This window comes from Streptomyces kaniharaensis (assembly GCF_009569385.1).
Lineage (GTDB): Bacteria > Actinomycetota > Actinomycetes > Streptomycetales > Streptomycetaceae > Kitasatospora > Kitasatospora kaniharaensis.
Genome location: NZ_WBOF01000001.1, coordinates 5,440,001 through 5,496,519, shown reverse-complemented (window position 1 = coordinate 5,496,519; position 56,519 = coordinate 5,440,001). Strand labels below are relative to the sequence as shown.

Below are 56,519 nucleotides of genomic sequence, written 5' to 3'. Positions count from 1 at the left end.
GGCTGCTCGCCGTCGCCGAGGGCGTCGGACTGCCCGTCGTCACCGAGGCCTTCGCCGACCGCGCCTACACCTGGGCCGGCACCCTCGTCCCGCGCCGCGACCCGGACGCGGTCGTGCACGACCCCGAGGCGGTGATCACCCGAGCCGTAGGGATCGCCCGCGACGGCGAGGTGGAGGCCGTCGGCGGCGAGCGGATCACCGTCGAGGCCCGCTCCCTGTGCGTGCACGGCGACACCCCCGGCGCCGCCCAGCTCGCCTGGCGGGTGCGCGGGGCGCTCGCCTCCGCCGGGGTCCGGGTGGAGGCCTTCGCGTGACGCCCGCCGTCCGACGGGTCGGGGAGAGCGCGCTCCTGGTCGAGGTGGCCGGGCCCGCCGAGGTCGCCGCGTTCTACGGCTGGCTGCGCGAGCGGCAGGAGGCGGGCGCACTCGGCGCCGTCGAGGAGATCGTGCCCGCGGCGTCCACCGTGCTGCTGGACGGCGTCGCGGACGTCGACGCGCTCGCCGCCTTGCTGCGCACGGCCCGACCGGCGGCGGCCGATGCGGCGAGCGGGCCGCTGGTGGAGGTGCCGACGGTGTACGACGGCGCCGACCTCGCCGAGGTCGCCGCGCTGTGGGGGGTGTCCGAGGAGGCCGCCGTCCGGATCCACACCGCACCCGAGTACGTGGTCGCCTTCTGCGGCTTCGCCCCCGGCTTCGGCTACCTCACCGGCCTCCCGCCGCAGTACGAGGTCCCGCGCCGGGCCACCCCGCGCAGCGCCGTCCCGGCCGGCTCCGTCGCCCTCGCCGGCCCGTACACCGGTGTCTACCCGCGCTCGTCCCCGGGCGGCTGGCAGCTCCTCGGCCGGACGACGCTGACGCTGTGGGACACCGCGCGCGAGCCGGCCGCCCTGCTGGCACCGGGCGTCCGGGTGCGGTTCACGGCGGTTCGGGGGCACGGGAGTTGAGGGGGCTGCCGGTGGTCCGGCCCGGGCCGCTCACCATCGGCCGGGACACGGACCACACGGACGACACGGACGACACGGCTGCGCGGGACACGGATGACACGGCGACGCGCGGCACGGGAGTGGACGAGGTGGGGGCGATGAGCGAGCTACTGGTGGTCCGGCCCGGGCCGCTGACCACCGTTCAGGATCTCGGACGGCGCGGCGTCGCCCACCTGGGAGTGCCGCGGGCCGGGGCGCTGGACGAACCCGCCTTGCGCGCGGGCAACCGGCTGGTCGGGAACGAGCCCGGGGCGGCCGCGTTGGAGACCACGCTCGGCGGGGTCGCGCTGCGGGCCATCCGGCGGGTCGTGGTCGCGGTCACCGGCGCGCCCGCGCCCGTCCGGGTGGACGGGCGGGCGGCGGCCTTCGGGGCACCCGTCGCGGTGCGAGCCGGGGCGGTCGTCGAGGTGGGCGCCACGACGACCGGCGTCCGCAGCTACCTCGCGGTGGCGGGCGGCATCGCCGTCGCGCCGGTGCTCGGCAGCCGCTCCGCCGACCTGCTGTCCGGTCTCGGGCCCGCCCCGATCGCCGCGGGCGACCGCCTGCCGGTCGGGCCTCCCCCGCCGTACCGGCCCCGGCCCGACCTCGTCCCCCTGCTCGCTCCCCCGGCCGAACTGGTCCTCCGGCTGCGGCTCGGCCCGCGCGCCGACTGGTTCGTGCCGGAGGCGGTGGCCCGGCTCGCCCGCGACCGCTACCGCGTCGCCCCGGCCAGCAACCGGATCGCCCTGCGCACCGAGGGCCCGGCGGTGGCGCGCGCGAGGGAGGGTGAACTGCCCAGCGAGGGCATGGTGTTGGGGGCCGTCCAGATCCCGCCGGACGGTCAGCCCGTGGTCTTCCTCGCCGACCACCCCACCACCGGCGGCTACCCGGTCATCGGCGTCGTCCCGCCCACGGACCTGGCCGCCGCCGCCCAGGCTCGGCCGGGGATGCCGGTGCGGTTCGTCGTGCTGCGGGGGCGATGAGCCTGTCTCACCGACCCAACTGAGCCTCTGCCACCGGTCGTTGAACCGGTTCGAGGCCCCGCCCCACCCTCCCCCGCCATCCGCGCGTCAGGCAGCCCTGGCGGAGTTGGAGAACTCCGGGGCGCCCGGGGCGAATTGACCGAAACCCGCACCGGCCTGCGGGAACTCCTTCCCGCCCCCGCCCCGCCCGTGGTCCGATGACCCGCATGAGCGACGAACTTCCCCACACCGACCGGGCGGGCAACGATCGGCGCAAGGGCTACGACGGCACGGGCGCGGGCGCGATCACCCCGGACGGCTGCGCCGTGGAGGTGTGGTCCCGCCTCCCGGTGGGCGACGCGCCGGACGTGATCGGGAGCGCCGTCCCGGCCGGCGCGAGCATCCTCGAACTGGGCTGCGGCGTCGGCCGGATGACGCATCCGCTGGTCGACCGCGGGTTCGCGGTGACGGCCGTCGACGAGTCCGCCGAGATGCTGGCCCGGGTGCGCGAGGGCGTCCGCACGGTGCGCAGCCCGATCGAGCGGCTGGACCTCGGCGAGCGCTTCGACGTCGTCATGCTCGCCTCCTTCCTGGTGCACGCGGGCGATGCGGCGGTCCGCCAGGGCCTGCTGGAGACCTGCCGCCGCCATGTCGCCGACGACGGCTGCGTGCTGGTGCAGCGCGAGGGCGAGGGCTCGCACGTGAGGGTGCCGCGGGAGAGCAGGCTCGCGGGGACGGACGGGCTGGTCCGGGTGGTCTCGTCGACGCCGAACGGGGACGGCTCGAACACCGTCCACGTCGAGTACGAGTTCCCGGACGGCCGCTGGACCCAGACGTTCCTCTCCCGGCCGCTCGGCACGGAGGAGTTCGAGGGAGCGCTGGCGGCGGCCGGCCTGGCGGTGGAGCGGTATCTGACGCAGGACCGCACCTGGGTCCGGGCCCGGCCGGTGCTCCAGGGACTCGGCGGCGTCCTCGCTCCGGACACGGGCGCCGGGAAGTAGAACGGGCTTTCAAAAGAGCCGCCGGACAAGCGATGGGCCGGGGCACCCGAACAGGTGCCCCGGCCCATCGGAGATCGTGAAGGACCCTAACGCCCGAGCTCCCGGGCGGCGGTCAACCGGCCGCGGACGGCGGCGTGGACCTCGGCCTCCTCGGCCGGGTCGGCGGCGAGTCTGCGCAGGCGCTCCAGCACACGCGCGTCGCCCGTGGTGGCGACATGCCGCGCGGCGAGCTCGCGGGTGGCCTCCTCGCAGTCCCAGAGGCACTCGACGGCGGGCCCCTCGGGAAAGTGCACGTCGGTCGCGGCGAGCGCCCGGGCGGCGCGGCCACGCAGTTCGGAGGAGGCGGCCTCCCCGTAGATGTGGCGCAGGACGGGCACGGCGTCGGCGGCGGCCAGCCGCCCCGCACCGTCGACCAGCGACCCGAGCCCGGTGCCGCCGACCCCGCGGACGGAGACCCAGCGGCGCAGCCCGGCCACCACCAGCGGCGCGTCCACCGGCTCCCCGGCATCGGCGAGCAGCTGGACGGCGGCTTCGCCGAGGGCGCTGTCGGCGCCGCCGGACGCCGGGTCGGCCCAGCGGCGGGCGTGCGCCAGCACCTCGGGGCCGCGCATCCGGCCGAGCAGTTCCAGGGCGGAGCGCACCATCCGGTCGTCGACGTCGGCGGCGGCGGCCTCGATCAGCTCGGGGGCGGCCGGGTCGCGCTGGTCGACCAGGTAGCGCAGGGCGGCCCGGCGGGCGCCGGGCAGGCCACTGCGGGCGGCCTCCAGCACCACGGGCCGGTCCTCGGGGCGGACGACGGCCGTGAGACAGCGGGCGGCCGCGGCGGCGCGGCGGTCCACCGCGTCGGGGCCGGACGGGTCGGCGGCGCCGTGCGCGGGCTCGGGACGGCCGAGGAAGGCGCCGGCGCCGAGGTCGCCGAGGTCTCCCTGGTCGGCCCAGGCCAGGACGTCGGCGGTGGACCAGCCCGGGGTGACGCCGCTGCGGTTGAGCTGGCGCTGCCAGAGGTCGAAGGGCGACTGTTCGCCGGCCGCCGCGACCCTCGGGTGGTAGGCCGCCCACAGCCGCCAGGGCCGCGGCTCGTACGCGTTGCGGATGAAGTCGCGCAGTTCGGCGTCGCCCTCTGGGCCCGGCGGGAAGCGGTCCAGCACGGCGGTGCCGAGCAGCAGCAGGCCGCGGTCGTCGTCGCGCAGCGCGAGCTCGTCCAGCGCCCAGGACCAGTTGGCGCCGGTGGCGGCGTACTCGCGCAGCATCAGCAGCGCGTCGCGCCGGCCGTAGGCGGCGAGGTGGCCCAGGACGGAGAGGGCGAGGCCGGTGCGGTTCTCGTCGTCGCTGACCAGGTCCTCCGGGGAGTGGAGGTGGTCCTCGATGCCGTCGAGGGGGGCTTCCAGCTCCATGTAGAGGCGGGCGTAGTACAGCGAACGACTCTCGACCTGCCAGTCGGCCCGCGGATCCCTGGTGACGCACTCCTCCAGCGCGGCGATGGCCTCGGTACGGTCGGCGGCCAGCGCATGGAGCTGCCCGTCACCGCGGCCTCGCTGCAGGAGGCCGAGGAGGCTGGCACTGGGTGCTATCACTGGCTCGAACATGAGGTCAGCATCCGTTGCGGCGGTCGTAGTGGCAACGGGATTTCCGTCGCCGGGGTCTCTGGTCGGTACTGCGGTGGGCGCCCGGGCGCCGGAATCACCGAAGGTTACCGCCTCGGATCCCCTTCCGCACACAGGGCGACGAAGGCTTCGGCCACAGTGGCATATGCCACGGGAATTTTGCCAGCAATCTGTCCAATTCCCCCGCAGGGGGGATGCGGCTGTGCGAGAGTTCTGTTCACCACCCCCGACGGCAGGCTCGCAGCGAGCCGGCCGCCCCGGATCGACGAAACGGTCATGGACATGCCCTTATCCGCCACCCGCCCGCAGGCCGCCGCCCGACCGGACGGTGCCCCGGCGGGCGGGACGGGCGCGACCGGGGCGGGCGGCGGCCAGGGCGGCGACACGGACCACGGAACGGACGGCGACAGAGTGGACGGCACGGCGCAGGAGCCGTCCGACCCCACGGTCGGCTCCGCCGAATGGGACCTGCTCACCGACGGCGTCCGATGGGACGCCGAGACCTTTCTGCTGCTCCGCTGCGACCCTGGCCACGGCCCGCTCAGCCTCGACCGGCTGCCCGACCGCGTCCCGGAGGCGGACCGGCCGCTGCTGCGCCGGATGATGACCGAAACCCTGGTGCACGGGCGCACCGCCGCCGGCACCCTGCGGATCCGCCGCCCCGACGGCCTGCTCGACAGCGTCGACTGCGCGGGCGAGCCCGTCCTCGGCCCGGACGGCACCGTCACCGTGCTGCGCATGCTGCTCCGGCCGGCCGCGCGGGCCGGAGCCACGGAGAACCGCTAGCGCCTCAGGTCGTCCGCGGCCGGACCTTGGCGTCCGCCGCGCGCAACTCCCGCCCCAGCTCGGCCCGCAGCTCGTCCACCGCCGGCAGCCCCCGGTACTGCGCGGTCAGCCGGTACATCTCGCGCAGCCGGTCCCAGGTCCGGTGCGAGGAGTTCTGACCGATCAGGTTCATCACCATCTTGGCCTGGAACTCCGCCGCGTCCGGCTCCCCGGTGAGCCAGTGCAGCGAGGCCAGGGTGATCCGGTCGAACAATGCGGAACGCAGCTGCCCCGTGCCCTCCCGCAGGGCGATCACATGCTCCGCGTGCCGCTGCGCCCGCGCGGCGGCCGACGGGTCGTGCTCGGCCAGGGTGCGCAGCACCAGCGCCTGCATGCCGCGCAGTTCGGCCTCGTCGAACACCTGCATCCAGCACGGCGGCGGCTCCGGCGCCTCCTCCGCGAACAGGTCCTCGGCCTCGCCGAGCAGCCGCCAGGTGTCCTGCGAGTGCCCGAGCGAGGCGTGCGCCCACGCCTCGACGGTGTTCAGCATGGCGCGCGTTCTCGGCAGCAGCCGGCCGCTCGCCGCCTTCGCCGCCGACATCAGGTCGAGCGCGTCGTCGGCCCGGCCCAGGTGGACCATCTGCCGGGCCGCCCGGGAGATCGCCTCGCCCGCCCTCGGACGGTCGCCGGCCTCTTGGGCCGCCTCCGCCGCGATCATGAAGTACCGCTGGGCGGTGGGCTCCAGGCCCACGTCGTGCGACATCCAGCCCGCCAGCACCGCGAGGTTGGCCGCGACCATCCACAACCGCTGCTCCACGGCCGCCGGGTGGCGATGCGTCAACAGCCCGCCCACCTCGTTGAGCTGACCGACCACCGCCTTGCGCTGGAGCCCGCCGCCACGCGCGGCGTCCCACGCCCGGAACACCTGAACCGAGCGCTCCAGCGCCTCCACCTCGTCGAGTCCGACCGGACCCGCGTCGTACACGTCCACCACCGGGCGGGCCCCGCCCTCGGTGATCACCCGCCTCGGCCCGGGCACCGAGGCCGCGTACGCGACCGCGTCCCCGTCCAGCCAGCCCTTCAGCGAGTCGGCGATGACCGCCCCGGCCGTGAGCGCGGCGCCCGCGCCCACCAATCCACGTCGGTTCAGCATGAGGTCCATTCCCGTGAACTCGGTGAGGACCGCGGCCGTTCGATCCGGCGACCATGGCACTGCTGCGGACTGCGCCGCCCCGCTCCTGGTGGGCCGGTGTCGTTCCAGACCGAGGTCCTCAGTGGTGACGACACGGCCGAGCCGCTCCGTGAACACGGCTGCCAGCACCCGCGGCACCGGATCGCGGGGAATCTCCCCCTGCTCGATCCAGCGCCGTACCCTCGACGTGTCGGTGGACAGCTGCTGCTGGCCCATCGCGGCGCCCCGACGGTTGACCAGCCGTGCGAGTTCGCCCTTCGACCATCCGGTCAGGACGAACAGATCGGCGAGTCGGGTGTTGGGTCCCCTGCTCAACGTGAAGCCCCCAGGTTCCTCGGCTGGTTCGAGGCTAGAGGCTCCGGCAAGTGCCAGGCGAGCATTCGCCACCGTTCGCCAGGGCCCGCCAGACTACTAAGCCAGTGCGGCGAGGGTGTGTTGTAGGGGTGCGCCACCTCGCCCCCGGGGTGGGAGGCGCTCCGGACCCTGTCGGGGCACTCCCCCGACCGTGGCACGGGGCGCTCCCGATCCTCACCCGAAGGGGTGGCGCGGCCGGGTGGCGCGGGGGCACCGGGCACGGCCACGGCACGTCCGGCCGATCGCATTCCCCAGGGTGCGGACGGCCGGAGCACCGCCGAACAGGGGTCCTCCGACCCCGCGTCCGTGCCCGGCGCCCGCGCACCACCCACCGCTTCGACCAGGGCCGCCGTCACGCCAGGAAGCACGCGGCACCGGCCCTCCCCCTCACCGCGGGGCGCACCCGCCGACGGACAGGAAGGGACCACCCTCACCCCATGTACTCCTCAGCGACGACCCCCACGCCGACCGCGACCCGCACCGCGCTGCGCCCCCCCACCGCAGCCGCCGGCCGTCCCGGACCGAAGCAGGTGCCCCCGCCGAGCCGCCCCGCGGCCCTTCGCGGCACCGACGGCCGGACCGCGGACGCCCGGGTTCCGGCCGGCCGTACGGCGCTGGGGTTGCGCGGCCCCGAGGCCGCTGCGCCGACCGCCGCCCGGATCCCGCTCGCCCGCCAGGCCGACAGCCGGGTGCTTCGCAGCCCGCACCGGCCCGGCCAGGTCGCCGGTCCCGAGCGGATCGACCCGTCCGCGCTGCAGACTCCCGCCGTGCGGGCCGCGCTGGCGAGCGTCGCGCGGATATGTCCGGCGTTCACCCCTCGCCAGGTGCTGCGCGAGGGCAGCCGCCACATCCTCGTGGCGGGCGCGATCGGGCGGGCCCCGGTGGTCGCCAAGTGCCTGGCGCCGCAGGCGGTTCGGAGTGAGTACTTCGAGCAGCTGGTGGCCGACTTCCACCACGAGGTCGCGGTCTACCGGGCGTTCGTCCGGCACCGCCCGCCGGTGCGGCTGCCCCGGCTGGTCGCGGCCGACCACGACCGCTGCGTACTCGTCATGGAGCGCGTTCCGGGCCGGCCGGCCGCCCGGGAACGCCACCCCGTCAACGCGCCCACCCCGGGCGAGGTGCGGGCGCTGCTCAACTCCGTCCGGACGCTCAACCTGTGGCGCCCGCCGACCGACGTGTTCCAGCCGCGGCTGGACTACCAGTTGGAGATCGCCCGGTACCACTCGGTGGGCCAGCTCACCGACCGGGACGCCGGCGATCTGCGCGGCCTGCTGCACGGTCTCGGCCACACCCCGCTCCAGCTCTGCCACGGCGACGCCCTGCTCAGCAACATGCTGCTGGCGCCGTCCGGCCCGGTGCTGGTCGACTGGGAGCAGGCCGGCTGGTACCTGCCCGGCTACGACCTGGCGGTGCTGTGGAGCGTCCTGTCCGGGGACACCGCGGCGCGCCGCCAGATCAGCCAGCTCGCCCAGAGCGGCGGCACGCCGGCCCGGGACGCCTTCCTGATCAACCTGGTGCTGGTGCTGATGCGGGAGATCCGGCTGTACGACGTCCCGGGGGCGGGCGAGGAGCAGCGGATCATGATCCGCCGGCTCTACGACGACGCCGCGCTGGCCCGCCGGGCCGTCCGGACCGCGGTGGGCACCCGATGAACAGTCATCGAACTCTCGATGAACGGGAGTTGGACCAGAAATGAACAATCGGCTCAGGGTCGGGCGTCGCGCTCCACAGCGGCCCGGCCCGCCGCCTCCAGGACGGCCTCATCCGGCATGAGGTGCACCCGGCTGCTGAGCAGGTCCCGCAGGTAGCGCTCCAGCGGGTGACGCCGGCTCAGGCCGGGACTGCCGGCGAGCGAGACCGCCTGCTCGACGGCCGCCGTCGCGGCCCGGACGGCCAGCAGGTGGGCGGGACCGGTCCGCGCGAGGGCGGCCGGCTCGCCCCGGTCCACCCGGGGGGCCAACCCCTCGATCAGTTCCTCGGCCCCGATCAGCCGGGCCTCGATCTCGCCGAGCGCGCAGTGGTGGCGGGCCAGGGTGCCGAGCGTCGCCGGGGGCTCTGCCGGATCGACCGGAGTGCGCCGGTCGAGGAAGCGGATCAGCCAGGCCTGGGCGGCGCGGGCGACGCCGACCGCCACCGCCGAGAGGGCCAGATCGCGCCAGGCCCCGGAGAGTTCGGCGTCCCCGCCCGGTGAACTCCCGGTCGCCCCGGGCGCGGTGAGCCCGAGCGCGAGGTCGGCCGGCACCCGGACCCGGTCCAGCACCACGTCATGACTGGCGCTGGCCCGCAGGCCGAGCTGGTCCCAGGTCGGGTCGATCTCCAGGCCCTCGCTCTCGCCGCGGACCAGGAAGGTGCCGATCCGCGGCTCCGGTTCGTCGGTCCGCGCGGTCACCGCCATCCAGGCCAGCGCCTCGGCGCCGGTGCAGTACGTTTTCCGGCCACTCAGCAGCCAGCCGTCCTCGTCCCGCCGGGCCACCGTGTCAGGCAGCGCCCCGGGCCGATCACCGGGCTCCGCGTGCAACGTGTTGACCAGGGCGGGCCCGCGGCGGGACTCGATCAGCAGCCGCCGGTAGCCGGCCGCCGGCCAGGTCGCCCGGCGGGCCTGCTCGGCGTGCTGGAGCAGGGTGAACGCGGTGACCACGGCCACCGAGGCGTCCCCGCGGCCGAGTTGGGCCAGCACCCGGACGGTGTCGGCGAGCGTGCCGCCCGGCCCGCCGTACCGCCGGGCGACGGTCAGGGTGAGCAGACCGGCCTCGTGCACCGCCTCGATGCCCTGGTACGGGAAGGTCGCGTCGCGGTCGTGCTCGTCGGCGCGGGCGGCGAGCAGGTCGACCACCCGGGGCAGGCCCGCGAGGGCGGCGGCGGGCGACGGGTCGGCGGCGGGCATGGTCATCGTGCGGTGCCTCCAGGCGGGCAGCAGGGGCGCGGCAATGCGGACCCGCCAACTGGGGCTGGCACGCGGCGTCCGGCCCAGTGCGCGGTCCGCCCACCGCAGACGTCAACCAGCCGTCCGGCCCCGGGATGCAGCAACTTCGGGATGCAGCGGCTTGCAGACGGTTTTCAGCCCTGGTGGAACATGTCCGCGGGGAGCGGCTTCAGGAGCTGATACAGGTCGTCCGAAATCGGTCGGTCCCAGGATGCGATGGTGACCTGGACGCCGTCACTGCGGCCGAACTGGGCGCAGAACACGCGTTCCTCGCTGACCTTGACCTTCTTCACGATCAGCAGGTCGTCCCCGAGCATGACCGGGAAGTCCTCGGCCGAGACGAACTCGACCGGCTCGTCGTTCTCCAGCGCCGCGAGCAGCTGCCGCACCTCGAAGGGCACGTTGTCGCCGGTGTCCCGGGCGGGCGAGCCCTCGGGGAGGTTGCCGATGAACATCGCCGGGCCTCTGCCGCCGAACAGGTCGTAGCGCAGGAAAATCCCCTGGCAGGAGCCGTCCGGGCCGGTCATCATGGCCGCACCGAAGTCGCCGGGCCAGTCGCCCGGGTCCATCGCGAGCACGTCGAAGTCCGGGCCGGCGGGCTGTCCGGAGCGACGGCGGAGAAATGACATGGGACCATCGTACGTGTCCGGCACACCGCGCTCACGGGGTGGGTCGGGCACCGGCCGGAGATCCACGCTCAGAGACCAATGTTGACTCTGAGCAACCGTCCGGGCTACGTTCGGTTCTGCACGACAGCCGTTCTGGGTTTCACCCTCCGGGGGGACGGCGTGTCGCTACGCGGCCCTACACGCGTATCCCTCACTGTGCATTTGTCGTGCCGAACCGCCGAGCACCCAGCTTCGTCCATACGCACACAGCACAACACACAAGCCAACAGTTCCATGCATCACAAGCCAGATCCGCGGGGCCCCGGCCCGTCGCTCCCGTGGATCTGCTCGGGACGCCGCCGCGTGGGGGCGTGCGGGTCCCGAGCACACGGTGCCGCCGCCGAGTCGCTCTCGGCTTCGGCGCCAGCCTCCCGGCGACTGCCGGCCCCTCGTGGGCCGGGACCGGCCGACGCACCCCGGTGCGCAGGGGATACCTGGGAGGATGGCCTGGCTAGCGCTGCCGGGTCGCACAGCAGGCGCCGTGTCTGGCCGCGTGGGGGCGGTGGGCACGGCGTCTGCCTGTGCTCATACTCTGAGCTGCGTTTGTCTAACAGTCAACAGAAATTCTGACGAGGCACGATCAAAAGATCATCAGTTGTGATGATCGAGGCGGAAATCACCCCTCCGAGCGGCCGCGGAAGCGGCTCCTGACGACCGCGCAACGACCTCATAACGACCGTGGAGCGGACCCCGTCGCCGAGGCCCGCTCCACGTCCTTCCCGAGGTCCTTCCGTGGCCCCTCGCCGCGCTCAGGTGAGGTCGAACTCGCCGTCCCGTGCACCGAGCACGAAGGCCCGCCACTCGCCCGGCGTGAAGACCAGCACCGGCCCGTCCTCCTGGCGGCCGTCCCGCATCCCGATGTACCCGTCGACGAAGGCGATCTGGACGTCCCCGACGCCCTGGCTGCTGCACAGCCACGTCGCGCCGGTGAAGTCCACCTTCGGCTTCCCGTTCCGGGCCAGCTCCGGCCCCAGACCGGCTGCCTCCGGGCCAGCCGTCTCCGGGCCGGCCGTCTCCACGTCAGTCCCGCTGTTCGCCACCACTGTTCGATCTCCTCCCGACGGCGTTCCGCGCCCAGCCTAGCCACACCCGCCCGCCCCGGTCAGCGGGTTGACGAGGACGCCCCCGGCCGGGGACGGGCACGGCCTGAGGCGCCGTCAAGCGTGTCCCGCCCGGCGGCGGCAGCGGGCAACTGCCAGAGTGTGGAAAACCCCCGCCCGCGCCCGGTGGGCCCCGGACTCCCCGAGGACCGCGACGCGCGGGCCTCCGCCCCAACCGCCCGCAGGGAGCAGCCGATGAGCCGCCGGGACGGCACCCGTGCCGATGTCATCCCCATCTCCGACGCCCCCTCGGCCCACCCCCCGGCGCCCCGAACCCCGCCCTCGCGCACCCCGCTGCCCCGGCCGACCCCGGGCCGGCCGGCCGCGCACGGCCGGGTGGGGATCGTCCTGGTCTCCCACAGCCAGGAACTGGCCACCGCCGTCCGCGCCCTGGCGCTCGCCCTGACCGGATCCGACTCCCCCTCCCCGGTCGCCGCCACCGGAGGCGATCCGGTCGCCGGACCCGGCATCAGCGCCGTCCTGGTGGCCGCCGCCACCCGACGGGTCGACCAGGGCCACGGCGTCGTCGTACTGGCCGACCTCGCCAGCGCGGTCTCGACCGTCCGCGCCCTGCTCTCCCAGGCGGACGAGCACGGCCTCCCGTTCCCGGTCCGCTTCGCCAACGCGCCGTTCGTCGAGGGTGCGGTCGAGGCCGTCGCGACCGCCACGGCGGGCGGCGACCTCGCCGCCGTCCTGGACGCCGCGGAGGAGACCTACCGGCAGCACAAGGACTGAGCCACCGCAGGTTGGCGGAAACCGGTCGGTCAGGGACGCTCCTTGCCCTCCCACGAGAAGAAGGCCGGACCCTCGCACTCCAGGGCGTGCCGCAGCCGCTCGTGCTCCGTCTCGATCATCGGCGGCAGCGCGTCCAGCGCGAACCAGCCGACCTCCAGCGACTCGTCGTCGTTCACCCGCGCCTCGCCGCCGATCGCCCGGCAGCGGAAGGTCAGCACCAGATACTGCGTCACATCACCGTTCGGGTACGTCACCTGCGGCGAGACGGTGACCGAGGCGAGCAGCTCGGGCACCGCCACCACACCTGTCTCCTCCAGGCACTCGCGCACCACGCCGTCCGCGGGCTGCTCCCCGGGATCGAGGATGCCGCCCACCGGCGCCCAGCGCCCGTCGTCGGACCGCCTGGCGAGCAGCACCCGGTCGCGGTCGTCCAGCACGACGGCGACGACGGCGCTCAGCCAGAGCGGGCGATTGCCCACGACGGAACGGAGCTCGGCGAGAAACTCGGGGATAGCCATGGACCGCAGCCTATCGAGGCACGTCGGCTCACCGGGCGGAGCCACCGGGCGCGGGGATGCCCTCGGGGCACAGCAGCGCCCTGACGGTGAGGCCGAGGATCCGCAGGTCGAGCCGGAGCGAGCGGTGCTCGACGTACCAGAGGTCCAGTTCGGCCCACTCCGGCCGGCTCAGCCTCACGCGCGGGCGGCGGGCCTGGAGCTGGGCCCAGCCGGTCAGGCCCGGGCGCACGTCCAGCCGACCGCGCTCGCGACAGGAGTAGCGGACCACCTGGTCCGGGCGGGCCGGACTGGGCCCGATCACGCCCATCTCCCCGCGGGCCACGTTCCACAGCCGCGGCAGCTCGTCCAGGCCGGTCCGGCGCAGCAGCGCCCCGAAGTGGCCGTCCCGCCGGGTGCGGAAGCGCAGGATCTGGAACTCCCGGCCGTACCGGCCCGTCCTGGTCTGGCGCAGAAGCACCGGCCCGCCCGCCGTCCAGTGGAGCAGCGCGGCGATCGCCAGTGCCAACGGCGCCGCGACGATCCCCGCCAGGGCCGCGACCGCCAGATCCCCTCCGCGCTTCATGACCCGGACACACGTCTGGCGGGTTCAGGCATGTGCGTCCACCGCCCCGGCGCTGCCGCTCATCGCTCCCCCTCCACGAGAACGCGTTCACAGTAAAGGGAGACATGAAGGCGTCGCCCGGGAATGGTGAAAGAAGTGGGGAGAGGACGACCGAAGCGGCCGAAAACCGGCCGCGCCCAGGGCCGTCCGGGACCTTCGCGGTGGCGGTTTTGCAGAAAGCTTTCAGAGCGCGGCGCGGCGGCGGTCCCGCAGCAGTCCGAACACGATCCGCCCGAGCAGCAGGACGCCGGCCGCCAGGCAGCCGGCCACCGCCATCGCCCAGGCCGGGCCGAAATTGTCCGGAACGAACACCGCGACGACGATCCCCAGCGCCAGGCAGGCCAGGCCCACCACCGCCAGCGGAATCTGGTGGGTGACCAGCGCGCCGCCACTCCACGCGCGGGCCATCCGGGTCGCGCCGTGCAGGTGGAAGGGATCACGGTCCGCATCTGCCATGAGCCCAAGGTACCCCGGGCGGACGCCGCAAGCAGCCTGCGGGGAGTGAGGGCCCGGGCACCCTGCGCGACCGTCCCGGCCGCTGCGAGCCGGGCAATTCGCCTCCACATTCAGTCCACGAAAAATCCTCGTCCCCCCGGTACAACCATCTACGCGGTGTATCGGTCTCCACTACATTGAGCGATCCAGGAGCCGTCCCCGGCGCGGGTGTTCGTCCCCCCGCCGAGGACCGGAGAACCAGGGGGCGGAGCCGCCGTGCCCTGGAGTCGGAGGCCGGGCTCCGTCCTCCGGCGGTACCGCCACGCCGCTCGGCGACCGAGGGGGAACCGTGCCGCAGTCCCAGTCCACCACGTCGATCACCGCCGTCCACGCCCGGCCAGTCCCGAGCGTCCGCGCGCTGCCGCCGATCGTCCGCTGCCCGGCCGAGCCGTACGGCGGCGGGTGGCACGGCGCGCCCGACGACGCCCACCGACCGGACGCGCGGGTCGACTGGCTGCGGTTCGCCCCCGTCCAGCCGGTGTTCCGCGCCCGGGCCGCACAACGGCTCGCCGTCCTCGCCTACCACGGCGTCACCGACCCGCGGTCCTTCGGCGCCCAGCTCGACCGGCTCCGAAGACTCGCCACACCCGTCTCGCTGGGCGCGGTCCTCCAGGCCGTCACCGAACGGCGGCCGCTGCCCGCCCGCAGCGTGCTCGTCACCTTCGACGACGCCGACCGCAGCGTCCTCACGCACGCCCTGCCCGCCCTCAACGCCCGCGGCATCCCGGCCGCCGCCTTCGTCATCTCCGAGCTCATCGGCACCGAGCGGCCGTTCTGGTGGCACGAGGCCGACTTCCTCGCCCGGCACGGCGGACGCGCCCGCTCCCTCGACTGCGGACACCCCTCCCAGCTGCTCCCCCGGCTCAAGGCCATGCCCGACCCGGACCGCCGGCGCAGCCTGCACGAGCTCCGGGTCAGCGCCGATCGCCGGCCGCCCCGCCAGGAACAGCTCAGCCCCGCCGACCTCCGGGCCCTGCGCGACGGCGGAGTCGCCATCGGCAACCACACCCAGGGGCACCCGTGCCTCGGGCGCTGCGACGACGCCACCGTCCGCGCCGAGATCACCGGCGCCCACGAGGACCTCACCCGATGGCTCGGCGAGCCCCCCATCGCCTTCGCCTACCCCGACGGCGGCCACGACCCGCGCGCCGAAGCCGTCCTGCAGGAACTCGGCTACCGCCTAGGCTTCCTCTCCGACCACCGTCTGGGGCCGCGCCTCCCCTCCCACCCGCTCCAGATCAGCCGGCTCCAGGTCGACTCCACCACGAGCACCCGGCGCTTCGACACGATCCTCTCCGGTCTCGAACCCGCCTACCTCCGCTGGCGCGGCCAGCCCATGGCCTGAATCGGCCCCTCGCGCTTGTGGCCCGGACCGCGGTGCAGGCAGTCGGCCGCGTCGACTCTCGTGTCAGGCGTGTGTGCGGGCAGCCGACCCGACCGACTGCGGAACGCGCCGGGTCAGGCGATGGGGGCGGGGGCCAGCAGGGCTTCGCCCTGCGGGTAGTGGGTGGCGGCCGACGGGAGGGCGGCGGGGATGCCGGCGTGGAGGACGGTGGTGGTGGCGCTGCCGGTGCGGGTGAGGTCGGCGACGCGGCGGAGGGCCTGGGCGGCGACGGCGTCGGCGGAGCCGTAGAGGGTGAGGCCCGGGGAGGCGGTGGGGGCGACGGCGGCGCGGATGCGGTCCTCGACGAGTTCGTAGTGGGTGCAGCCGAGCACGATGACGTCGGTGCCGACCGGTGTGCGGGCGGCGGCGTCGGCGATGGCCGCGGTGATGGCGTCGTCGTCGCCGTGCTCGACGGCGTCCGCGAGGCCCGGGCAGGCGACCTCGGTGACGTCGGCGGTGCCGCCGAAGTCGCGGATCAGGCCGCGCTGGTAGGCGCTGCCGGTGGTGATCGGGGTGGCCCAGATGGCGACGCGGCCGCCGAGCGCGGCGGCGGGCTTGATCGCCGGGACGGTGCCGATGACCGGCAGTCCGGGCTCCAGTTCGGCGCGCAGGGTCGCGAGCGCGTGGACCGAGGCGGTGTTGCAGGCGACCACCAGTGCGTCGGGTTCGTACGCGGCGGCCGCCCGGCAACAGCCGAGGGCCAGCTCGGTGACCTCTTCCGGCGTGCGCGGCCCCCAGGGCATCGAGGCCGGGTTGGAAGAGAGCACCAGATCGACGTCCGGGCGCAGCTTCCGAAGCGCGGCGGCGGCGGCCAGCAGGCCGATTCCGGAGTCCATCAGTGCGATCTTCACGGGGCAAGACTCTAGTCGATCCGTCCGCCGGAGCCCGTTCTGCGGCAGACTTCCGGGGTGACCGTCCTGCTGTGGATCGCCGCGTTCTCGCTGCTGGTCTGGCTCTGGCTGGCGTGCTGCCACGGCTTGTTCTGGCGCACCGACGTGCGGCTGCCGCCGCGCCGCCCGCCGGTGCGCTGGCCGCAGGCCGCGATCGTGGTGCCGGCCCGGGACGAGGCGGCAGTGCTGCCGGTGAGTCTGCCGACACTGCTGGCGCAGAAGTATCCGGGGCGGGCGCGGGTGATCCTCGTGGACGACCACAGTGCCGACGGCACGGGCGCACTGGCGGCGGAACTGCGGACGATGGACGGGCTGGAGCTGACGGTCACCACGCCTCCCCCGCTGCCGCCGGGCTGGACGGGCAAGCTGTGGGCGCTGCGGCACGGGGTGGAGCTGGCCGGTCCGGACGTGGAGTACCTGCTGCTGACGGACGCGGACATCGCCCACGGCCCGGATTCGCTGGCGGAGCTGGTGGCTGCGGCGGAGAGCAACGGGCTGGACCTGGTGTCCCAGATGGCCCGGCTGCGGGCGGAGACCGGCTGGGAGCGGCTGATCGTGCCGGCGTTCGTGTACTTCTTCGCGCAGCTGTACCCGTTCCGCCGGAGCAACCGCCCCGGCGGCCGGACGGCGGCCGCGGCGGGCGGCTGCTCGCTGGTGCGGCGGGAGGCGCTGGAGCGGGCGGGCGGGGTGGCCGCGATCCGGGGTGCGGTGATCGACGACGTGTCGCTGGCCCGCGCGGTGAAGGCGTCGGGCGGGCGGACGTGGCTGGGCCTGGCCGGGGAGGTGGACAGCGTCCGTCCGTATCCGCGGCTGGAGCAGCTGTGGCGGATGGTGTCGCGCAGCGCGTACGCCCAGTTGCGTCATTCGCCCCTGCTGCTGCTCGGGACGGTGCTGGGGCTGGCGCTGGTGTACCTGGTGCCGCCGGTGACGGCGGTGGCCGGTCTGGTGGCGGGGGCGCCGGTGGTGGCGGCGCTGGGTGGGGCCGCGTGGGCGCTGATGGCCGGGACGTACCTGCCGATGGTGCGGTACTACGGGCAGCCCGCTCCGGCGGTGCTGCTGCTGCCTTTCACGGCGGGGATGTACCTGCTGATGACGGTCGACTCGGCGGTGCAGCACTGGCGCGGGCGGGGGTCGGCCTGGAAGGGCCGCACGTACACCCGGGCGTAGCACTCACGTGAACCCGGGTGCGGCGGTTTCCGAGCGCGAGCGGCCGGCTCGGCTCCATACTGCTCGGATGGACCGTCAACGGCTCTCCCGTCTCGCCCATGCCCGCCACCCCATCGCGGCGCCGCTCGCGGACGAGTCGGTGGCCCGCCTGCTGGAGCGCGCCACCGCCCACACCGAGGCCGGCCGGGCGCTGGATCTCGGCTGCGGGGAGGGGGCCTGGCTGGTCCGGGCGCTGGCCTCGCGCCCGCGCTGGCGGGCGGTCGGGGTGGACCTGGACGCGCAGGCGCTGACCCGGGCCCGGGAGACGGCCACCGCGTTGGGCGTGGTGCGCCGGATCGGCCTGCACCACAGCGACGTCCGGGAGTTCGGTGCCACCGAGCCGTTCGACCTGGTCCTGATCGTCGGATCGACGCACGCCTTCGGCGGGCTGCGGCCGGCTCTGGCGGCGGCCCGCGAGCTTCTGGCGCCGGGTGGCCGGGTGCTGGTCGGCGAGGGCTTCTGGGAGCGCGAGCCGTCCCGGGCCGCGCTGGACGGGCTGGGCGCGGACCGGGACGAGTACGCGGACCTGGCGACCACCACGGACCGGCTCGTCGTGGACGGCTGGACGCCGGTGGACGGGCACGTCAGCGGTCAACCGGAGTGGGACGCCTACGAGTTCTCCTGGTCGGGCGCGCTCGCCGAGTGGGCCCTGGACCACCCGGAGGACCCGGACGCGGCGTCCGTCCGGGAGGCCGCCGACCGGCACCGCACGGAGTGGCTGCACGGGTACCGGGGCACGCTCGGGTTCGTCACATACCTGCTGCGCCGGGACTGAACCCGGCCTGCCGCTACGTCACTTCTGGGTGCGGGCGAGGAAGTCGTCGATCAGCGGGGCGATTTCGGGCAGCTTCTCCTCCAGCGCGAAGTGCCCGGTGTCGAGGACGTGCAGTTCGGCGTCGGGCAGGTCGCGCAGGTAGGCGCGGGCGCCGGCCTCGGTGAAGAACGGGTCGTTGCGGCCCCAGACGATCAGCGTGGGCGGGCGGCGGGTGCGCAGCCACTCCTGCCAGGCCGGGTAGAGCTCGACGTTGGAGTGGTAGTCGAGGGCGAGTTCGACCTGGATGTCCTTGCGGCCGGGCAGGTCGAGGAAGTGCTGGTCGAGCGTCCAGCCGTCGGGGGCGACGAGGGTCGGGGCGCCGGTGCCGCCCTCGTACTGGCCGCGGGTGATCTCCGGGGTGAGGATGGCGCGGGCCCGTTCGGCGGCGCCCTCGACGCCGCGCCGGTTGGCGATGAACTCCCTTGCCTGGTCGGAGAGTCCCTCGTCGTAGGCGTTGCCGTTCTGGACCACCAGGCCGGTGATCCACTCGGGCCTGCGGGTGGCCAGGCGCAGGCCGACGGGGGCGCCGAAGTCGAAGACGTACAGCGCGAAGCGGTCGAGGCCGAGCGCGAGGCAGAAGCGTTCGACCACGTCGGCGAGGGTGTCGAAGCGGTAGCGGAAGGCGTCCGGGCCGGGGCTGTCGCTGTAGCCGAAGCCGGGGTAGTCGGGGGCTATCAGCCGGTAGCGGGTGCCGAGCGCGTCGAACAGCCGGGCGTACTGGTGCGACGCGGACGGGAAGCCGTGCAGCAGCAGCAGGACGGGGGCGTCGGCGGGGCCGGTCTCGCGGTAGAAGACGCGCAGGCCGTCGAGATCGACGTGGCGGTGGTGGACGTGCGGGATCGTCAGCTCACTCATGCTAACCATTAAACAGCACCAGAATGGTTAGGGAGGCGTGTTTCCTCCGAGACTGATCCAGCGTCAACGACGTGGCGGCACCAAGGTGTCAGTGCTTGCCCAGCTGCTCCTGCTGGACCAGGTAGTCCAGCACCTCGGGCATCCGGTCGACGCCGCCCGCCCTGCTCGGCGAGGTGCGGTACTCGCCCTGGACGACCACCGTCGGCAGCTCGTTGACGCCGTAGCGGACGAACTGGGCGGCCGCGTCGTCGACCGACTGGCGCACCTCGGCGGAACGGTAGGCCTCGCGGAACCGCTGCTCGTCGACACCGTGCCGCGCCGCCCAGCCGGTGGCGGTGGCCTCGGTGAGGAGGTCGACCTTGTCGTCGTGCACCGAGCGGAACACGCTCGCCTGCAGGCGCTCGACCAGGCCCAGGCGCTCCAGCGTGTAGTACAGCCGCGCGTGGCCGCGCTGCGCGCTCTCGTCGCGGCTGCCAGGCCAGATCCCGGGGACGCGCCGCAGGACGACGTCCGCGCGGTGCTTCTCGGCCCAGGTCTGGAGCGGCTGTTCCAGCAGTTCCGAGTGGCTGCAGTCGTACCAGAAGAACTCGACCGCCTCCGTGCGGGCCGCCTCGTGCACCGGCTGCGGGTGGTCGAGCTTGACGAACTGGGCGCCCTCGGAGGGCGGTTGGTGGGTGGCGGCACCGGCCTGGACGGGCGAGGCGGCGATCCCGGCGGCGACCGCGAGCATGACGGTGGACCTCAGCAGCGCCTTCGACATCACGGGCCTCCCAGGCGGTACGGACTTCACGGACTTCGCAGACTTCACCGGCTTCGCACGGTTCACACCGGGCAGTGTGGCGGCGACGGTTCATTACCGGCGAGTCGCTGCGGGGCGGGTGGGCCCTGATTCGCCCGTTCGGCGCAGCCCACGCCCGCCGGGGCCACGGGCATGCCCGAGTGCGCGTCAGGCGCGCCGCGCCGCCCGGCTCTCGGCCCACACGTCGACGACCAGCTGCTGCCAGGCGTCCACGACCGCGCCGAGTTCGAAGTGCGCCAGCGCGTGCGCCCGGGCGGCCGCGCCCAGACCCGCGCGGTCGCAGGCCAGCACCTTGGCCAGCGCCTCGGCGAGGGCCAGCGGATCCCCGGGGGCGACCAGCGCGCCGGTGGCGCCGTCCCGGACCACCTCGCGCACCCAGCCGACGTCGGTGGCCACCGCGGGCACGCCGGCCAGGGCCGCCTCGATCAGCGCTCCGGGCACGCCCTCGCTGTCACTGGTGAGCAGCACCGCGTCGGCGGCCCGGTAGAGCGGGACCGGGTCGGGCAGGGCGCCGAGGAAGTGCGCCCGGGCGGCGGCCGGGTGGCGGGCCAGCGCCTCCCGCAGCGGGCCGTCGCCGGCGATGGCCAGGCGGACGTCGGGGAGCCGGTCGAGGACGTCGAGGGCGAGGTCGAGCCGCTTCTCGGGGGCGATCGCCCCGATCCAGGCGACCAGCAGGACGTCCGCGGGCAGGCCGAGCGCCTGCCGGGCGGCGCGGCGCTCGTCGTGACCCTCGGCGGGCGGATAGCTCTCGGCGGCACGGGAGTTGGGGATGACCCGCACCTTGCCGTCAGGTAGCCGGAAGTGCTCCTCCAGGACGGCGCGAGCCTCGTCGGTGAGGGTGGTGACGGCGGCGGCCCGGTGCAGGAGGGCACCGCCGCGGACCCGCCGCAGCGCCGTCCCCGTCCAGTAGCAGGGGTGGCCGACGGACACGTAGACGAACGGGGTGCGGGTGCCGGCCAGGGCGAGGGCGCAGGCGGCGAGGGTGTCCGAGCCGTGGGCGAGGACGACGTCTGCGGCACGGGCGGCGGCGCGCAGGGCCAGCAGGGTGGCCGGGTGCAGGCGGCGGGGGCCGAGCACGGTGGCGCTGCGAAGGCCGGGTCCGTCCGGCGCTTCGAGCGTGTCGGAGCCCGAGGGGCGCGGAGAAGGAACGGAGGGCTCCGGACGAGATCGGGCCTCGGGCGGCATCGCGCGCTCGTCGACGTACGGGCCGGGGCACGGAGAGGACCTGCTCCCGAAGCCGGAGGCGGGGTTCGGCGCGAGGGCCATCAGGGCGGAGGACTGGCCCCGGCGGCGCAGCTCGTGGTGGAGGTCCCGGGCGAAGTTCTGGGCACCGCTGCGGCGGGAATCGCTGATCAGATGCAGGATGCGGGGACGGGTTCCGGCCGGATCGGCCGACGTGTCGCACGTATCGTCGGGCATGGCACCGACCTTGGCACAGCGGCCCGGGCGGGACAGCCCCTTCGTGCCACCTGGTGGTGGTCCGTGCGCCCGCGCGAAAACCCCCTGCGTGCGCCCGCCGACCGCGGTCGTGCGCCGGTTGCGACCGCCGTGCGCCCCGGTTCGCCCCGTCGGCCCGCTCCGGGTGCCCTCTGCGGTGTTCCTCACGGACGTCATGGCTGGCGGCGGCGATCGCCGACACGCTGGCGGACCGGGGCGCCGGCGGAGGCGGCGCGGGCGCGCCCAACTCACCTCGTTCACGATGCATCAAGTGTCTGCTCAGCTGGTCGAGTTCTATGAGCGTTCGCCGCCGGCGCCCGGCGCGAGGCGCTGGGCACCAGCGGCCGGGCACACGGCAGCAGCCCGGGCCGGGGATCGGCCGGTACGCGGAGCGTCTGCGCCGCGCCTGCACTCCGCCCGGACGGGCCGCGTCCGGTTACGCGGTTCGGGTGAACGCGGTTGGACCTCGGCCCGGCCCTGTCGGCAGGATGTCCGGCCGGGGCGCCACCGGGCGGCCCATCTCCCCCTGTCCCCTACGGATTTGGAGCACCCGGTGTTCAAGGGATTCCGCAGCTTCCTGCTGCGCGGAAACGTGGTGGACCTCGCGGTCGGCATCGTGATCGGGGCGGCCTTCACCGCCGTCGTCACCGGGTTCGTCACGGCCTTCCTCACCCCGCTCATCGGGGTCGCGACCGGCGTCGTCGGCGACTTCACCCAGCGGACCTTCGACGTCGCCGGCACCGAATTCCCTTACGGCGTCTTCGTCAACGCGCTGCTCGGCTTCGTGCTGATCACCGCGGTGATCTACTTCGCCGTGGTGGTGCCGGTCGGCAGGCTCCAGGAGCGCTTCGAGTCGGCCAAGCCGGCGCCGGCGGCCACGGTGGACTGCCCGGAGTGCCTGAGTTCGATCCCGGCCGCGGCGACCCGGTGCTCCTTCTGCACATCGGAGGTCGGCGGCCGTCCGAGCGTGCCGGCGCAGACCCAGGCGAAGCAGTCGCGCTGAGCTGCCATTGCTCCGCCGGCGCCGGTGTACCGGTGGGCTTTCGCGGACCCGGTGCCCGTGTGCCGCTTACCGGCGCCGACCAGGGGGACCCGGCGGGAGCTGACGGGGACTTTATCCCCGAAACATTCACGAGCCCTCGCCCTACCGTCGCCGGGGGCTCGAATGCGCCCGCGCACGCCCCGTCCGTAAAAGTTTCTCCATCGGACCCCCAACACGTCACCGCCCTGCCACCCCAAGGGCTCGCCGGCCTGCCGTCCGAGTCGTGTTCGATCACTGACGGCGCGTCGAGACTGTCCGGAACTGAGCGCCGATTTGTCCGTTATTCCTACTTTCGAAACATTTGTTCGAGCGAAGACTGTGTAAACACTCGAACTGCTCCCCCTCCCGCTCTCCTCAGCAGGCGCATTGTGGGCTTACCGTATGCCCCATGACCTCGCCCCGCTCCTACGACGGAGTCGGCTACCCCTCTCCGTCCTTCTCCTCCGGCACGCCGATTTACGACAGCCTTGTCGCTGAACGCGGTGTCCCGCAGATCGCGCCCATCAACGTGCCGGCCGCGCTGCCGCCGGCGCTGTCGTCCGGTTACGGATCCGGCCTCGCCCCGTCCTACGAGAACCGGTACGGCACCGCCTACGAGAGCGCCGCCAGCAACCTCCCCGCGCTGCCGCCGGCCCGCCTCGCCCTGGGCCCCGGCCCGAGCAGCAGCCCCTCGGCCGGCGCCCCCACGGCATACATCCCGGCCCAGCCCGCGCCGGCGTACGCCTCCGCGCCGCAGCCGCCCGTCCCCGGCTACGGCGGCCAGCAGCCGTACCAGCGGCCCCAGCCGCCGGCGCCCGCCTTCGCCCAGACGGCCAGCGGCGGCTACCAGCCGACCGGCGGCCAGAGCTTCGGCGGCCAGAACACCTTCGTCGGCGGCCACGGCGGCCCGCAGACCTTCGGTGCGCAACCGATCGGCGGCCCCGGCGCGTTCGGCCCCGGCCAGCCCGGCGGGCAGCAGCACGGCGGTCCGCAGGGTTTCGGCGGCCCGCAGTCCTTCGGCGGCCCGAACCCGGGCGGCCCCGGCTTCCAGAGCCAGGGCGGCGACCAGTCCTTCGGCAGCGGCCAGCTGCGTCCGGCCATGTCGCCGGTCGCGCCGGTCCGCCCGATGCAGCCGCAGCGCCCCGGCGCCTACGGCGAGCCTGGCCACTTCCAGCCCGGCGGCTACCAGCCGCAGGGTCAGGGCTACTGAGCCGCTGACACCCCAGGGCCGACCCCACACGGCCCGCACCCGCACCACCTGAGCACCACCCGGCGACCCCTGAACGCCGGGCGAACGGAGAAACGGGTCATCCACGGACCGCCCGGAACGCCCCCCACATGGCGTCCCGGGCGGTCCGTGCGCATATGCGGGGTTCCACACCGCGCACGTGAGGCATACCGGGGGCCTGCGTCCGGCCGGAACGTGCCTGGCAGGATGGGGGAATGCTGCTCACCGGACTCCACGTCTACCCCGTCAAGTCGATGTACCGCCTGAGCCCCGACAGCGCCCCGGTCGAACCCTGGGGCCTCGCCGGAGACCGCCGCTGGATGCTCGCCGACCCGACCGGCCGCTTCGTCAGCCAGCGCGAGAACGCCGCCCTCGGCCAGATCCGCACCGGCATCGGCCCCGACGGCACCCTCACCCTCACCGCCCCCGACGGCTCCAGGATCGAGGTCCCGGCCCCCGCCGTCGCCGCCGGCGACCCGCTCGCCGAGGTCGAGGTCTGGGGCACCCGCTTCCGTGCCGCCGAGGCGCCCAAGGAGGCGCACGCGTGGATCGCCGAACGCCTCGGAGAGTACCGCCTGGTGCACCTGGACGACCCGCGCGCCCGGCCCGTCGACCCGGACTTCGCCACGCCCGGCGACACCGTCTCGATGGCTGACGGGTTCCCACTGCTGCTCACCACGACCGCCTCGCTGGAGCGGCTCAACGAGCTGATCGCCGCCGAACACCCGGAAGGCCACGAGGCGTTGCCGATGGAACGCTTCCGCCCCAACGTCGTGGTCGGCGGCGCCGAGCCGTGGGCCGAGGACGGCTGGCGCCGGATCCGGATCGGCGAACTGACCTTCAAGGTGGTCAAGCCCTGCGGCCGTTGCGTCATCACCACGACCGACCAGGAGAGCGGCGAGCGGCGCGGCCCCGAACCGCTGCGCACCCTGGCCCGGCACCACCGGCTGCTGAAGAAGGCCGCGTTCGGGCAGAACCTGATCCCCGAGCGCCCGGCCGGCGTCAACGGCGACGTGCTCGGCACGCTGCGACTCGACGACGACGTCGAGGTGCTGGAGGACGGGGCGCAGTGGCCGGCCGACGCTCAAATGTGATCGACGAACGCGCGGGGGCGGAGGAACCCGGGCTGTGCGCAGTCGTTGAAGCATGGTGAAGCAACTTGAAACATGTGGTCGGAACATGTGGTGAAGACGGGAGCCCCGGTGCCCGCGCGGTCGCGGGCACCGGCCGGACCACCGGCGCGGGCGCGCTACGGTGGGCGGACGGCCCGCGCACGCCCGCGCACACGGCCCGTTGATCGCCGGCTCGACGAAGGTGGGGACGACAGACCGTCATGGCTGAGCACAGGGTCCGGGTCACTCAGGACAGCGCATCCCGCTGGCGGCGCCGCGCGGGCGAGTACGACACGCTCGCGGAAGCCCTCGCCGCCGCAGAACCGGGCGACACCGTGACCGTCCGGCCCGGCACCTTCCGGGAGAACGTCCTGCTGGACAAGGCGGTGACGATCGTCCCGGCGCAGGGCCCGGGCACCGTCCGGATCGACCCGCCCTCCGGTGTGCCGCTGACCGTCACCGCCGCCGCGACCGTCCGCGACCTCGTCGTCGAGGGCGGCGACAGCTCCGCCCCCGCCGTCCTGGTCACCGGGCCGCAGGCGGCGCCCGCGTTCAGCGGCTGCCGGGTGGAGAGCCGCTCCGCCACCGGCATCGAGATCACCGGTGGCGCCCGGCCCACCCTGCACGGCTGCGTCGTCACCAACCCCGGCGGGCTCGGCCTGCGGCTGCGCGGCGAGGGCACCGCCGCCGCGTTCGAGGACTGCGAGGTCGCCACCGCCGCCCAGGCCGGGCTCGCCGTGCTCGCCGGCGCGACCGCCGCCCTCGAACGCTGCCGGATCCACCACACCGCAGGCGCCGGCGTGCTGCTCGCCGACCCGGGAAGCGCCGCCGAGCTGACCGGCTGCGAGATCTACGAGATTCGCGGCAGCGGAGTCCAGGCCGAGGCGCAGGCCGGCGGACGCCTCGTCGACTGCGAGATCCACCGCGTCACCGGCAACGGCCTGACCCTCGACGGCGAGGCCGAACTCGTGCTCACCGGCTGCCGGGTGCACGACCTGCCGGAGAACGGCGCCGACCTGCGCGGACGCTCCCGGCTCAGCCTCGCCCACACCACCGTCCGGGACTTCGGACGCGGCGCGCTCTCGGTCTGGGACCAGGGCACCGAGGCGGTCGCCGAGTCCTGCCAGATCCACGGCTCCACCGGCGAGTACCCGGCGCTGTGGGTCAGCGACGGCGCCCGCCTCACCCTCACCGACTGCGCGCTGCACGACCTGCCGGACGCACTGTTCGTCCTCGACCGGGACTCCGCCGCCACCGCCGACCGCTGCTCGTTCAGCCGGATCCGCAGCTCGGCCGTCTCGGTCAGCGGCGGCGCCCACGTGACGCTGACCGCCTGCCGGGTGCAGGAGGCCGGCACCGGGCTCTGGTTCCGCGACCACGGCAGCGGCGGGCTGCTCAGCGACTGCGAGATCTCCGACGTGGCCACCGGCGTCATCGTCACCAAGGGCGCCGACCCGGTGCTGCGCGACTGCACCGTCCGGGCCAGCACCGACGCCGGGGTGTACGTCTCGGCGCAGGGCCGGGGCACCTTCGAGGACTGCCGCGTCTCGCACGGCAAGGGCTTCGGCTTCCACATCATCGACGGCTGCCGCACCCAGCTCACCCACTGCCGGGCCGAGCAGAACGAGCGGGCGGGCTTCGAGTTCTCCGAACCCGGACCGGTGGCGGAGGGCTGCACCTCGGACGACGTCGCGCCCTCGCCTGGCGTGGCGGACGTACCCAGCCCGCGCTCCGCCCAACTGACCGCTGCCGCAGCTTCGTTGACTTCGGCGACTGCGTCTGCGGCGCCTTCGACCACCCCCGTGATCGCCCCGATCCCCGACTGCCGGCCGGCCGACGAGGCGCTGGCCGAACTCGACTCGCTGGTCGGACTCGCCACCGTGAAGCAGGAGGTGCGCACGCTCATCGACCTGATCTCGGTCGGCAAGCGCCGCCGCCAGGCCGGGCTCAAGGCGCCCTCGCTGCGCCGGCACCTGGTGTTCACCGGCGCCCCCGGCACCGGCAAGACCACGGTGGCCCGGCTCTACGGCGAGATCCTCGCCTCGCTCGGGGTGCTCCAGCGCGGGCACCTCGTCGAGGTCGCCCGGGTGGATCTCGTCGGCGAACACATCGGCTCCACCGCGATCCGCACCGCCGCGGCCTTCGACCGCGCGCGCGGCGGCGTGCTCTTCATCGACGAGGCGTACGCGCTCGCCCCCGAGGACGGCGCCCGCGACTTCGGACGCGAGGCGATCGACACCCTGGTCAAGCTCATGGAGGACCACCGGGACGAGGTGGTCGTCATCGTGGCCGGCTACACCTCCGAGATGGAGCGCTTCCTCTCCGCCAACCCCGGTGTATCGTCCCGCTTTTCACGCACTATCACCTTCCCGGATTACACGGCGGACGAGCTGCTGGAGATCGCGCGGGCGCAGTGCGCCGAGCACGAGTACGCGCTCGCCGAGGCCACCGAGGGTGCGCTGCTGCACCACTTCACGGCGCTGGATCGCGGGCCCAACTTCGGCAACGGGCGCACCGCGCGGCAGGTCTTCGAGACGATGGTCGAGCGGCACGCGATGCGCGTGGCGCACCTCGCCGACCCGTCCACGGAGGAGCTCCAGCTCCTCGTCCCGGCCGACCTGCCGACCGCGCGCCTGCCCTGACCCCGAGCGGACCTCGGCGGAACTCGGCGGTGCCGGGCGCTCGTTGGTGTTCCGTGAGCATGCTTCTGACAGGCGCGGCGGGCGGACTGCTGTTGCCGGCGGCGCTGGTGGTGGTGTTCTTCCTCGGCGCCGCGGTGCGGCGACTGAGGGCCCGCCCCGCGGCCGGCCCCGCGCGGGGCACGGGCGCGACGGCCACCGAGGAGCTGCACGCGCTGCTCTACCCGAGCAAGCGCGTGCAGCTGGAGCAGCGCCGGGTCGAGCTGGTGCTGCGGGACGACGAGCGTGACGGCGCACCGAGGCACACCGGGATCGACCTCGCGGGCGGGCGCGCGGTGATCCGACGGAGTTCGGTGAAGAACTGACGTACCGTCAACTTGTCTGCAGCGTCAGCTCATCCAGGGTCCGCCGGCCAGGAAGGATTCCAGCGCGGCCTGGTAGGGAGCGATGTCGATCCGCTCGCCCGCCAGCCAGTCGTCCGAATAGTACTTGTCCAGGTAGCGGTCGCCCGGGTCGCAGATCAGGCCGACGACGCTGCCGCGGCGGCCCGCCGCCCGCATCTCGGCGACGATCCGCAGCGCGCTCCACAGCCCCGTCCCGGTCGACGCGCCCGCCTTCTTGCCCAGCACCTCCTCCAGCACCCGCACGGCGGCGATCGAGGCGGCGTCCGGGACCTTCATCATCCGGTCGATCGCGCCGGGCACGAAGCTCGGCTCCATCCGGGGCCGTCCGATGCCCTCGATCCGCGAGCCGCTCGCGCAGACCGCGTTCGGATCGTGGTGCACCCAGCCGTCGAAGAAGCAGGAGTTCTCCGGGTCCGCGACGCAGATCCGGGTGTCGTACTGCATGTAGTGCACGTACCGGGCGATGGTCGCCGAGGTGCCGCCCGTCCCGGCGGTGGCGACGATCCAGGCCGGCTCGGGGTGCGGCTCCAGCCGCAGCTGGGCGAAGACCGACTCGGCGATGTTGTTGTTGCCCCGCCAGTCGGTGGCCCGCTCGGCGTAGGTGAACTGGTCCATGTAGTGGCCGCCGGTCTCCTCGGCGAGCCGGGCGGAGGCCTCGTACACCTCGTCCGACCGCTCCACCAGGTGGCACTCGCCGCCGTGGAATTCGATCAGGTCGATCTTGGCCTGGCTGGTGCTCTTGGCCATCACCGCGATGAACGGGACCCCGATGAGCTGCGCGAAGTACGCCTCGGAGACGGCGGTGGAGCCGCTGGAGGCCTCGATCACCGGCTTGCCGGGGCGGATCCAGCCGTTGCAGAGCCCGTAGAGGAAGAGCGAACGGGCGAGGCGGTGCTTGAGCGAGCCGGTCGGATGGGTCGACTCGTCCTTGAGGTACAGGTCGATCCCCCACTCGGCCGGCAGCGGGAAGCGCAGGAGGTGGGTGTCGGCGGAGCGGTTGGCGTCGGCCTGGACCTTGCGCACCGCCTCCTTGAGCCAGGCCCGGTAGACCGGGTCGGAGCGGTCGACGTCGCCGGTCGGCTCGATCCCGGATCTGCTGCCCGGCGCGCTCTGCGCGGTGCCCAGCTCGGTGCCCATGGTCGTTCTCCTCGTCGTCAACCCCCCGGTGCTCACTACGAGTGTATGACAGTCACAATAAGTGACAATTTTCGAAGACCCAGCTTCCGCTTATCCCTGCCCGCCCATCCCTGCCCGAACGCCGCCCTCGCCCTCACCCCACCAGGACCGACTGCGGGTCCGCCAGGTACGGCCGCCACGCCAGCTCCGCCGCACCCGCGAGCGCGCTGTGCGCCAGCTCCGCGCCGACGATCGGCACCCGGCCGCTTCGCCCCCACAGGCAGCGCTCGGCGACGACGGCGCGCAGACGCTCGGGGGCGGCCTCCAACAGGTCGAGGTGGAGGCCGCTGAGGACCACGCGGTCGGGGTTGAGGATGTTCGCGACGCCGGCCAGCCCGAGCCCGAGCCGGTCGATGACGTGCTCGACGGCGGACCGGGCCCGCTCGTCGGTGGCCGCGGACCGGCACAGTTCGCGCGCCTGGTCGAGCAGCGGGCGCCCCGGCTCAGGGGTGAGCCCGGCGGCGGCGAACAGCGCGTCGGGGTCGGTCTCGGAGTTGAGGCAGCCCCGGTTGCCGCACTGGCAGGGCCGGCCGTGCGGGTCGACGGTGAGGTGCCCGACCTCCAGGGCGAGCCCGGCGCTGCCGGTATGAAGCCGGCCGTCGATCACCAGCGCGCCGCCGACGCCGCGGTGGCCGGAGGTGACCAGCAGCAGGTGGCGGGCACCGCGCCCGGCGCCGTGGCGGTACTCGGCGAGCGCACCGAGGTTGGCGTCGTTGGCGACGGCGGTGGGCAGCGGCCGGAGCGCGTGCGGGCCGTGATCGGCGCGGCCGACCTCGACGTCGTACAGGTCGGCGACCGGGGTGCCGCTGGGCCAGGCGAAGTGCAGCGCGGCGAGCGCGGCGCCGTCCGGCTCGGTGACCGGATTGGGCAGCGCGAGCGCGGCGCCGAGGCAGCGCCGGCTGGTCGAGCGGGCGAGCTCGGCGCCCGCCTCGGCGACGGCGCGCAGCATCCGGACCGGGTCGGTGGCGGCGGGAAGCGGCAGCTGGACCGGGGGGTCGAGGAGTCCGCCGAGACCGGCCAACGTGACGCTGAGCCCGTCGGCATGGATCTGCCCGGCGACCACGACCGGGCCCTCGGGGTCGATCGCCAGCCCGTGCGAGGGGCGGCCCCGGCCGCCGGCGGCGGGGCGGGAGTCGACGGTGATCAGGCCCAGCGCCTCCAGCTCGGCCGTGACGGCGCCGGCAGTGGCCCGGGTGACGTCCAGTGCCCGGGTGAGCGCGGAGCGGGTGGGCGTCTGGCCGGTGTGGATGAGCGAGAGCGCGGGGCCGAGCAGCGTCCGGCCGCGGTCGGGGGCGGGGCGGCGAAGGACGTCGCGCCGCGCGTCGGGGGCGGCCTCGGGGCCCGTTTTCGGACTTGATGGTGAGAGCTGCACAGCCCTATTGTGACTTTGTGCCGCTTCGAAACAAAATCCGCGCCCATGCCCCGAACACCCGGACCTCCCCGCAGTGTCGCAGCACGCCCTCCGTGACGGACAGCCCCTGGGGCGCCGCACGCCTCGCGCTCACCGTGTTCTTCACCCTCGACGGCTTCCTCTTCGCCACCTGGGTGGTCCGCATCCCGGACGTCCGCAACCAGGTCAGCGCCTCGCACAGCGCCCTCGGACTCGCCCTGCTCTGCCTGTCCATCGGCGCCGTCCTCACCATGCCGGTGGTCGGCCGCCTCTGCCTGCGGTACGGCTCCCGCCCGGTGACGGTCGGCTCGCTCGCGCTGCTCAGCCTCGCCGTCCCGCTGCCCGCGCACACCCACTCGGTCGCCGCGCTCGGCGGCGTGCTGCTGCTCTTCGGTGCCGGGTACGGAGGCGCCAACGTCGCCATGAACAGCGCCGCCGTCGACCTGGTGGCACAGCTGCGACGGCCCGTCATGCCCAGCTTCCACGCCGGGTACAGCCTCGGCGGCCTGCTCGGCGCGAGCGTCGGCGGGTTGCTCGCCGGCACCCTGAGCGCCTCGTGGGCGCTCGCGCTCGGCGGCCTGCTCGGTCTCGCGGTCACCTCGGCGGCGGGCGCCGTCCTACTGCGCAGCCCGGACGCGCCCCAAGTCGCCCCGGATCGCTCCGACGCGGCCGGGCAGGGCGCCGGCCGCGCGCTCCCGCGCGCCCGACTGGTCGTGGTCATGCTCGGCCTCACCGCCCTGTGCACCGCGTACGGCGAGGGCGCGATAGCCGACTGGACCACGGTGCACCTCAGGGACGACGTCCACGCGAGCACCGGGACGGCCGCCGTCGGCTACGCCGCGTACGCCTTCGCGATGAGCACCGGGCGGGTCGGCGGCACCTGGCTGTCCATCAGGCTCGGCCAGGCCCGGCTGATGCTCCTCGGCGGGCTCGCCGCGGCGGCGGGCATGGTGCTCGCCGCACTCGCCCCCACGGTGCCGCTCGCCCTCGGCGGCTTCGTCCTGGTCGGCCTGGGACTGGCCAACCTGTTCCCGCTCGCCATCGCGCAGGCGGGCGCGGCCGGCGGCCCGCAGGGCGTCGCGCTCGCCTCGACGCTCGGGTACGGCGGGATGCTGATCGGCCCGGTGGTGATCGGCTTCCTCGCCGACGCGGCCGGGCTCCCGCTCGCGCTCACCACGGTCGCGGTGGCGGCCACGGCGGCGGCGTTCCTGCCTCTCTCGGTCCGCCGGCGCTGACGGCCGGGCCCGCTCGGGGGAGTGCGGGCTCGACGGCGAACAGGGAACGACGAACAGATGACAGCGAACAGATGACAGACGTTGAAATCTGTCATCTGTTCGCTGTTCGCTGTTACTCGTTCGCCGCGGCCCACCTCACCCCTCGCCGTCCGCCACTGACGCATCCGGGCCCGTAGTGGCAGGATGCGGGCCATGACGACCAGCAGGCGGATCCAGATTCTGCGGGCGAGCGAGCGCCCGGCCACGGCATGGCTGAACGGAGGCGGGGTGACCCGGGAGGTCGCCGGTTTCCCGGCCGGGGCCGGACTGGACGCCTTCGACTGGCGGGTCAGCCTCGCGGACGTCGCGGCCGCCGGACCGTTCTCCGAGTTCCCCGGCATCGATCGGGTGATCACCCTGGTCGAGGGCCCCGGCATGGTGCTCACCGTGGACGGCACCGAGCACCACGTGGACGCGCCCTACCGGCCGTTCGCCTTCTCCGGCGAGGCCGCCACCGACTGCCGCCTGCTCGCCGGCCCGGTGGTCGACTTCAACGTGATGACCCGCCGTGGCAAGGTCACCGCGCACCTCGACCTCGTCACCGCGCCCGTCTCCGCGGACGTTCCGCCGGGCGGCGCCGTCCTCGTGGTGTGCCTCGCCGGCTCGACCACCATCGAGGCCACCGTAGAGGGCACGGTCGAGGCCGCAGCCGCGACCGCTCTCGAAGCTTCCGCCGAGATCTCTGCCGACTCCACCGAGCCGGCCCACCGCGACACCGTCCAACTCGCCCGCTACGACGCCGCGCTGCTCGACCACCCCGGCGCGCACCGGCTTCGCGTCGACGGCGTCACGGCCGTCGTCACCTTCCGCCCCGCCCGCTGACGAGCCCTGGGGCCCGTCGTCGAATCTCCCGCCCGCGCACCGTCCGGGCAGACGACGGGAGTTCGAGGACAGGCCCTACTCCGTCTCCCCCGGCAGTCGCAGGTCCCACCCCACCAGCGCGCGCAGTTGCTCCGCCGTCACGCCCTCCGGCACCGGCTGCGGCGCGTCGTGGCGCAGCGGCGGCTGCCAGCCGTCCTCCGCGGTCCAGCGGCGGACCACCTTGGCGGGCGCGCCGGCGACGACGCTGTGGTCCGGGATCTCGCCGCGCACCACCGCACCCGCCGCCACCACGACGTTGCGGCCGATCCGGGCGCCCGGAAGGATCACCGCGCCGGTGCCGATCCAGCTGCCGGCACCGATCTCCACCGGCTCGTTGCGCGGCCACTGCTTGCCGATCGGCAGGTCGGTGGCGCGGTACTCGTGGGCCTGGTCGGAGATGTAGACGCCGGGCCCGGTCCACACGTCGTCACCGAGGACGATCGACTGGTGGCCGACGATGTGGCTGTCCCGGCCTATCACGCAGCCGCCCCCGATCCGCACGATCGGTTCGGGCCCGAGGTCGAGGCCGGGCAGGAAGCCCGCGCTGATGGTGACCCGTTCGCCGATGATCGAGAACGGGCCGATGGTGATCCACTGCTCGTTGAACACCGCCCCGAGCGGGAACGCGAGCGTCGTCCCGTCCCCCAACTCGCCGAACCGGTACGGGCCGGGGCTCTGGTTGCTGACCGCGCCGGTCCGCTGCACCCAGCGCCAGCCCCGGTGGACGAGCCGTCCGGCGGCACGCCGGCCGCCGGCCCGGAGGGCGGAGAGGAGGGAACGGGTTTTCGGCATGCGCTCACGTTACCGGTCCGTAGGGTCGGCCTCGCGGCCGGGCGGCCAACATCACATCCGCCGTCACCGAGGTCCGGAATCCGTCACCGAGGTCCGAAATCCGCTGCCCCCGGACGACACCCGTGGAACACTCCCGTCCCGACCTCACCCTCGCAGGCTCGGCCCGTGACCTCTACCTGCTGCTGTGGAACCGCCTCCCGGCCGAACACACCGGGCGCATCGAGCACACCGGCGACGAGACGCTGCTCGGCCTCTGGCGGGAGACGGCCACCATCCGCTGGAGCTAGGGAGCCCGAAGCCAGAAGCACAAGAGAGGGCCGCCAGAGCCACGGAGCCTGCGGCCGTCAGGCGGTTCAGCGCACCCAGCGCGCGGGCCGCTTCTCCAGGAACGCCCGCATGCCCTCCTGCGCCTCCGCCGAGCCGAACAGCCGCGCCGACAGCTCGACCAGCTCGTCCGCGTCGCGCTCGAAGGACCGCACCACGTCCGCGTTCGCCAGCCGCTTCGACTCCGCGAGCCCCTGCGGCGAGCCCTGGCGCAGCGCGTCCAGCAGGCCCTTGAGCGCGACGCCGGTGTCCTCGGTGGACTCGGTGGCGCGGGTGATCAGCCCGATCCGGGCGGCCTCGGCGGCGTCGAAGACCTCGCCGGTGAGGTAGTAGCGGGAGGCGGCGCGCGGGTCCAGCTTGGGGCGCAGCGGCAGCGAGATGACGGCGGGCGCGAGGCCGAGCCGGACCTCGGTGAACGCGAAGGTGGCGGCTGGTCCGGCGAGGGCGAGGTCCGCCGCGCCGACCAGCCCGAGGCCGCCGGCCCGCACGTGCCCGTCGATCACGGCGATCACCGGCTTCGCGCAGTCCACGATGGCCCGCTGGAGCTCGACCAGGCCGCGCGGGCCGACCGTCGGGTCCGCGCCGGTCGCCTCGGAGAGGTCCGCGCCCGCGCAGAACACCTTGCCGGTGTGCCCGAGCACCACCGCGCGGACCTCCGGGTCGGCGGCGGCGAGTGCCAGTCCGGCGTGCAGCTCGGCCATCAGTCGGGTGGAGAGCGCGTTGCGGTTGTGCGGCGAGTCGAGGGTGAGGGTGGTGACGGCGTCGGCGGTGGTGACGTGGACGAGGGGCGCTTCGCTGGTCATCGGCAAGGGGCCTGCTTTCCGGCTGAGGGTGGGTCGGACCGCTGGCGCCGTCCGGGGGTGCCCGGACGGCGCCCGGACGACTCTGGCACGCCCACCCGCCCCTCGGCCAGAGCCACCCGCTACACGCGCCGTCGAAAACCGGTGGTGAGCGCCACCGCACTCGCGGCACCATCGCCGTCATGACCACCGACGCCGTCCTGCTGCTCGCGCCCCGCATCAACGACACCGGCCTCCAGCTGCGCACCGCGGCCGGCCGCCGAGGGCTGCGGGCGCACACCGCGACGACCTGGCGGGTGCCGGAGGAACTGCTCGGGTCGGGTCAGCAGGTGCACGTGTACGGCGGGCCGCTGTTCGGCGACGCCGTCGGGCGGGAGCTCGGGCTCGCCCTGCTGGAGCCGCCGGCGGACTGGCTGGCCGGCCTGCCCCGGGAGCTGACCGGGCGGCGGGTCTCCTGCACCACCCTGGCCGAGGCCCGCACGCTGCGCGGCCCCGCGTTCGTCAAGCCGCCGGTGGACAAGGAGTTCGCCGCCCGGGTCTACCCCGACGGCGCCGCACTGCCCGGGCCCGAGCTGCTGGACGGCGACACCGGCGTGCTGGTCAGCGACGTGGTGCGGTTCCGCCGGGAGTACCGGCTGTTCGTGATGGACGGCGAGGTGCGGGCCGCCTCGCGGTACGCCGTGGACGGCGAGTTGAGCGTCGCGCCGCTCGGGGCGGACGGTGCCGAGGTGCTCGCCTTCACCGGTGACGTGCTCGCCGCCTCGGGCCCCGCTCTGCCGAGCGCCGTCGTGGTGGACGTCGGTACGACGGACGACGGCTGGGCGGTCGTCGAGGCCAACGCGGCCTGGGCCAGCGGCGGTTACGCCGCCGACCCGGACGGCGTCCTGGACGTCGTACTGCGCTCCGCCGGGCCGCTCGCCCAACTCCCGCCCGCCGACCTCCCGTTCCTGCGCGAACTGCCCGAAGTGGTGCACTGACCTCGACGGCCCGCGCGGAGGAAACCGGGTGCCGCCCGGCGCGCGATGGACCACGATGGCTGCCATGACCACTCACCTCACCCACATCGCCGAGCCGCCCGGAGTCGCCCCCGGCACCGGCTACACCCAGGTCGTCACCGGCACCGGCCGACTGGTCCAGGTCTCCGGTCAGGTGGCCTTCGACGAGGACCGGAACCTGGTCGGCGTCGGCGACCCGAAGGCGCAGGCGCGCCAGGTCTTCGAGAACCTGCGCCGCTGCCTGGCCGCCGCCGGGGCCGACTTCACCGACGTCGTCAAGTTCACGATCTTCGTGACCGACATCGCCCACCTGCCGGCCGTCCGCGAGGCCCGCGACGAGCACGTGGACACCGCGAACCCGCCGGCCAGCTCCGCGGTGCAGGTCGCGGCGCTGTTCCTGCCCGAGGTGCTGATCGAGATCGAGGCGCTCGCGCTCGTCCGCGAGTAGGACCCGTCACGCGTTGCGGCCCCGCCGTCCGGCCCACCGGACGGCGGGGCCCATCGCCAGACCCGCCGCCGCCAGCACCGCGCCGAGGACGGCCCAGCCGAGCAGGCCGTACCCGATCACGGCGGTGCTGACCAGCGCCGGGCCGACCATCAGCGCGGCCGCCGTTCCGGCGTTGTACACGCCCTGGTAGGCGCCGTGGGCACGCTCCCCCGCGAGGTCGTAGCTGAGCGCCCAGCCGCCGGCCTGGCCGAGCACCTCCCCGAACGACTGCAGCACCACCCCGCCGAGCACGACCACGGCCGCCACGATCGCGGGCAGCCCGTGCGCCAGGCCGATCACGACGCACGACGCCGCGAGGAACAGCCCCGCCCGACCGCAGACCCGGGCCGCCGTCGCCGGATCCTCGGTGCCCTTCGTGGCACGGACCTGAAGGGTGATCACCAGCACGGTGTTGACGATCAGAGTGCCCGCGACGGTGATCCGGGGCGCGTCGGTCTCGTGGACGATCCACAGCGGCACACCGACCTCCAGGACGGCGAACTGCAGGCAGAGCAGCGCGTTCAGCACCGTCACGACCAGGAACGGCCCGTCCCGCAGCGCCGGGTTGCGCCGCTTGGTGCGCGGCGCCTCCGAGCCCTCCGCGTCCGATCGGGCGGACGGCCCGTCCGCCGCGAGCACGGGCAGACGGCGGTACATCACGGCGACGAACAGGAACGACACGGCGTTGGCCACAATCGCCGTCAGATAGACCGGCCGGTTGTCCACTTGGAGCGCGATCGCGCCGAGCGCCGTCCCCGCGCAGAGGCCCGCGTTGGTCACCACCCGCAGGTAGGCGCGGCCCGCCACCCGGCGGTCGGCGGGCAGCACCTCGGCGTAGAGCGCGTTGCGGACCGCGGCCGACCCCCGGTCCACCGCGGCGACCGCGCAGGCCAGCACGACGAACGCCGGGTAGCTGTGCACCAGCGCGTAACCCGCCGTGCCGACCGCCTCCAGGCCGGTCAGCGTCACCAGCACCCGCCGCGCGCCCCAGCGGTCGGCGGCCCGCCCGGCGGGCACGCTCGCGACGACCCCGCAGAGCCCTGCGGCCGTCATCCCGAAGCCGAGCTGGGCGGCGCTCAGGCCGAGCACCCGGGTGAAGAACAGTACCGAGACGGCCAACGAGAGGCCGTTGCCCACGGTGTTGACGAGGGTGATCGCGGCCAGCCGACGGACCGTCGGATCCGGGTGCAGCCGCCGCCGGACGGCTCGGGCGAGCCCACCGCCGGATTCGGGCACGGCGGAGGAAGGAGCGGAGGTCTCCGCTGGTGAGGTGGTCATGCCCCCGATCCCACTGCTCGACGAGCGGCAACGGATAATCCTTTAGGCTCTGCCTCAATCGTCCGCCCTCCTCCAGCGGACTCCGGGAGGATTCGTCGTGCACCGGTTCACGCTCGACCTGGCCGACCTCGCCACCACCTGGTTCGCCGTCTCCCCCATCCAGGAGGCCTCGCTCAGTCTCCGGATGTGGACCCACCCCGGCGTCTACCCGCTCCAGACCCGCGCCTTCGAACGACTCCGGCCCACCTTCGAGCGGCTGGACTCCGCCCTGCTGCTGTCCCTCGTCGCCGAGAACCGCTGGATCCCCGACTTCCTGACGCCCCGCCCGGCCGCCCCGGCCACCGACTTCCGCACCGAACTGGCCGCCGTCCGCGGCCTGCCGCCCGAACAGCTGCGCCCCGAGCTGGAGCAGACCTTCCTGCCGCACGGCCGGCCGCTGCCCGCGCCGCTCGCCGCCGGACTGGCCGACCCGGCGCGGCTGCTCGGGCGGATCGCCGACGCGCTGGAGGAGTACTGGGAGGTATGCCTCGCGCCCACCTGGTGGCCGCAGGCCCGCGCGGTGCTGGACGCCGACCTGGTCTACCGGGCCCGGCTGCTCGCCCAGCACGGCGCGGCGGCGCTCTTCGCCGACCTGGACCACCGGCTGCGCTGGGAGAACGGCGTGCTGTCGATCAACCGGCGGTGGACGGACTGGGACGGCGAGACCGCCGTGGACGGCCGGGGCCTCGTCCTGACGCCGACCTTCTTCGCCCGCGGCGCGATCACGATGATCAGCAACGACCGTCCGCCGCACATCTGTTACCCGGCCCGCGGGCAGGCGGGCATGACCGGCGCGAGCGCACCGGTGCCCCCGCAGGCGCTGGAGGCGCTGCTCGGCGCGCCGAAGGCCCGGCTGCTCGCGCTGCTCGCCGAACCCGCGTCGACTACGGACCTGGCCTACCGACTCGGCGTCACCCCGAGCGCGGTCAGCCAGCACCTGTCCGTCCTCGCCGCCACCGGCCTGGTCACCCGGGCCCGGCACGGCCGCTCGGTGCTGTACCGGCGCAGCCCACTCGGCGACGAGCTGACGGGGGCGAACCGATGACACCGGGCGGATGACAGGGGACAGAAGTCAGCGAACAGATAACAGATGTTGAAATCTATTATCTGTCATCTGTTCGCTGTCCCACCCGGCGAACGCACCGGAGACGGCGCCATTCGCCGACTGCCGTTCGCCGGGCGCCCGAACGCAAGGGCCGGTGCTCCTCCTCGGCGAGGAGAAGCACCGGCCCTACGACACGAGCGAACTACCGCGACGCCACCGCCGCCAGCCTGCGTGCCGCCCGGTACTGCCGCAGCACCTCGGCGAACGTGGTGTGCCCCTGGGTCGTCCGGGCGAAGGCCCGCCAGGCGGCCGGCACCAGGCAGACCGCCGCGTGGAAGAGGTACGGGCGGCGCTCGAAGGCGCCCAGCAGCTGCTTGCCCGCCCGCATCTCCACGCCCAGCCCGGCCTTGATCGCGAACGCGTAGTTGAGCGCCTCGCGCCGCACCTCGGCCGCGTTGCCCGCCTCCGCGACCTTCACCGCCCACTCGCCGGCCAGCCGGCCCGAGCGCAGCGCGTACGAGATGCCCTCGCGGGTCCACGGCTCCAGCAGCCCGGCCGCGTCCCCGGCGACCAGCACCCGGCCGCGGGAGAGCGGCGAGTCCTCGGCCCGACAGCGCGTCAGGTGCCCGGACTCCACGCTCGGCGTAAAGCCGGACAGGCCCAACCGCCGGATGTAGTCGGCGAGATATTGCTTCGTCCGCTCACCGTCACCGCGCGCTGAGATGACGCCCACGGTCAGGCTGCTCGACTCGGTCTTCGGGAACACCCAGCCGTAACTGCCCGGCAGCGGGCCCCAGTCGAGGTGGATCCGGCCCGCCCAGTCGGCGGCGACCTGCGGCGGCACCGGGATCTCCGCCTCCAGGCCCAGGTCGATCTGGTCGAAGGTGACGCCGACGTGGCGGCCGATCCGGCTCGCGCTGCCGTCCGCACCGACCACCGCGCGCGCCTCGAAGCTGCGCCCGTCGGCCGCCGTGACCAGCACCGTCCGGTGTTCCCCGCCGCGCTGCTCGACGCCGGTGACGGTCACTCCGGTGACCAGCACCGCCCTGGCCTGCTTGGCCGCCTGCACCAGGCGCAGGTCGAACTCGTCGCGGTTGACGAGGCCGAAGAGCATCCGCTTGGACCGCTGCGTCCGGGTGTACCGCCCGCGGTACGCGAAGGTGACGGCGTGCACCCGGTCCTGGAGCGGCAGCCGGAAGTCCGGCGGGAGGCTGTCCCGGGACGGACCGATGATCCCGCCGCCGCAGGTCTTGTAGCGGGGGTGCTCGGCCTTGTCGAGCAGCAGCACCCGCCGGCCCTGGACGGCGGCGGCGTGCGCGGCCGAGGCCCCTGCCGGTCCGGCGCCGACCACCACGACGTCCCAGACGCCGGCGAGCCCGTCGGGCTGCGGCTCGGACGTTCCGGGCGCCTCGGACGTCCCTGGCGCCTCAGGTACTTCGGACGTCTCGGGCGTCTCGGGCACCTCGGCGTCGACCGGCGAAGTCTCGGTGTCGAGCGGGCTGCGGGAATCGGAGCTTCCGGAGTCAGTCACGTCGAACAATCCTATGCGTCCGTCGGGCCCGCCGGGTCGCCGCGCCGCCGTGAACCTCGTGCGGGCCGTCGGGCCGGGCCGCGGGACCCGCCCGTTCGGCTCCGCCTATCATCGGCGGTACCCCAACCGTCCACGCCCGCCCGGACCACCCCTCCGGCGGACCCGCCCCTCGGAGCACCCCGATGTCACAGCCCCTGGCCGACGCCGTCCGGTCCCTGATGGACCGTGCCCGCACCGACCTCGCAGAGCTGGTCGCCTTCCCGTCGGTCGCCGACCCGCGCCAGTTCCCGGTCGAGGAGTGCGAGAAGGCCGCCCGCTGGGTCGCCGACGCCTTCGCCGCCGAGGGCCTGACCAACGTGCAGCTGCTCGACACCCCGGACGGCACCCGGTCCGTCTACGCCGAGCTGCCCAGCCCCGAGGGCGCGCCCACCGTCCTGCTGTACTCGCACTACGACGTCCAGCCCCCGCTCGACGAGGACGCCTGGCTCAGCCCCGCGTTCGAACTGACCGAGCGTGACGGCCGCTGGTACGGACGCGGCGCGGCCGACTGCAAGGGCAACATCCTGATGCACCTGACCGCCCTGCGCGCCCTGCGCCAGGTGTACGGGGACGCCTACCCGGTCGGCCTGAAGATCATCGTCGAGGGCTCGGAGGAGCAGGGCACCGGCGGCCTGGAGCGGTACGCCGAGGCGCACCCCGAGCTGCTCGCCGCCGACGCCATCATCATCGGCGACACCGGCAACTTCGCCCCGGGCCTGCCCACCGTCACCGCCTCGCTGCGCGGCATGACGGTCGTCGAGGTCTCCCTCACCACCCTGGCCGGCAACCTGCACTCCGGCGCCTTCGGCGGCGCCGCCCCCGACGCGCTGCAGTCCCTCATCAAGGTGCTCGCCTCACTGCACGACGAGCACGGCGACGTCGCCGTGGCCGGCCTGACCGCCGACCAGACCTGGGACGGCGTGCAGTACCCGGAGGAGCAGTTCCGCGCCGACGCCAAGGTGCTCGACGGCGTCGCCCTCACCGGCACCGGCACCATCGCCGACCGGCTCTGGGCCCGCCCGTCCGTCACCGTCCTCGGCATCGACGCCCCGCCGGTGATCGGCGCCACCTCCTCCGTCCAGGCCGCCGCCAAGGCCCTGGTGAGCCTGCGCGTGGCGCCGGGCACCGACGCGGCCGCCGCCCAGGACGCCCTGGTCGCCCACCTGGAGGCGCAGGTCCCGCTCAGCGCCCACCTGACGATCGAGCGCCAGGGCAGCGGCTCCCCGTTCAACGCCGACACCACCGGCCCGGCCTACGAGGCGATGGGTGAGGCCATGGCCGAGGCCTTCGGCACCCCGATGGTCGCCTCCGGCGAGGGCGGCTCGATCCCGCTCTGCAACACGCTGCGCACGCTGTACCCGCAGGCCGAGATCGTGCTGATCGGCGTGGAGGAGCCCACCACCCAGATCCACGCGGTCAACGAGAGCGTCGACCCGCAGGAGCTGGAGCGGATGGCCCTCACCGAGGCGCTGTTCCTCCGCCGCTACGCCGAACTGCGCTCCGCCTGACGGACGTTGGGCCGGGGGCTGCCCGCAGCCCCCGGCCCCGTTCGGCCCGCACACCCCGTGCGGCCCGTACGGACACCGCGGCCGCGAGGCCGACCGCACCGACCGCGAACCCGGCCCCGGCGCCGAAGCAGAACTCCGCGATCAGGCTGCGTCGCAACGGGTTGAGTCGGTGCACGACCCCGGCCACCGTCGCCGCGCCCAGCGCCGCCACGGCGGCCCGACGCGCCCCGGGCGAGAGCACGACGTCAGGCCGCACCGGCTCGACGGCCCGCGCCGTCCGCACCGCCCACCCGCTCACCGCGGCCAGGGCGAGCGCCGAACTCCCGTACTGCAACGCCTCGTACAGCGGAACACCGGACACCCGACGATCCAGCACGGGCAGCAGCCGCACCCCCAGCCGCCCCCCATGGGTGAACGCGTCCCACCCGACGTGAGTCGCCGCACCCACCGCCGCGGACACGGCGAACCAGGCGGCCGTGGCCGCGCCCTCCCCACCCCGCCGAACGGTCAGCGCCTCGGCGGCACCCGCCCACCGCTCGGGCAGCAGCGCCACCAGCGGGGCGCGCAGCAGCCCGTGCCAGCCGGCCACCAGCGCACCCGCGATCGCCACGTCCACCGTCGGCACCGCCCACCATTGGTGGGTCAGCCCGCCGTGCCGGTACACCCCTGGCAGCAACGACTCGGCGAAGAACGGCACATCGGGCGCCATCGACCCGGCGACCAGCCCGGAGGCCACCAGGGGCCCACGCTCCCCGGCAGCGCGCAACAGGGGCAGGACGGCGGCCGGATGGCTCAGCGTGAACGGCATGTGCCCATCCTGCCCGCTGCGTCGCCGGGTTGCACCGCCGTCCCACCGGCCACTCGCTACGCCGCGTCCGCCGCCCGGGCCAGGCCGAGGGCGACGCGCCGCCCGGCCTCCAGGTACCGCAACTCGCCGCAGCGGCGGGCGTCCAGCGTGGCCGCAAGCCGCCGGAACCGGCTCGGGGGCAGCAGGTCGGCAGCCTCGTCGAGCGTGACGAAGCGCCAGCCTCGCAGTTCCTCGGGCTGGAGCAGCAGGCTCTGCCTGCCCTTGGCGTCCAGCAGTCCGCCGTCGTACATGAGCCGCAGGCCGCCGCGGCGGGGGCCGGTGCGCGGTTCCCAGTCGACGGCGAGCAGTCTCAGGGCGGCGGGGTCGAGGCGGAGGCCCAGTTCCTCGGCGGTCTCGCGCAGGGCGGCGTCGGTGGGGGCCTCGCCGCGTTCGACGACGCCGCCGGGGAAGTCCCAGTCGGGCTTGTAGACGGGGTCGACGAGGAGCACGCGCTCCTGCTCGTCGAAGAACAGGACGGCGGAGGCGACGGTGTCCCCGCCCGGGTCGGGTGTCTGGACGATCGGGCAGCGGGCGGCGCCGTCGCTGACCAGCGCGGCGATCCGCTCCGCGGTCTCGCGCGGGGTGAGCCGACCGGTGTCGAGCAGCCGGGCGTCGCGGACGAGCCAGCGCCTGGCGGCGCGGTAGCGGGGCAGATGGTCCAGACACCACTGGCGGACCCGTTCGCTGGCCGCCGGATCGCCGGGGCATTCGTCGCGGTGCGCAATGCGCTCACGCAGGATCGTTTCTCCAGGGTCCAGGACGACGTGGTGCACCGCGATCCCGTGCGAGGCGAGATCGCCGAAGATCTCGTCCCGGTAGTCCTCTCTGAGCAGGGTCATCGGCACGACCAGCGGGCCCGGCACCTCGCCGAGCAGCGCGGCGGCCACCTCGGGGACGAGCCGGCGCCAGGCCGGCAGGTCCTGGAAGTCGGACACCGCCGCCATCCGGTCGGCCGGAAGCGTCCTGCGCAGCCCGAACCCCACCAGTTCGGGATCGAACAGCATGCTTCCGGGCAACAGTTCCACCAGTTCGCGGCAGGCACTGGTCTTGCCCGCCCCGAACGTGCCATTGACCCAGACGATCACAGCGTCCCCCTGCCCTCGACTTTCCCCGATGCCGATCGCACCGGGCGGCGCCCCCGTTGGCCGAACCAGCGCCACCCGTGGTGGTACCCGCGCGGCGCCGGTCCCCATACCTCGCGGACCCACCCACTGCGGTGCCCCTGCCCGCCTCTTGACAGAGGCATGTGCCCAGGCCAGGCCCCTTGGGCCCCGAATCTGTAGACCGGTCGTCATACTCTCCACGCGCCCTTCGCACCCCCACGATCCGCCCCCGCGCGCCCCTCCACGGCGGCTCACCGGCCCGCACAACAGCGCTCTCGCCGAGTCGCGCGCCCCGCGCACACTCCGGGCGCTCGGCACGCGCCAACACGCCCACCACGCACCGAACGCGCCCGGCTCGCCCGGTCCGCGCCGAACGCATCCGGCTGGCTTTCCACACACCGCACCCGCTTGCGCGCAGTCGCCCCACCCCGTACAGAAGAACGATGAAGCTGCGCCCCGCCGGCCGAGTCGTCGTCATCGGATCGGTCAACGTCGACCGGATCCTCCGCTGCCCCGTGCTCCCGTCCCCCGGCGAGACCGTGCTCGTCACGGACGCCACGCAGGGGTTCGGCGGCAAGGGCGCCAACCAGGCCGTGGCGGCGGCCCGGATGGGAGCGACGACCCGGCTGGTCGCCAAGGTGGGGGCGGACGCCGACGGACGAGCGGCCCTCGACGACCTCCGCGGCGCCGACGTCGACACCGGCGCCGTGCTCACCGACGCCGCCGCGCCCACCGGGCAGGCCGTCGTCATGGTGGACCCGGCCGGCGAGAACAGCATCGTGGTCGTCCCGGGCGCGAACACCCGCCTCACCGCCGCCGAGGTCACCGCCGCACTCACCGCCGCCCGGCTGCTCCCTCGCGACGTGGTCCTCACCAGCGGCGAGGTCGCCGAGGAGTGCATCCGCGCGACGGCCGCCGCGCTCCCTGCCGACGGCACCCTCTGGCTGCACAACGCCGCACCCGCCGGTCCGCTCCCCGACACACGCTCTACCGGCCGCCGTCCCCTCGTCGTCGCGAACGCCCTGGAGGCCTGCCAGCTCACCGGCGCCTCCACCGTGACCGATGCCGTCCGCGCGCTCGCGGACCTCACCGACGGTGCCGTGATCACCCTCGGCGGCGCGGGCGCCCTCGTCGCCGCCGACGGACGGATCACCGAACTGCCCGCCCCCGCCGTCACCGCCGTCGACACCACCGGCGCCGGCGACGTCTTCTGCGGCGCCCTCGCCGCCGAGCTCGCCCGCAGCACCCCGCTCGTCGAGGCCGCTGCCGTCGCGGTGGCGGCAGGAGCCTTCGCCGTCACCGCCCTCGGCGCCCGGGGCGCCCTCCCGCGCCCGGCGGACATCTGAGCAACCGAAGGACGGGGCGGATGCCCGGGCCACGAAGACCCTGGCACCCTTCACCCCGCCGTCGGCACAAGCCCTACGGCCGTCCCATGTACGTCGGGTAGTAGCCGCTGCTGATGCTCGAGATCCGGATGAGGGTCCCCGGCCGCGCGGCCTCGACGTACTGGTTGTTGCCCAGGTAGATCGCCGTGTGCTGGATGCCCCGCTGGGTGCCGTCGGGCGACCAGAAGAGGAGGTCGCCCGGGCGCAGCTGGCTCGCCGTGATGGGCGTGGTGGCCGCGTACTGGTCGTTGGCCACCCGCGGCAGGTCGATGCCGCCACGCCGGAACGCCTGCTGTACCAGACCGGAGCAGTCGTAGCCGTTCGGCCCGTTGCCCGCCGTCATGAACGGCTTGCCCAACTGGTCCAGCGCGAACTGGATGGCCGTCTCGACGTTCTGATCCGCCGCCGGAGGCGCGGCATCGGCCGAGGACGAGGACGAGGACGAGGACGAAGACGAAGAGGAGGACGTCGAAGAGGACGAGGAGGGCTGCGAGGACGAGGCCGACGAGCCCCCGCCACCCGTACGGTCCAGGTACACGTCGTAGTGCGAGGTCCAGCGCCACTGCCCCTGGCTGTTCCTGAACCAGTACCGCGACCCGTCCCACCCCTGCTCGATCCCCCCGGTGGAGCTCACACTCGCGGATGTCGTCGTTGACGACGTCGACGCCGCCCCGGTCCCGGTCCGCGCCGTGTAGACGCTGGGGTGCGAGGTCCAGCGCCACTGCCCCTGGCTGTTCTTGAACCAGTACCGCGACCCGTCCCAGCCGGCGTGGGCCGGCGCCGGCTCGGCGGCGGCGGGGGTCGCGCCGGTGGCGAGGCCGATCACGCCGGTGCCGGCCGCGATCACAGCCATCATGCCTATCCCCCGGCGGACCCGCCGGGCCCGGGAGGGACGGGCGGCGGCCCGCCGGTCGGCGATGGTGGCGGCGTGCTGCCCGGTCGACTCGTCGGCGGCATCAGGCGCGCCGGTATTGACGGTGGTCATGCTGCTGTCTTCCTTCACTGCCGCGAAGCGGCTTCGGTTCTGCCTGCGTGTCACGTTAGGCACACGCCCGCTCACAGCGCGCAGCGAAGTGCGCCAAAGGAAGGGTCACGAAGGGTGAGAACCGAACAGTTCATCAGAGTGAGGTGACGTCACAGCCGAGGGATCCGACGCCCCCTCATCACCGCTTCCCGGCCTCCGCGAGCAGCTGCTTCTTCAGCACCTTTCCCATGGCGTTCCTGGGGAGTTCGGGCACCAGGACGACCCGCCGCGGACGCTTGTGCACCGAGAGCCGCTCCGCGACAAAGGCCGTCAGCTGGTCCCCCGTCACCGGAGCGTCCGCAATGACGTACGCGACGATCGCCTGTCCGAGGTCCTCGTCCGGCGCGCCGACCACGGCGGCGTCCGCGACCGCCGGGTGGTCGCGCAGAGCCGCCTCCACCTCGCCCGCGCCGATCCGGTAGCCGCCGCTCTTGATCAGGTCCACCGAGGCCCGGCCGACGATCCGGTGGAAACCGTCCTCGCCGATCACCGCGACATCGCCGGTGCGGAACCAGCCGTCCGCCGTCCGGGCCTCGGCGTCGGCGTCCGGCCGGTTGAGGTAGCCCGAGAACAGGGTCGGGCCGGCGACCTGCAGCTCCCCGACGCTCTCCCCGTCGGACGGCACCGGCGCGCCGTCCTCCCCGACCAGCCTGGTGCGCACCCCGTCCAGCGGCAGGCCGACACTGCCGGGCCGGCGCTCGCCGTCCGCCCGGGTGCTGACGGTGATGAGCGACTCCGTCATCCCGTACCGCTCGATCGGGGCACGCCCGGTCAGGGCCGCGAGCTTCTCGAACACCGGGACGGGCAGCGGCGCGCTGCCGGAGACGAGCAGCCGGGCCGAGGCGAGCCGGGCCGCCGCCTCCGGGTCGGCCGCCAGCCGGGACCAGACGGTCGGCACGCCGAAGTACAGGCTGCCGCCCGCGGCCGCGTACCCCTCGGGCGTGGGCCGCCCGGTGTGCACCAACTTGCTGCCGGTGCGCAGGGCGCCGAGCACGCCGAGCAGCAGGCCGTGGACGTGGAACAGCGGCAGGCCGTGGGCGAGGGTGTCCTCGGCGGTCCACTGCCAGGCGGCGGCGAGCGCGTCCAGGTCGGCGGCGACGGCCTCGCGGCGGATCACCGCGCCCTTGGGCGCACCGGTGGTGCCCGAGGTGTAGAGGACGAACCCGGTGGCATCCCCGGCCGGCTCGGCGTACGTCGTCGCGGAACGCTCCGTCAGGTCGACGGGCAGCCCCTCGACCCCGCCCACCGGGGCATCCCCGACGGCGTGCGCCAGCAGCGCGGCCCCCGAGTCGCGCAGGATGTGCTCACGCTCCTTGGGCCCGGAGTCGGGCGGCAGCGGCACCACGGGCACGCCCGCCAGCAGCCCACCGACCACTGCGGTGACGGTCTCGGCGCTCGGCCGGGCCAGCACGGCGAGCGCGGGCGCCCCGGCCACCCGGTCGGCCACGGCGGTCGCGGCGCCCAGCAGCTCCTCCCGCGAGAGCGCCCGCCCGTCGATCCGCAGCGCGTCGGCGGCATCCCCGAAATCGCCCTGAAGTGCCGTCAGCAGTGCCATGCTCGCGTCCTCGCCATCTCTCTCACGGTGTCCCGTCGACTCTACGGGCCGCCCGCGTCCACCCCGGAAACGCCGGAGGGCGTGGCACCGGGTACCCGGTGCCACGCCCTCACTGTCTGCTCGGGGCGGATCAGCCCTTGCGGGTCTTCACCTCGGCGGTGAGCTGCGGGAGGACGGCGAAGAGGTCGCCGACCACGCCGTAGTCGACCAGCTCGAAGATCGGGGCCTCGGGGTCCTTGTTGACGGCCACGATGGTCTTCGAGGTCTGCATGCCGGCCCGGTGCTGGATGGCACCGGAGATGCCCGCCGCGATGTACAGCTGCGGCGAGACCTGCTTGCCGGTCTGGCCGACCTGGTTGCTGTGCGGGTACCAGCCGGCGTCGACGGCGGCACGCGAGGCGCCGACGGCCGCGCCCAGCGCGTCCGCGAGCTCCTCGACGACGCCGAAGCCCTCGGCGGCACCGACGCCGCGGCCACCGGAGACCACGATCGCGGCCTCGGTCAGCTCCGGGCGGCCCGAGGACACGCGCGGGGTGCGCGAGGTGACCTTGGCGGCGTTGCCGGTGAAGGCGACGGTGACGTTCTCCACCGCGCCGGCGGCCGGGGCGGCCTCGGGGGCGACGGCGTTCGGCTTGACGGTGATGACCGGCACGCCGTGGGTGACCTTGGACTTCACCTGGAAGGACGCGGCGAACACCGACTGGGTGGCGACCGGACCGCCGTCGCCGGCCTCCAGGTCGACGGCGTCGGTGATGATGCCGGAGCCGAGGCGCAGCGCCACGCGGGCGGCGACCTCCTTGCCCTCGCCGGAGGACGTGACCAGCACGGCGGCCGGGGAGGCGGCCTGCGCGATCTGGGTCAGGGCGTCCACCTTGGGGACGACCAGCTGGTCGGTGAACTCGGCGCCGTCGGCGACGTACACCTTCGCCGCGCCGTACTCGCCGGCCTTGGCGGCGATGTCGGCAGCGGCGGCACCGGCGCCCAGGACGACGGCGGACGGCTCGCCGATGCGGCGGGCCAGGGTCAGCAGCTCCAGGGCCGGCTTGCGGACCACACCGTCGGCGTGGTCCACCAGAACCAGGATCTCAGCCATGATTCGTTGCTCCTGATCGATCGTTGGATGCGCGAACGGGTGGGACTAGATGAACTTCTGCTCGGCGAGGAACGCGGCGAGCTGCTTGCCGCCCTCGCCCTCGTCCTTGACGACCGTGCCCGCGGTGCGCGCCGGACGCGCCGCCACGGCCTCGACCGCCGTCCACGCACCGGCCAGACCGACCTCGTCGGCCTCGATGCCCAGGTCGTCCAGGTCCAGCGACTCCACCGGCTTCTTCTTCGCCGCCATGATCCCCTTGAACGACGGGTAGCGGGCCTCGCCCGACTGGTCCGTCACCGAGACCACGGCCGGCAGCGCCGCCTCGACCAGCTCGGTCGCCGCGTCACCGTCGCGACGGCCCTTGACCACACCGCCCTCGACCGACACCTCGGACAGCAGCGTCACCTGCGGCACGCCCAGACGCTCCGCCAGCAGCGCCGGCAGCACACCCATCGAACCGTCCGTCGACGCCATGCCACCGATCACCAGGTCGAACCCGGTCCGCTCCAGCGCCTTCGCCAGGATCGCCGACGTCCCGATCACGTCCGAACCGTGGATGTCGTCGTCGTTCACGTGCACGGCCTTGTCCGCACCCATCGACAGCGCCTTGCGCAGCGCGTCCTTCGCGTCGTCCGGCCCGACCGTCAGCACCGTCACCTCGGCGCCCTCGTTCGCCTCCGCGATCCGCAGCGCCTGCTCCACGCCGTACTCGTCCAGCTCCGACAGAAGGCCGTCCACGCCCTCCCGGTCGGTGGTGTGGTCGTCCGCGAACCGACGGTCACCCGTCGCATCCGGCACGTACTTCACACAGACAACGATCCTCAAGCTCACGGCCTGTCTCCTGTACTGGTCTCGTCCGGCGGCTGCGGCTGTGCAAGCGGGCGCGAACGCGGCACGCACCCGCTCCGGGCAGCGTGTTTCCCGTGCCGGTCCGGAACTTCCTGGCAGCATACTCGCCAGTAGCGCAGTTCTCACTACTGGCCAGTAGCTTACGCCGGACGGCCGCACCGCCGCCTGCGCCCATCCTGCCCCAGCCCGCCCCCGACACCACCCGACAGGGCGGCACATCCGCGGCGAGATTCCCCGCCCGCCGCGAACGGCGAACAGATAACAGATGACGAAATCTGTCTGCTGTCATCTGTTACATGCCGGCTGTCTGTCGACTGTCAGCCGTGCGCGACGCCATCCGCGCTCAGACGGCCTCGCCGAGCGCTGCGATCACGTCCGCCTTGCGTGGCATCCCGGCCGCCCGACGGACCACCCGGCCGTCGGCATCCAGCACGAGGACGGTCGGCGTCCGCAGGATCTCCAGCCGGCGCACCAGCTCCAGCCGCTCCTCCGCGTCGACCTCGACGTGCGCGACACCCTCGACCATGCCGGCCACCTCCGCCAGCACCCCGCGGGTGGCCCGGCAGGGCTGGCAGAAAGCCGTCGAGAACTGCACCAGGGTGGCCCGCTCCCCCAGCGCCCCGCCCAGCTCCGACCCCGACAGCCGAACCGTCCCGTCCTTGGTGCGCACCCTCAGCCTCCCGTCGCACGTCGCCCGCATCAGCCCGAATGTGGTCGCCGCCAGAGCGACAATGCACACCACCAACCCGGTCATCCCCCAAGTCTGCGGCAGCGCCCCCCGGCCCCGACAGGCAGGTCGACCGCCGGGGCCACGCCACATACCATCGGCGGATGGACTCCGACCGCCCCGCACAGCCGCTGCTCACCGCGCGCCGCCACGTCGACCAGGCCCGGGTCACCACCTCCCGCTGTCGCTGACACGCGCCCGGACGCGTCCCCTTCCACCGCCCGTCGCGCCCCTTCCGGAGCCCTCGTGCAGATCGATCCCCGCGGACCCCGGTTCGCCGCCGCACTCAGCTCGCTCGTCCTCGCCGCCGTACTGATCACCGGCAACGGCGTACTGCTCGCCTTACAGGCCGCCGTCTTCGCACTCGCCGCCATCGGCGGTCTTCGGGTCTCTCCCTACGGCTGGCTCTACTGCACGTTCGTTCGCCCCCGGCTGGCGCCGCCGACCGAGACCGAGAACGAAGACCCGCCGCGCTTCGCGCAGGGCGTGGGCCTGGTCTTCGCCACCGTCGGCGCCCTCGGATTCCTCAGCGAGGTGAGCTGGCTCGGCCTGCTCGCCACCGCCTTCGCTCTGGCCGCGGCCTTCCTCAACGCCGCGTTCGGCTACTGCCTCGGCTGCGAGATGTACCTGCTGATCCGACGGGCCCAGGGCCGCCCTGGCACCGCCGCCTGAGTCGCCGCGGGAGGCGCGCGCGGGTGGCACACGGAAGGTTCCCACCCGAAGTCATCACGGAGATCATACGGCGAATATCCGCTCGACCGCACCGCTCACGTGACAGCAGGCACTCGTTCGGGGGATCATCTCCGTGTATCACCCGTGACCGCCGCGGCGTGCCGTGCTCCGGTCGGCTCCCGCGCAACGGCGCGGGACCCGCCGTACCGGGCTCCGGCCCGTGGAAGTCAGGACTGACCGTGGCAGAGTTCGTGTACCCGCCGGTGATCCGCGCCGCACTCACCGCCTTCCGCGCGCTCGACGTGCGGATCAATATCGTGGGTGCCGAACACATCCCCGCCACCGGCGGAGCGGTGCTGGTCAGCAACCACATCAGCTACCTGGACTTCCTCTTCGCCGGCCTCGGCGCCTACCGCGGCGGCAAGCGCATGACCCGCTTCATGGCCAAGGACGAGGTCTTCAGACACCGCATCTCGGGCCCGCTGATGCGCGGAATGAAGCACATCCCGGTCGACCGCACCGACGGTCAGCCCGCCTACGAGGCCGCGGTCCGCGCCCTCAAGGCCGGCGAGGTCGTCGGGGTGTTTCCCGAGGCCACGATCAGCCGCTCGTTCATGCTGAAGAAGTTCAAGACCGGCGCCGCCCGGATGGCCGCCGACTCCGGTGCCCCGCTGCTGCCCGTCGTCCTCTGGGGCACTCAGCAGCTCTGGACCAAGGGCCGTCCGAAGACCCTGACCAAGCGCCACGTCCCGGTCACCATCATGATCGGCGAGCCGATCCACCTGGGACCGAACGACAAGCCCGTGATGGTCACCCGGCGCCTTCGGGCCGCGATGGGCGAGATGCTCGACCAGGCCCAGCGCGAGTACCCCGGCAAGCCCGCCGGGCCGGACGACACCTGGTGGCAGCCCGCCCACCTCGGCGGCACCGCTCCCACCCTGGAGGTCGCCGAAGCCGAGGACGAGGCGGAGGCCGCCGCCAAGGCTGAGCGCCGCGCCGCCCAGGGCTGAGCGCCTCCCTCCCTCTCCCTCTACTCCGTGTGACCGAGCGGACGCGCTTCGACGCGTGTCGCCCGGCCTCCGACACCTCCCGTCTGACACAGTGGCAGCTCCTTTCGGGTGCCTTCGTCCTGAATCGGCGACGGAGCGGAAGTCGGAGAGGTCGGAGACGGAGATGACGCGGATGACCGGCACAGGGCTGTCACCCACGACCACGACCCGCACCCGCGCAAACGCTGGCGCGGGCCTTCTGCTGCTGGGAGCCCTGCTCACCGGCTGCGGCGCCGAACCGGGCGAGATCCCCCTCTCCGAGATCCGGGCCGACACTCCTTCCGCCGCACCCGACGCGGTCGGGGCCGCTGCCGGCACACCCGCTGCCCCCGCGGTGGCCGCGCACAACGGCCTGATCGTCAGCCGCGCCTATCTGGACCCCGACCACACCACCAGCGCCATCGTCACCGTCGGACCGGACGGCACCGGCGAGCGCCAGGTCACCCAGCCGCCCGACCGCGCCCGCGACGATCGCCCCGACTGGTCCCCCGACGGCAGCACCATCGCCTTCGACCGCACCGACCCGCAGACCGGGGGCGCCCGGCTCTGGACCGTCCCCGCGACCGGCGAGGGCGAGCGGCAGATCGGCCAGCTCTGCGACAACGGCACAGCCGACTGCACCAACGAGGACGAACGCGCCCCCGCCTACTCGCCCGACGGCAAGCAACTCGCATTCAGCCGCTCCTGGGGCGCCCTCGACCCGGCCGGCAAGAACCAGATCCAGTACTCCGACCTCTACCTGATGGCACCGGACGGCAGCAACGTCCAGCGGCTCACCTTCCTCACCAACGACAAGCCGTACTCGGGAGAGGTCGGCAACCCGAGCTGGTCCCCCGACGGCAAACAGCTCACCTTCGAGTACCGCACCGGCGCCAGCGGCCAGCCCGCCAACAGCAGGGCCGTCTACATCGTCGGCGCCGACGGCACCGGCCTGCGCCAGCTCACCCCCTGGGAACTGCGCGCCGGTGACCGGGCCAGTTGGTCGCCCGACGGCACCCAGATCCTCTTCACCACCTACCCGGCCGGTGCTGACAACGCCCCCGGCGGCGGCATCTACACCGTCCACCCCGACGGCACAGCCATCGGCGCCCTGACGCCCGCCCCCTCCGACGCCTTCTACGGCGCCGCCTCCTACGCCCCCGACGGCCGCTCGATCGTCTTTGCCCAGGCCCCCGCAGGCGGCACCGCCGACCTCTACAGCATGCGGACGGACGGAACCGGCGTCGCCCGCCTCACCAACAACACCACCGGCCGCTGGCTCAGCCGCCCGAAGTGGGGCACGGCAACACCCCCCGCCGCCCCTGGAGCGGCTACGCCGACCACTGCTCCGGCTGCTCCGGCGCAGACCCAGCCGTCGGCGGAACCGCAGTCCCAGGAGCAGGACCAGAACTGATCGTTCTCCACGGATACTCGGAAAGCTCCTAAAATGCGAAAAACCCCTGATCCAGTGGATCAGGGGTTTTTCGGAATGATTGTTCGGCGGCGTCCTACTCTCCCACAGGGTCCCCCCTGCAGTACCATCGGCGCTGTAAGGCTTAGCTTCCGGGTTCGGAATGTAACCGGGCGTTTCCCTCACGCTATGACCACCGAAACACTATGAAACTATTCGACCCGCCGACAGGGCAGTCGTTGTTTCAGAACAACACAGTGGACGCGAGCAACTGAGGACAAGCCCTCGGCCTATTAGTACCGGTCAACTCCACCCCTCACAGGGCTTCCATATCCGGCCTATCAACCCAGTCGTCTACTGGGAGCCTTACCCTCTCAAGGAGGTGGGAGTGCTCATCTCGAAGCAGGCTTCCCGCTTAGATGCTTTCAGCGGTTATCCCTCCCGAACGTAGCCAACCAGCCATGCCCTTGGCAGAACAACTGGCACACCAGAGGTTCGTCCGTCCCGGTCCTCTCGTACTAGGGACAGCCCTTCTCAACACTCCTACGCGCACAGCGGATAGGGACCGAACTGTCTCACGACGTTCTAAACCCAGCTCGCGTACCGCTTTAATGGGCGAACAGCCCAACCCTTGGGACCTACTCCAGCCCCAGGATGCGACGAGCCGACATCGAGGTGCCAAACCATCCCGTCGATATGGACTCTTGGGGAAGATCAGCCTGTTATCCCCGGGGTACCTTTTATCCGTTGAGCGACGGCGCTTCCACAAGCCACCGCCGGATCACTAGTCCCTACTTTCGTACCTGCTCGACCCGTCAGTCTCACAGTCAAGCTCCCTTGTGCACTTACACTCAACACCTGATTGCCAACCAGGCTGAGGGAACCTTTGGGCGCCTCCGTTACCCTTTAGGAGGCAACCGCCCCAGTTAAACTACCCACCAGACACTGTCCCTGATCCGGATCACGGACCCAGGTTAGACATCCAGCACGACCAGAGTGGTATTTCAACGACGACTCCACAACAACTGGCGTTGCCGCTTCACAGTCTCCCACCTATCCTACACAAGCCGAACCGAACACCAATATCAAGCTATAGTAAAGGTCCCGGGGTCTTTCCGTCCTGCTGCGCGAAACGAGCATCTTTACTCGTAATGCAATTTCACCGGGCCTATGGTTGAGACAGTCGAGAAGTCGTTACGCCATTCGTGCAGGTCGGAACTTACCCGACAAGGAATTTCGCTACCTTAGGATGGTTATAGTTACCACCGCCGTTTACTGGCGCTTAAGTTCTCAGCTTCGCCCCACCGAAATGGAGCTAACCGGTCCCCTTAACGTTCCAGCACCGGGCAGGCGTCAGTCCGTATACATCGCCTTACGGCTTCGCACGGACCTGTGTTTTTAGTAAACAGTCGCTTCTCGCTGGTCTCTGCGGCCACCCCCAGCTCAAGCAGCAAGTGCTATCACCAGGAATGGCCCCCCTTCTCCCGAAGTTACGGGGGCATTTTGCCGAGTTCCTTAACCATAGTTCACCCGAACGCCTCGGTATTCTCTACCTGACCACCTGAGTCGGTTTGGGGTACGGGCCGCCATGAAACTCGCTAGAGGCTTTTCTCGACAGCATAGGATCATCCACTTCACCACAATCGGCTCGGCATCAGGTCTCAGGCTACGTGTTGCGCGGATTTGCCTACGCAACGCCCTACACCCTTACCCCGGGACAACCACCGCCCGGGCTGGACTACCTTCCTGCGTCACCCCATCGCTCACCTACTACAGACTTGGATCAGCGGCTCCACCACTCCCCTTCACCCGAAGGATCCAGGACGGCTTCACGGCCTTAGCATCACCTGGTTCAGCGTTGGCGCTTCAAAGCGGGTACGGGAATATCAACCCGTTGTCCATCGACTACGCCTGTCGGCCTCGCCTTAGGTCCCGACTTACCCTGGGCAGATCAGCTTGACCCAGGAACCCTTGGTCAATCGGCGCAAGAGTTTCCCACTCTTGTATCGCTACTCATGCCTGCATTCTCACTCGTATACCGTCCACGACTGGTTTCCACCGCCGCTTCACCCGGCACACGACGCTCCCCTACCCATCACAGCAGGCGTTGGCCCTTATGCTGCAATGACACGACTTCGGTGATGTGCTTGAGCCCCGCTACATTGTCGGCGCGGAATCACTTGACCAGTGAGCTATTACGCACTCTTTCAAGGGTGGCTGCTTCTAAGCCAACCTCCTGGTTGTCTCTGCGACTCCACATCCTTTCCCACTTAGCACACGCTTAGGGACCTTAGTCGGTGTTCTGGGCTGTTTCCCTCTCGACCATGGAGCTTATCCCCCACAGTCTCACTGCCACGCTCTCACTTACCGGCATTCGGAGTTTGGCTAAGGTCAGTAACCCGGTAAGGCCCATCGCCTATCCAGTGCTCTACCTCCGGCAAGAAACACGTGACGCTGCACCTAAATGCATTTCGGGGAGAACCAGCTATCACGGAGTTTGATTGGCCTTTCACCCCTAACCACAGGTCATCCCCCAGGTTTTCAACCCTGGTGGGTTCGGTCCTCCACACGGTCTTACCCGCGCTTCAACCTGCCCATGGCTAGATCACTCCGCTTCGGGTCTTGGGCATGCAACTCAAACGCCCTATTCGGACTCGCTTTCGCTACGGCTACCCCACACGGGTTAACCTCGCTACACACCGCAAACTCGCAGGCTCATTCTTCAAAAGGCACGCAGTCACGGCCCACCAGCAAGCTGGCGAACGACGCTCCCACGGCTTGTAGGCACACGGTTTCAGGTACTATTTCACTCCGCTCCCGCGGTACTTTTCACCATTCCCTCACGGTACTATCCGCTATCGGTCACTAGGGAATATTTAGGCTTAGCGGGTGGTCCCGCCAGATTCACACGGGATTTCTCGGGCCCCGTGCTACTTGGGAGATGAGCAAGCAAGCCGTACAGATTTCGTCTACGGGGGTCTTACCCTCTACGCCGGACCTTTCGCATGTCCTTCGACTACCCATACGGTTTCTGACTCGCCCAGCCGCCGGCAGACGACTGAAGCTCATTCCCACAACCCCCCAAGCGCAACCCCTGCCGGGTCTCACACGCTCAAGGTTTAGCCTCATCCAGTTTCGCTCGCCACTACTCCCGGAATCACGGTTGTTTTCTCTTCCTGCGGGTACTGAGATGTTTCACTTCCCCGCGTTCCCTCCACACTGCCTATGTGTTCAGCAGCGGGTGACAGCCCATGACGACTGCCGGGTTTCCCCATTCGGACACCCCCGGATCAAAGCTCGGTTGACAGCTCCCCGGGGCCTATCGCGGCCTCCCACGTCCTTCATCGGTTCCTAGTGCCAAGGCATCCACCGTGCGCCCTTAAAAACTTGGCCACAGATGCTCGCGTCCACTGTGCAGTTCTCAAACAACGACCAGTCACCCACCCTCAATGATCCAAAGGACCACCTCAAGTGAGGCCGGCAACCACTGAGACAACGTTTCCGTTCCCTCAGGACCCAACAACGTGCCCGACACAGCCGATCCCAGACCGCGTTCCACGCCCGAAGGCAGTACTAACGTCCAATCTCTCACTGTGCCGAATAGTCAACGTTCCACCC

At 72.9% G+C, this 56,519-nt stretch carries 51 protein-coding genes and 2 rRNA genes (1 of these 53 cut by a window edge); 26 read left to right on the top strand and 27 right to left on the bottom strand.

All coding sequences use genetic code 11. From position 1 onward, the window contains the following. From F7Q99_RS24580 to F7Q99_RS24565, 4 genes are all read left to right on the top strand, one after another. A protein-coding gene (locus F7Q99_RS24580; protein WP_326847071.1) for a LamB/YcsF family protein crosses the window boundary here: on the top strand, window positions 1–314 show its 3' portion. The gene continues 463 nt to the left of window position 1, outside the view; only the last 314 of its 777 coding nucleotides appear in the window; its start codon lies off the left edge, out of view; it ends in the stop codon at window positions 312–314. Continuing rightward, entirely contained in the window at window positions 311–943 is a 633-nt protein-coding gene (gene pxpB, locus F7Q99_RS24575) for a 5-oxoprolinase subunit PxpB (protein ID WP_326847070.1), read from the top strand. Before F7Q99_RS24580 ends, pxpB begins: the two co-directional genes overlap by 4 nt. A gap of 137 nt (window positions 944–1,080) precedes the next feature. Continuing rightward, entirely contained in the window at window positions 1,081–1,944 is an 864-nt protein-coding gene (locus F7Q99_RS24570; RefSeq protein ID WP_153464832.1) for a 5-oxoprolinase subunit C family protein, read from the top strand. Window positions 1,945–2,150: 206 nt separating this feature from the next. Beyond that, window positions 2,151–2,924: a class I SAM-dependent methyltransferase gene (locus F7Q99_RS24565; RefSeq protein ID WP_153464830.1), complete on the top strand. Its 774-nt coding sequence runs from the start codon at window positions 2,151–2,153 to the stop codon at window positions 2,922–2,924. An 86-nt stretch (window positions 2,925–3,010) separates the two neighbouring features. Here the strand turns inward: F7Q99_RS24565 and F7Q99_RS24560 are convergent, their stop codons facing one another. Then, window positions 3,011–4,510 (bottom strand): HEAT repeat domain-containing protein, encoded by a 1,500-nt coding sequence (locus tag F7Q99_RS24560; RefSeq protein ID WP_153464828.1) that lies wholly within the window; start codon window positions 4,508–4,510, stop codon window positions 3,011–3,013. A gap of 294 nt (window positions 4,511–4,804) precedes the next feature. Between F7Q99_RS24560 and F7Q99_RS24555 the strand changes: the two genes are divergently transcribed. Further along, on the top strand, window positions 4,805–5,314 hold the full coding sequence (locus F7Q99_RS24555; RefSeq protein ID WP_153464826.1) for a hypothetical protein: 510 nt from the start codon (window positions 4,805–4,807) through the stop codon (window positions 5,312–5,314). Window positions 5,315–5,318: 4 nt separating this feature from the next. Here F7Q99_RS24555 and F7Q99_RS24550 read toward each other — a convergent pair whose 3' ends face one another. After that, window positions 5,319–6,800, bottom strand: a complete 1,482-nt coding sequence (locus tag F7Q99_RS24550) for a DNA-binding protein NsdB (protein ID WP_153464824.1) — start codon at window positions 6,798–6,800, stop codon at window positions 5,319–5,321. Between the two features lie 476 nt (window positions 6,801–7,276). Here F7Q99_RS24550 and F7Q99_RS24545 point away from each other — a divergent pair, with 476 nt between their 5' ends. Beyond that, complete coding sequence (locus tag F7Q99_RS24545; RefSeq protein WP_153464822.1) at window positions 7,277–8,491, top strand: aminoglycoside phosphotransferase family protein; 1,215 nt, start codon at window positions 7,277–7,279, stop codon at window positions 8,489–8,491. Between the two features lie 53 nt (window positions 8,492–8,544). On the opposite strand, the gene F7Q99_RS24540 is transcribed toward F7Q99_RS24545, so the two are convergent. The 3 genes from F7Q99_RS24540 to F7Q99_RS24530 all read right to left on the bottom strand — a co-directional run bounded on the left by F7Q99_RS24540 (window position 8,545) and on the right by F7Q99_RS24530 (window position 11,404). Beyond that, entirely contained in the window at window positions 8,545–9,729 is a 1,185-nt protein-coding gene (locus F7Q99_RS24540) for an acyl-CoA dehydrogenase family protein (RefSeq protein WP_153464820.1), read from the bottom strand. A gap of 167 nt (window positions 9,730–9,896) precedes the next feature. Beyond that, complete coding sequence (locus tag F7Q99_RS24535) at window positions 9,897–10,391, bottom strand: hypothetical protein (RefSeq protein WP_153464818.1); 495 nt, start codon at window positions 10,389–10,391, stop codon at window positions 9,897–9,899. Window positions 10,392–11,179: 788 nt separating this feature from the next. Continuing rightward, window positions 11,180–11,404 carry a DUF397 domain-containing protein gene (locus tag F7Q99_RS24530; protein WP_153466590.1) on the bottom strand — a complete coding sequence of 75 codons (225 nt, stop codon included), beginning with the start codon at window positions 11,402–11,404 and terminating at the stop codon, window positions 11,180–11,182. A gap of 321 nt (window positions 11,405–11,725) precedes the next feature. Between F7Q99_RS24530 and F7Q99_RS24525 the strand changes: the two genes are divergently transcribed. Continuing rightward, window positions 11,726–12,265: a PTS-dependent dihydroxyacetone kinase phosphotransferase subunit DhaM gene (locus F7Q99_RS24525; RefSeq protein WP_153464816.1), complete on the top strand. Its 540-nt coding sequence runs from the start codon at window positions 11,726–11,728 to the stop codon at window positions 12,263–12,265. Between the two features lie 29 nt (window positions 12,266–12,294). On the opposite strand, the gene F7Q99_RS24520 is transcribed toward F7Q99_RS24525, so the two are convergent. From F7Q99_RS24520 to F7Q99_RS24510, 3 genes are all read right to left on the bottom strand, one after another. After that, window positions 12,295–12,783 carry an NUDIX hydrolase gene (locus F7Q99_RS24520; RefSeq protein WP_153464815.1) on the bottom strand — a complete coding sequence of 163 codons (489 nt, stop codon included), beginning with the start codon at window positions 12,781–12,783 and terminating at the stop codon, window positions 12,295–12,297. Between the two features lie 28 nt (window positions 12,784–12,811). Further along, window positions 12,812–13,345, bottom strand: coding sequence for a sugar transferase (locus tag F7Q99_RS24515; protein WP_153464813.1), 534 nt, complete (start codon window positions 13,343–13,345; stop codon window positions 12,812–12,814). 222 nt (window positions 13,346–13,567) lie between these two features. Then, window positions 13,568–13,840 carry a hypothetical protein gene (locus F7Q99_RS24510; RefSeq protein WP_153464811.1) on the bottom strand — a complete coding sequence of 91 codons (273 nt, stop codon included), beginning with the start codon at window positions 13,838–13,840 and terminating at the stop codon, window positions 13,568–13,570. A gap of 328 nt (window positions 13,841–14,168) precedes the next feature. Between F7Q99_RS24510 and F7Q99_RS24505 the strand changes: the two genes are divergently transcribed. After that, complete coding sequence (locus F7Q99_RS24505) at window positions 14,169–15,224, top strand: polysaccharide deacetylase family protein (protein ID WP_326847069.1); 1,056 nt, start codon at window positions 14,169–14,171, stop codon at window positions 15,222–15,224. 113 nt (window positions 15,225–15,337) lie between these two features. Here the strand turns inward: F7Q99_RS24505 and F7Q99_RS24500 are convergent, their stop codons facing one another. Beyond that, window positions 15,338–16,114, bottom strand: coding sequence for a glutamate racemase (locus tag F7Q99_RS24500; RefSeq protein ID WP_326847068.1), 777 nt, complete (start codon window positions 16,112–16,114; stop codon window positions 15,338–15,340). 57 nt (window positions 16,115–16,171) lie between these two features. On the opposite strand from F7Q99_RS24500, the gene F7Q99_RS24495 reads away from it, so the two are divergent. Continuing rightward, the gene (locus F7Q99_RS24495; RefSeq protein ID WP_326847067.1) at window positions 16,172–17,320 is read left to right on the top strand and encodes a glycosyltransferase; all 1,149 of its coding nucleotides are present in this window, start codon (window positions 16,172–16,174) and stop codon (window positions 17,318–17,320) included. 67 nt (window positions 17,321–17,387) lie between these two features. Beyond that, on the top strand, window positions 17,388–18,134 hold the full coding sequence (locus tag F7Q99_RS24490; protein WP_153464807.1) for an SAM-dependent methyltransferase: 747 nt from the start codon (window positions 17,388–17,390) through the stop codon (window positions 18,132–18,134). Between the two features lie 18 nt (window positions 18,135–18,152). Here the strand turns inward: F7Q99_RS24490 and F7Q99_RS24485 are convergent, their stop codons facing one another. From F7Q99_RS24485 to F7Q99_RS24475, 3 genes are all read right to left on the bottom strand, one after another. Beyond that, window positions 18,153–19,028, bottom strand: coding sequence for an alpha/beta fold hydrolase (locus F7Q99_RS24485; protein ID WP_195911159.1), 876 nt, complete (start codon window positions 19,026–19,028; stop codon window positions 18,153–18,155). An 88-nt stretch (window positions 19,029–19,116) separates the two neighbouring features. After that, the gene (locus F7Q99_RS24480; RefSeq protein ID WP_153464803.1) at window positions 19,117–19,788 is read right to left on the bottom strand and encodes a thiol:disulfide interchange protein DsbA/DsbL; all 672 of its coding nucleotides are present in this window, start codon (window positions 19,786–19,788) and stop codon (window positions 19,117–19,119) included. A gap of 186 nt (window positions 19,789–19,974) precedes the next feature. After that, a complete protein-coding gene (locus F7Q99_RS24475) occupies window positions 19,975–21,246 on the bottom strand; it encodes a glycosyltransferase family 4 protein (RefSeq protein WP_195911158.1) in 1,272 nt (423 codons plus the stop codon). A 571-nt stretch (window positions 21,247–21,817) separates the two neighbouring features. Between F7Q99_RS24475 and mscL the strand changes: the two genes are divergently transcribed. The 5 genes from mscL (at window position 21,818) to F7Q99_RS24450 (ending at window position 27,629) form a co-directional block, all read left to right on the top strand. Then, complete coding sequence (gene mscL / locus F7Q99_RS41435; RefSeq protein WP_326847066.1) at window positions 21,818–22,267, top strand: large conductance mechanosensitive channel protein MscL; 450 nt, start codon at window positions 21,818–21,820, stop codon at window positions 22,265–22,267. A gap of 427 nt (window positions 22,268–22,694) precedes the next feature. After that, entirely contained in the window at window positions 22,695–23,495 is an 801-nt protein-coding gene (locus tag F7Q99_RS43715) for a DUF6643 family protein (protein WP_407697829.1), read from the top strand. Between the two features lie 233 nt (window positions 23,496–23,728). Continuing rightward, window positions 23,729–24,607 (top strand): MOSC domain-containing protein, encoded by an 879-nt coding sequence (locus F7Q99_RS24460; protein ID WP_153464798.1) that lies wholly within the window; start codon window positions 23,729–23,731, stop codon window positions 24,605–24,607. A gap of 239 nt (window positions 24,608–24,846) precedes the next feature. Continuing rightward, on the top strand, window positions 24,847–27,267 hold the full coding sequence (locus tag F7Q99_RS24455) for a right-handed parallel beta-helix repeat-containing protein (RefSeq protein WP_153464796.1): 2,421 nt from the start codon (window positions 24,847–24,849) through the stop codon (window positions 27,265–27,267). A gap of 59 nt (window positions 27,268–27,326) precedes the next feature. Beyond that, on the top strand, window positions 27,327–27,629 hold the full coding sequence (locus F7Q99_RS24450; RefSeq protein ID WP_153464794.1) for a DUF6191 domain-containing protein: 303 nt from the start codon (window positions 27,327–27,329) through the stop codon (window positions 27,627–27,629). Between the two features lie 24 nt (window positions 27,630–27,653). Here F7Q99_RS24450 and F7Q99_RS24445 read toward each other — a convergent pair whose 3' ends face one another. Beyond that, window positions 27,654–28,805, bottom strand: a complete 1,152-nt coding sequence (locus tag F7Q99_RS24445; protein ID WP_153464792.1) for a PLP-dependent cysteine synthase family protein — start codon at window positions 28,803–28,805, stop codon at window positions 27,654–27,656. Window positions 28,806–28,938: 133 nt separating this feature from the next. Then, window positions 28,939–30,216 (bottom strand): ROK family protein, encoded by a 1,278-nt coding sequence (locus tag F7Q99_RS24440; RefSeq protein WP_407697828.1) that lies wholly within the window; start codon window positions 30,214–30,216, stop codon window positions 28,939–28,941. Window positions 30,217–30,233: 17 nt separating this feature from the next. Here F7Q99_RS24440 and F7Q99_RS24435 point away from each other — a divergent pair, with 17 nt between their 5' ends. Together F7Q99_RS24435 and F7Q99_RS24430 are read left to right on the top strand one after the other, a co-directional pair. Further along, window positions 30,234–31,469 (top strand): MFS transporter, encoded by a 1,236-nt coding sequence (locus F7Q99_RS24435; RefSeq protein ID WP_407697827.1) that lies wholly within the window; start codon window positions 30,234–30,236, stop codon window positions 31,467–31,469. 192 nt (window positions 31,470–31,661) lie between these two features. Next, entirely contained in the window at window positions 31,662–32,330 is a 669-nt protein-coding gene (locus F7Q99_RS24430; protein WP_153464789.1) for a HutD/Ves family protein, read from the top strand. A gap of 75 nt (window positions 32,331–32,405) precedes the next feature. On the opposite strand, the gene F7Q99_RS24425 is transcribed toward F7Q99_RS24430, so the two are convergent. After that, window positions 32,406–33,161: an acyltransferase gene (locus tag F7Q99_RS24425; RefSeq protein ID WP_153464787.1), complete on the bottom strand. Its 756-nt coding sequence runs from the start codon at window positions 33,159–33,161 to the stop codon at window positions 32,406–32,408. A gap of 50 nt (window positions 33,162–33,211) precedes the next feature. On the opposite strand from F7Q99_RS24425, the gene F7Q99_RS24420 reads away from it, so the two are divergent. Next, window positions 33,212–33,448 carry a hypothetical protein gene (locus F7Q99_RS24420; RefSeq protein WP_326847256.1) on the top strand — a complete coding sequence of 79 codons (237 nt, stop codon included), beginning with the start codon at window positions 33,212–33,214 and terminating at the stop codon, window positions 33,446–33,448. Between the two features lie 66 nt (window positions 33,449–33,514). On the opposite strand, the gene F7Q99_RS24415 is transcribed toward F7Q99_RS24420, so the two are convergent. Next, window positions 33,515–34,288 (bottom strand): enoyl-CoA hydratase family protein, encoded by a 774-nt coding sequence (locus F7Q99_RS24415; protein WP_153464783.1) that lies wholly within the window; start codon window positions 34,286–34,288, stop codon window positions 33,515–33,517. Window positions 34,289–34,467: 179 nt separating this feature from the next. On the opposite strand from F7Q99_RS24415, the gene F7Q99_RS24410 reads away from it, so the two are divergent. After that, window positions 34,468–35,262, top strand: a complete 795-nt coding sequence (locus tag F7Q99_RS24410; RefSeq protein ID WP_153464782.1) for an ATP-grasp domain-containing protein — start codon at window positions 34,468–34,470, stop codon at window positions 35,260–35,262. Between the two features lie 64 nt (window positions 35,263–35,326). Continuing rightward, window positions 35,327–35,728, top strand: coding sequence for a RidA family protein (locus F7Q99_RS24405; protein WP_153464780.1), 402 nt, complete (start codon window positions 35,327–35,329; stop codon window positions 35,726–35,728). A gap of 6 nt (window positions 35,729–35,734) precedes the next feature. Here F7Q99_RS24405 and F7Q99_RS24400 read toward each other — a convergent pair whose 3' ends face one another. Beyond that, window positions 35,735–37,045, bottom strand: a complete 1,311-nt coding sequence (locus tag F7Q99_RS24400) for an MFS transporter (protein ID WP_153464778.1) — start codon at window positions 37,043–37,045, stop codon at window positions 35,735–35,737. A 97-nt stretch (window positions 37,046–37,142) separates the two neighbouring features. Between F7Q99_RS24400 and F7Q99_RS24395 the strand changes: the two genes are divergently transcribed. Beyond that, window positions 37,143–38,129, top strand: a complete 987-nt coding sequence (locus F7Q99_RS24395; RefSeq protein WP_326847064.1) for an ArsR/SmtB family transcription factor — start codon at window positions 37,143–37,145, stop codon at window positions 38,127–38,129. A gap of 202 nt (window positions 38,130–38,331) precedes the next feature. Here the strand turns inward: F7Q99_RS24395 and F7Q99_RS24390 are convergent, their stop codons facing one another. Continuing rightward, window positions 38,332–39,660: a geranylgeranyl reductase family protein gene (locus F7Q99_RS24390; protein WP_407697826.1), complete on the bottom strand. Its 1,329-nt coding sequence runs from the start codon at window positions 39,658–39,660 to the stop codon at window positions 38,332–38,334. Window positions 39,661–39,842: 182 nt separating this feature from the next. Between F7Q99_RS24390 and F7Q99_RS24385 the strand changes: the two genes are divergently transcribed. Then, window positions 39,843–41,207, top strand: coding sequence for a dipeptidase (locus F7Q99_RS24385; protein WP_153464774.1), 1,365 nt, complete (start codon window positions 39,843–39,845; stop codon window positions 41,205–41,207). Here F7Q99_RS24385 and F7Q99_RS24380 read toward each other — a convergent pair. Next, entirely contained in the window at window positions 41,158–42,015 is an 858-nt protein-coding gene (locus tag F7Q99_RS24380) for a DUF4184 family protein (protein ID WP_153464772.1), read from the bottom strand. The genes F7Q99_RS24385 and F7Q99_RS24380 overlap by 50 nt on opposite strands. A gap of 56 nt (window positions 42,016–42,071) precedes the next feature. Beyond that, window positions 42,072–43,139, bottom strand: coding sequence for an NUDIX hydrolase (locus F7Q99_RS24375; protein ID WP_326847063.1), 1,068 nt, complete (start codon window positions 43,137–43,139; stop codon window positions 42,072–42,074). Window positions 43,140–43,600: 461 nt separating this feature from the next. Between F7Q99_RS24375 and F7Q99_RS24370 the strand changes: the two genes are divergently transcribed. Then, entirely contained in the window at window positions 43,601–44,503 is a 903-nt protein-coding gene (locus F7Q99_RS24370) for a ribokinase (protein WP_153464767.1), read from the top strand. 73 nt (window positions 44,504–44,576) lie between these two features. Here the strand turns inward: F7Q99_RS24370 and F7Q99_RS24365 are convergent, their stop codons facing one another. The 5 genes from F7Q99_RS24365 to F7Q99_RS24345 form a co-directional block, all read right to left on the bottom strand. Beyond that, window positions 44,577–45,527: a C40 family peptidase gene (locus F7Q99_RS24365; RefSeq protein ID WP_153464765.1), complete on the bottom strand. Its 951-nt coding sequence runs from the start codon at window positions 45,525–45,527 to the stop codon at window positions 44,577–44,579. Between the two features lie 178 nt (window positions 45,528–45,705). Then, a complete protein-coding gene (locus F7Q99_RS24360) occupies window positions 45,706–47,121 on the bottom strand; it encodes an acyl-CoA synthetase (protein ID WP_153464763.1) in 1,416 nt (471 codons plus the stop codon). A 130-nt stretch (window positions 47,122–47,251) separates the two neighbouring features. Then, window positions 47,252–48,214, bottom strand: coding sequence for an electron transfer flavoprotein subunit alpha/FixB family protein (locus tag F7Q99_RS24355; RefSeq protein WP_153464761.1), 963 nt, complete (start codon window positions 48,212–48,214; stop codon window positions 47,252–47,254). Window positions 48,215–48,259: 45 nt separating this feature from the next. Next, window positions 48,260–49,045, bottom strand: coding sequence for an electron transfer flavoprotein subunit beta/FixA family protein (locus F7Q99_RS24350; RefSeq protein ID WP_326847062.1), 786 nt, complete (start codon window positions 49,043–49,045; stop codon window positions 48,260–48,262). A gap of 361 nt (window positions 49,046–49,406) precedes the next feature. Next, on the bottom strand, window positions 49,407–49,817 hold the full coding sequence (locus F7Q99_RS24345; protein WP_153464757.1) for a TlpA family protein disulfide reductase: 411 nt from the start codon (window positions 49,815–49,817) through the stop codon (window positions 49,407–49,409). 219 nt (window positions 49,818–50,036) lie between these two features. Between F7Q99_RS24345 and F7Q99_RS41430 the strand changes: the two genes are divergently transcribed. The 3 genes from F7Q99_RS41430 (at window position 50,037) to F7Q99_RS24330 (ending at window position 52,904) form a co-directional block, all read left to right on the top strand. Further along, window positions 50,037–50,462, top strand: coding sequence for a DUF4395 domain-containing protein (locus F7Q99_RS41430; protein WP_326847061.1), 426 nt, complete (start codon window positions 50,037–50,039; stop codon window positions 50,460–50,462). 239 nt (window positions 50,463–50,701) lie between these two features. Then, window positions 50,702–51,472 carry a lysophospholipid acyltransferase family protein gene (locus tag F7Q99_RS24335; protein ID WP_326847060.1) on the top strand — a complete coding sequence of 257 codons (771 nt, stop codon included), beginning with the start codon at window positions 50,702–50,704 and terminating at the stop codon, window positions 51,470–51,472. A gap of 172 nt (window positions 51,473–51,644) precedes the next feature. Next, on the top strand, window positions 51,645–52,904 hold the full coding sequence (locus F7Q99_RS24330; RefSeq protein ID WP_195911157.1) for a TolB family protein: 1,260 nt from the start codon (window positions 51,645–51,647) through the stop codon (window positions 52,902–52,904). Between the two features lie 81 nt (window positions 52,905–52,985). On the opposite strand, the gene rrf is transcribed toward F7Q99_RS24330, so the two are convergent. Both rrf and F7Q99_RS24320 read right to left on the bottom strand, forming a co-directional pair. Further along, window positions 52,986–53,102 (bottom strand): 5S ribosomal RNA (rrf, locus tag F7Q99_RS24325). Between the two features lie 72 nt (window positions 53,103–53,174). Continuing rightward, window positions 53,175–56,294: ribosomal RNA gene (locus F7Q99_RS24320) — 23S ribosomal RNA — on the bottom strand. Window positions 56,295–56,519: the final 225 nt, after the last annotated feature.

Coding starts and splice junctions, on each gene's coding strand:
- F7Q99_RS24455 (WP_153464796.1), top strand. CDS start 24,847: ATGGCTGAGCACAGGGTCCGGGTCACTCAGGACAGCGCATCCCGCTGG.
- F7Q99_RS24405 (WP_153464780.1), top strand. CDS start 35,327: ATGACCACTCACCTCACCCACATCGCCGAGCCGCCCGGAGTCGCCCCC.
- F7Q99_RS24330 (WP_195911157.1), top strand. CDS start 51,645: ATGACCGGCACAGGGCTGTCACCCACGACCACGACCCGCACCCGCGCA.
- F7Q99_RS24475 (WP_195911158.1), bottom strand. CDS start 21,246: ATGCCCGACGATACGTGCGACACGTCGGCCGATCCGGCCGGAACCCGT.
- F7Q99_RS24430 (WP_153464789.1), top strand. CDS start 31,662: ATGACGACCAGCAGGCGGATCCAGATTCTGCGGGCGAGCGAGCGCCCG.
- F7Q99_RS24450 (WP_153464794.1), top strand. CDS start 27,327: ATGCTTCTGACAGGCGCGGCGGGCGGACTGCTGTTGCCGGCGGCGCTG.
- F7Q99_RS24565 (WP_153464830.1), top strand. CDS start 2,151: ATGAGCGACGAACTTCCCCACACCGACCGGGCGGGCAACGATCGGCGC.
- F7Q99_RS24445 (WP_153464792.1), bottom strand. CDS start 28,805: ATGGGCACCGAGCTGGGCACCGCGCAGAGCGCGCCGGGCAGCAGATCC.
- F7Q99_RS43715 (WP_407697829.1), top strand. CDS start 22,695: ATGACCTCGCCCCGCTCCTACGACGGAGTCGGCTACCCCTCTCCGTCC.
- F7Q99_RS24545 (WP_153464822.1), top strand. CDS start 7,277: ATGTACTCCTCAGCGACGACCCCCACGCCGACCGCGACCCGCACCGCG.
- F7Q99_RS24410 (WP_153464782.1), top strand. CDS start 34,468: ATGACCACCGACGCCGTCCTGCTGCTCGCGCCCCGCATCAACGACACC.
- F7Q99_RS24570 (WP_153464832.1), top strand. CDS start 1,081: ATGAGCGAGCTACTGGTGGTCCGGCCCGGGCCGCTGACCACCGTTCAG.
- F7Q99_RS24355 (WP_153464761.1), bottom strand. CDS start 48,214: ATGGCTGAGATCCTGGTTCTGGTGGACCACGCCGACGGTGTGGTCCGC.
- F7Q99_RS24480 (WP_153464803.1), bottom strand. CDS start 19,788: ATGTCGAAGGCGCTGCTGAGGTCCACCGTCATGCTCGCGGTCGCCGCC.
- F7Q99_RS24510 (WP_153464811.1), bottom strand. CDS start 13,840: ATGGCAGATGCGGACCGTGATCCCTTCCACCTGCACGGCGCGACCCGG.
- F7Q99_RS24535 (WP_153464818.1), bottom strand. CDS start 10,391: ATGTCATTTCTCCGCCGTCGCTCCGGACAGCCCGCCGGCCCGGACTTC.
- F7Q99_RS24515 (WP_153464813.1), bottom strand. CDS start 13,345: ATGAAGCGCGGAGGGGATCTGGCGGTCGCGGCCCTGGCGGGGATCGTC.
- F7Q99_RS24345 (WP_153464757.1), bottom strand. CDS start 49,817: ATGACCGGGTTGGTGGTGTGCATTGTCGCTCTGGCGGCGACCACATTC.
- F7Q99_RS24560 (WP_153464828.1), bottom strand. CDS start 4,510: ATGTTCGAGCCAGTGATAGCACCCAGTGCCAGCCTCCTCGGCCTCCTG.
- F7Q99_RS24370 (WP_153464767.1), top strand. CDS start 43,601: ATGAAGCTGCGCCCCGCCGGCCGAGTCGTCGTCATCGGATCGGTCAAC.
- F7Q99_RS24385 (WP_153464774.1), top strand. CDS start 39,843: ATGTCACAGCCCCTGGCCGACGCCGTCCGGTCCCTGATGGACCGTGCC.
- F7Q99_RS24360 (WP_153464763.1), bottom strand. CDS start 47,121: ATGGCACTGCTGACGGCACTTCAGGGCGATTTCGGGGATGCCGCCGAC.
- F7Q99_RS24520 (WP_153464815.1), bottom strand. CDS start 12,783: ATGGCTATCCCCGAGTTTCTCGCCGAGCTCCGTTCCGTCGTGGGCAAT.
- F7Q99_RS24365 (WP_153464765.1), bottom strand. CDS start 45,527: ATGACCACCGTCAATACCGGCGCGCCTGATGCCGCCGACGAGTCGACC.
- F7Q99_RS24415 (WP_153464783.1), bottom strand. CDS start 34,288: ATGACCAGCGAAGCGCCCCTCGTCCACGTCACCACCGCCGACGCCGTC.
- F7Q99_RS24425 (WP_153464787.1), bottom strand. CDS start 33,161: ATGCCGAAAACCCGTTCCCTCCTCTCCGCCCTCCGGGCCGGCGGCCGG.
- F7Q99_RS24525 (WP_153464816.1), top strand. CDS start 11,726: ATGAGCCGCCGGGACGGCACCCGTGCCGATGTCATCCCCATCTCCGAC.
- F7Q99_RS24380 (WP_153464772.1), bottom strand. CDS start 42,015: ATGCCGTTCACGCTGAGCCATCCGGCCGCCGTCCTGCCCCTGTTGCGC.
- F7Q99_RS24400 (WP_153464778.1), bottom strand. CDS start 37,045: ATGACCACCTCACCAGCGGAGACCTCCGCTCCTTCCTCCGCCGTGCCC.
- F7Q99_RS24460 (WP_153464798.1), top strand. CDS start 23,729: ATGCTGCTCACCGGACTCCACGTCTACCCCGTCAAGTCGATGTACCGC.
- F7Q99_RS24485 (WP_195911159.1), bottom strand. CDS start 19,028: ATGAGTGAGCTGACGATCCCGCACGTCCACCACCGCCACGTCGATCTC.
- F7Q99_RS24490 (WP_153464807.1), top strand. CDS start 17,388: ATGGACCGTCAACGGCTCTCCCGTCTCGCCCATGCCCGCCACCCCATC.
- F7Q99_RS24555 (WP_153464826.1), top strand. CDS start 4,805: ATGGACATGCCCTTATCCGCCACCCGCCCGCAGGCCGCCGCCCGACCG.
- F7Q99_RS24540 (WP_153464820.1), bottom strand. CDS start 9,729: ATGACCATGCCCGCCGCCGACCCGTCGCCCGCCGCCGCCCTCGCGGGC.